Genomic DNA, 57,671 nt, shown 5'->3' with positions numbered 1-57,671 from the left:
CACATACTTATTCTAAGGATGTAGAGCATTTAGAAGAAAATATTGAAACATTAGAAGAGTTATTTGAAACAAATGATGTGTTTAGTATTAAAGAATTATTAGCTATTTTAATGAATTAATAAGGTTATTTTGCTTTTTAACTTATGACTTTTTATTGTTGTAACTTTATAGTATAATAGTCATAAAACCTTATATTTACAGGTTTGTACTTAAATTTATGTTTGTGAGGTATAAAAAAATATGTTAACTCCAATGATGAGACAATATTTTGAGATAAAAGAAAATTATAAAGACTGTATTTTATTTTTTAGATTAGGTGACTTTTATGAAATGTTCTTTGAAGATGCTAAAATAGCTTCTAGAGAACTAGAATTGGTTTTAACTGGAAGAGACTGTGGCCTTGAAGAGAGAGCACCTATGTGCGGAATACCATTTCATGCAGCTTCATCTTATATAGCAAGACTTGTTAATAAGGGATATAAAGTAGCTATTGGTGAGCAAGTTGAAGATGTTTCAGTTGCTAAAGGAATAGTTAAAAGAGATGTTATAAAGGTTATAACTCCTGGTACATATATAGAAAACACTGAAGACAGTGAGTATAAAAATACTTATTTAATGTGCATAGTTGAAGATGCTGGATATTACGGGTTAGCCTCTTCTGATATATCTACTGGAGAATTTAAGGTAACTAGTTTTACAGCAATAAAAGCAAGTTTATTAGATGAAATAACTAAAATTGCTCCAAAAGAAATAATTGTAGATATAAACATAAGTGAGGAATTATTATCAGAAATAACCTCTATATCTTCTGCATTAATTACTAAGAGAGATCTAAGTAAAAGTATTTGTTCTGAAAAAGAACTTCTAGAGCAGTTTTCAGAAGTATGTGTAGCTAACTTAAATGATTTATCTAAAACTGTTTCTAAAGCTTTATTAAAATATATTTATGATACTCAAAAGATGACATTAACTAATATAAATTTATTAGAGTATTATGACATAATTAACTATATGACTATAGATGGTAACTCAAGAAGAAATTTAGAGCTTACTGAAAACTTAAAGGAAAAATCTAAAAAAGGTAGCTTAATTTGGGTATTAGATAAAACTTCTACTTCTATGGGAGGAAGAGCCATAAGAAAGTGGATTGAAGAGCCTCTTATAATAAAATCTGAAATAGAAAAAAGATTAGAAGGTGTAGAAGAGCTTTATAATAATGCATATTTTAATGAAGATTTAAGAGCTCTACTTAAAGAGATTTATGATGTAGAAAGAATTGTAGGTAAAATTTCTAATAAAAATGCCAATGCTAAAGATTTAGTTTCTCTTAGATGTTCTCTTGAAAAACTACCAGGAATAAAGAAACATTTATCTTCAGCTAATTCATGTATTTTAAAGGAATGGTATAAAGAATTAGATGAGTTAACTGATATTAAGGAACTTTTATCTAAATCTATTTTAGATGATCCATCTATTGCCTTAAAAGAAGGTAACATAATTAGAGATGGATATAATGAAGAAGTAGATAGTTTAAGAACGGCTAAGCTTCATGGTAAGGAATGGATAGCTGCATTAGAAAATAGGGAAAGAGACTTTACAGGAATAAGATCACTAAAGGTAGGTTATAATAAAGTATTTGGTTATTATATAGAAATATCAAGAGCAAATTATAGCTCAATTCCTGAAGGTAGATATATAAGAAAGCAAACTTTAGCTAACGCTGAAAGATTTATAACTCAAGAATTAAAAGAAATGGAAGATAAAATCTTAGGAGCTGAAGAAAAATTAGTATCTTTAGAATATGATTTATTTATATCTGTAAGAGAATCTATAGAAAAGGAAATTGCAAGACTTAAAAAAAGTGCTAGAATTATTGGAAATTTAGATGCCTTATCTACTTTATCTATAATAGCCGTAGAAAATGATTATATTAAGCCTAATGTAAATGAAGATGGTATTATAGAAATAACTGAAGGTAGACACCCAGTAGTAGAAAAAGTTATTGGGAAAGGTGAATTTGTTTCTAATGACACAACCTTAAATTCAGATGATAATAGATTACTACTTATTACTGGTCCTAATATGGCAGGTAAGTCTACATATATGAGGCAAGTTGCATTAATAACTCTTATGGCTCAAATAGGTTCCTTTGTTCCAGCTAAGGCTGCTAACATTTCTATATGTGATAAGATATTTACAAGGATAGGTGCTTCAGATGACTTAGCAGGGGGAAAATCTACCTTCATGGTTGAAATGTGGGAAGTATCTAACATACTAAAAAATGCTACATCTAAAAGCTTAGTATTACTAGATGAAGTTGGAAGAGGAACTTCAACTTATGATGGGCTAAGTATAGCTTGGTCAGTAATAGAATATATATCTAAAAATAATGATCTTAAATGCAAGACTCTTTTTGCAACTCATTATCACGAATTAACAAAGCTAGAAGGCGTTATTGAAGGTGTTAAAAATTATTCTGTTGCTGTTAGTGAAATTGATGATACTATAATATTCTTAAGAAAGATAGTAGAAGGTGGCGCAGACCAATCCTATGGAATAGAAGTTGCAAAGCTTGCTGGATTACCAAATGAAGTTATCAATAGAGCTAAAGAAATATTATCTTCACTAGAAAGCTCTTCAGAAAATAATTCATTAGATATTACTTCAATTAAAGAAGTTGCAACTGATAAGGATGAAGATAATAAGTCTATTAATAATACAAAGGCAGTAGAAATTTCAGAAGTTAATTCTTCTAATAATATTAAAGAAAATTCTATAGAAAAAGAATTAGAGCCTATAAATAATAATGTATTGGAAGATACTAATATAAAGAAAGAATCTAAAAATAAAAAGAATTTTAATGATGAAATAAATGATTATCAAATAGATTTTACTATGATAGAAAAAGATAATTTAATTAATTCAATTGCTGATATAGATGTTATGGCTTTAACTCCTATGGATGCAATGAATACATTATACAAGTTAACACTTGAAGCTAAGAGGGTAAAGTAATTGAGGTGAATATATGAAAAGAATAAATCTATTAGATGAACATACCTCTAATAAAATAGCAGCTGGAGAAGTGGTTGAACGCCCTTCTTCAGTTGTTAAAGAATTAGTAGAAAACTCAATAGATGCAGATGCTAAAAATATCACCGTCGAAATAGAAGAAGGTGGTATTTCTTTAATAAGAATTATAGATGATGGTAATGGAATACATAAGGATGATATTAAAAAGGCTTTTATGCCTCATGCAACCTCTAAGATTCAAAATGTAGAGGATATATATTCTATTATGACATTAGGCTTTAGAGGGGAAGCATTGGCCTCTGTAGCATCTATATCAAAAGTACTTTTAAGGAGTAAAATGGATGGAGATGATTTCGGTTCTGAAATTTCAATAGAAGGTGGTGAAATACTTTCTGTAAATGAAACAGGAACTAATAAGGGAACAATAATAGAAGTTAGAGATTTATTTTATAATGTACCCGCTAGAAGAAAGTTTTTAAAATCTACTTCAAGGGAAGGTGCATTAATAAGTGATATAATTTCAAGGATTGCATTATCAAATCCTAATATATCAATAAAATTTTATAATAACGGTAAAAAAGTACTACATACCTATGGAACAGGTAACCTTAAGGATGTTATTAGAACTGTATATGGAAAGTCTATAAGTGAGAATTTAATATACTTTGAAAGTGCAGAAGATGCAATTCATTTATATGGATATATAGGTAAAGAAGAAATAGCTAGAGGTTCTAGAAATAATCAAAGCATATTTGTAAATGGTAGATATATAAAGAATAAAACTATAGTTGCTGCTATGGAAAATGCATTTAAATCTTTTGCTACTGTAAATAAATTTCCTTTCTTTGTGTTATTCCTTGAAGTATATCCTGAGTTTGTAGATGTTAATATACATCCAACTAAGGCTGAAATTAAATTTAAAGAGGATAGAGGAATATTTAAAAAGGTATTTGATGCAGTTCATAAAGCTTTTAGAAGTGAAGTCTTTAATGATTTTTATATTCCTGAAGAAGAAAAAGAGCAAAAGGATGAGGTACCTACTGAAGTAGTAGAAGAAATTTCATTCAATATAAATTTAAATGATACTTATTCAGGCAACTTACCTTTATCGCAATATGATGATATTAATAATAAGAGTAAGGAAAATGAATTAAGCAGTAATATACAAGGAATTTCTTATGATGATTTAAGAAGAGAAGAAGAGCTTTATAATAATCTTAAAAATCTAAAAGAGCTTGGTAAATTAGATATTAAGATGCCTAATAATTTAAATAATGAAGATAATAGTAATAGCAATAAATATAATCCTATAGACTATGATTCAAATAATGTAGTACGTGAAGATAAAAGAGAATTTGCAAATAATGAAATAAATGAAGAAGTATCAATTATTAAGGAAAACATAAATAATTCAGAAATTAGAAATGCAAAATTCCCTAATTTAAAGATAATAGGACAGTTTAATAAAACATATATATTAGCAGAATATGATGAAGTTTTATATATGATAGATCAGCATGCTGCTCATGAAAAGATTCTTTTTGAAAAGTACTTAAAGAGCATAGAAGAGGGTGATATAGTAGTACAACAACTTCTAGTACCAACCTTAATAGATCTAACTAATGATGACTTTTGTTATTATGAAGAAAACTCTAATATATTTACTATGGCAGGATTTAATGTAGAAAGCTTTGGTGGAAATACAATAGCAATTAAAGAAGTACCATACTTCTTAGGTAAACTAGATCCAAGAAATTTATTTATAAATATCTTAGATAATATAAAATCATTAGGTAGTGGAAAGACAACAGAAGTAAAATACAATAGAATTGCAACACTTGCATGTAAAGCTGCTGTTAAAGCTAATGATTACTTAAATCACGTAGAGATGGAAAAACTTATAAATGATTTAAGATATATAGATGACCCATTCCATTGTCCTCATGGTAGACCTGTAATAATAAAGTTTACAAACTACGAATTGGATAAAAAATTTAGGAGAATTGTATAAAAGGAGTAACAATGAAAGACAGAGTTTTAGTTATAGCAGGTCCAACAGCAGTTGGAAAAACAGATCTATCTATAAAGTTAGCAAAAGAATTAAATGGGGAAATAGTTTCTACTGATTCAATGCAAATATATAAGTATATGGATATTGGCTCTGCTAAAATTACTAAAGAAGAAATGTGTGATGTTAAGCATCATATGATAGATGTAGTAGATCCTAGTATACCATTTTCCGTTGCTGATTATAAAGAAATGGCACAAAAGTGTATAGATGATATTTTATCTAGAGGAAAGCTTCCAATATTAGCTGGTGGTACAGGGTTATATATAAATGCTTTAACTTGTAATATGAATTTTACAGAAGCAGAAAATGATTTAGAGTACAGAAATGAATTAGAAAAGCTTGCAGAAAGCTATGGAAATGAATATATCCATAATATGCTTAAAGAAATAGATCCTATAAGTTACAAAGAAATTCATTATAATAACAAAAAAAGAGTAATTAGAGCTTTAGAAGTATATAAATTAACTAAGAAACCTTTTAGTTCCTTTAATGCAGGCGAAGAGTTTTATAACGGACCTTATGATGTAAATTATTATGTACTTAATATGGATAGAGAAAAACTTTATAATAGAATAAACCTAAGAGTAGACATAATGATGGAAAGAGGTCTACTTGATGAGTGTATAAAATTAAAGGAAATGGGGTATAATTCATCTGTACAGTCAATGCAAGGAATAGGATATAAAGAGATATTTTATTATTTAGAACATAAAATATCATTAAATGAGGCTGTTGAAATGATTAAACAAGGATCAAGAAATTATGCTAAGAGACAATTAACTTGGTTTAGAAGAGATCCTAGGTCAATATTCTTAGATAAGGATATTATTACTGAAGATGATATATTTAAAAAAATAGTTAATGATTTATTACTATAAAATATATAATTTTATTATATAAAAATCATATGGAGGTGATTTAATTGACTAAGCAACCTAACAACTTACAAGATATATTTTTAAATGGAGCAAGAAAAAATAAAATTTCCGTTATTATATATTTAACTAATGGATTTCAATTGAAAGGGTATGTAAAAGGCTTTGATAGTTTCACGGTTGTACTAGATTCAGATGGAAAACAAATGTTAGTATATAAACATGCTATAACAACTATTACCCCTCTAAAACCAATATTATTTAATAATGAAGAAGAGTAGGCAAATAATGCCTACTTTTTATTATTCTGCTTTGAAAATATATTAAAATATGATAATATTTAATTTATCTGATATATATAGTTTATACATAATTACTTAGAAGGGAGAGTTTACATATTATTAATAAATATGTAATGATACATTATGTTAAGAGAAACAGAAGAATTAATGATGAAAAATTATAATTTTAAACAAAAGACTTTTGAATTGTATAAAGAGGCTTTAAAAGACGTTGAAGAGGTTTTTGGATCTTATGATGAAATAAGAGAATACAATCAATTAAAGGTGTTAAAGGCTTTCCAAGATGAAAGGATTAGTGATTCACACTTTACAAATTCATCTGGTTATGGCTATGACGATATAGGAAGAGATTCCTTAGATAAAGTTTATGCAAGAGTATTTAATACTGAAAGTGCATTAGTTAGACCTCACTTTGTTAATGGTACACATGCCATAGGCTGTGCTTTAATGGGAAACCTAAGAACTGGAGATACAATGGTATGTATTTCAGGAGCACCTTATGATACATTACATAACATAATAGGAATAAGTGGTAAAGAAAATATAGGTTCTCTTAGAGAATATGGAGTTAACTACAAACAAGTTGATTTAAAAGATGGTAAATTTGATTTTGATAAAATAAAAGAAGTGCTATCTACTGATTCTTCAATAAAGCTTGTACATATTCAAAGAAGTACTGGTTATGGATGGAGAAATTCATTTCTAGTAAGTGAGCTTGGTGAAGTTATTAACTTTGTAAAAAGCATAAGAGAAGATATAGTAGTTTTTGTTGACAACTGTTATGGAGAGTTTATAGATACTATAGAACCTACAGATGTTGGAGCTGATTTAATTTCAGGCTCTCTTATAAAGAATATAGGTGGGGGAATAGCACCAACCGGAGGATATATAGCTGGTAAAAAGCCTTATGTTGAACAAGCTAGCTTTAGATTAACTACACCAGGAATAGGAGGAGAGTGTGGCTCAACATTTGGAGTTATGAGACAATTCTATCAAGGCTTATTCTTAGCTCCTCATATAGCCATGGAAGCTGTTAAAGGCGCTGTATTTTGTTCAAGAATAATGGAGCTTGCAGGTTTTGATGTTCTTCCTAAATATAATGAAAAAAGAAGTGATATTATTCAAGCTATTAAGTTTGGAAATAAAGAAAATCTAATCAAATTCTGTAAGGGAATACAAAAAGGTTCTCCAATAGATTCATTTGTTGAATGTGAACCTTGGGCTATGCCTGGTTATAATGATGAGGTTATAATGGCAGCAGGAGCCTTTATACAAGGATCTTCTATTGAATTATCTGCTGATGCTCCAATAAGAGAGCCTTATATTGCATACCTTCAAGGTGGACTTACTTTTGATCATGCTAAGATAGGTATTTTAATCTCTTTAAATAATATAGTATAATAGTAAGAAAGTAATATATAACTAAAAAACACCATTAGCTTTTGTATAAAATAGCTAGTGGTGTTTTTTATTATTCATCTATATGAAAAATCATTTCTTTAATATATTCTATATCTATATTTTTATCTTTATCTTTTAAAGTTTTTTTAGCTTCACTATCGTTTATATTTTCTAGTATCTGATAACAGTATTCATCTTCATACTCTGAATCATTTTCTTTATCTAAATCAACACATATTTCTGTTACACTAATATTTGAATCAATATATTCAAATGGAGTTACAATTAACTCTTCACCAATAGAGTCATCTATACTAATTAATATTGAAAATATTAAATCTGGAACAGATATAATTGCACAGGAAGAAGCAATGGCATATATATAAATATTAAACTCTAGTATATAGCTAACTATAGTTGGTATAAAACCTAATAGTATAAAAGGAAGTATTAATGATAATATTAGTCTAACTTTTTTTATAGGTTTATTAGAAAAAACATAAATATTCATATTTAAAGGATTAAATTCTAATTTAACAACATTCTTTTTAAATGCATTTGGAAATAATATTGCTTTTAAGAAAGCATAAGGAATTTCTAATATAAAGTATAACACAACTAATAGTACTAAGAATTTAATACCTACTTTTATAAAATCATCACCAAGGTAAAATAAACTATAGCCTAATCCAAAAGCGTATATAGAAGCCACGATAACTTTCATAAGTAATACTATAGAAAAAAAGTCTTTTTTAATAATATACCCTTTGCTATCTTCATTTATAAAATAATCATTTGTCTTACTATCTTTTTTTAAAAGAGAAAACTTCAAAATTACACCTCCTAAAATAGTAATAAAAAAATAAGAGTCATACAATATTGTATGACTCTTATTTTTTAATATGCTCTAAATAAACCAACTAATTTACCTAAAATAGAACAGTCTTCAACAATAATTGGGGATAAGCTATCATTTTCAGGTTGAAGTCTTATATGATCTTTTTCTTTATAAAAGGTTTTTATAGTCGCATCATTTTCAATTAATGCTACAACTACATCTCCGTTTTTAGCAGTTTGAGATTTTTCTATAATTGCATAATCTCCATCATGAATACCTATATTAATCATGCTGTTTCCTGTTACTCTTAACATAAATAATTCTTCATTATGCTTTATATAATCCATTGGAATAGGAAAAGTATCCTCTATATTTTCAGTTGCTAGAATAGGAGTTCCTGCAGTAACTCTCCCTACTAAAGGAATGTTTAGCATTTCTTTTTTTACATTAGAAGTTTCCAAAATTTCTAATGCTCTAGGTTTGGTTGGATCTCTTCTTATTAATCCCTTTTTTTCTAATCTTTTTAAATGGCCGTGAACAGTTGATGTAGATCTTAAATTAACAGCGTCACAAATTTCTCTAACTGAAGGTGGGTAACCTTTATTCTCAGTATATATTTTTAAGAACTCATAAATTTCTAATTGTTTATCTTTTATTTCGTTCATTTTAACACCTCACTCTATTATTAACATTATAGCATAAAGTTTAGTTTATATCAAACTTATGTTCTGGAAACTAGAGTTCTTTCCATTGATGTTTGATTATGTAATATATATTTGATATAATATAATTTGTTTTAATTTTATAAACATAGGTGGTGTAGTGATGGATATTAAGAAATATAAAGAAGATGATTATTGTGATATATATCCTAATAGAATCTGTGATAATTGCGGTGATTGCTTAGAAGAAGAAGGTATAGATGTAAGAGCTATAAAAATAGAGGATATAGCAAAAACTGTTGAAGAAAATGAATATCTAGAAAATGAATATAAAAAAATGCTAGAAGCATTAAAAGAAGAAGAATTATTATCTAAGGAAAATGAATTAAAAGAAGAGTATTCACTAGAAAATGAATCTTCAGAATATGTAGATGCATTTGATCATATTGAATATATTGATGATTTAGAATTATTTGAAGAAGATTCATTAGAAGAGCTTACAGAAGAAGTTTTTCCGGGAGTTAGAAAGTTAAAAGGGAAGTTTTAATAACTTTAATATAAATGGTTAAGATATAAAGATATCTTAACCATTTATATTTTAGATAAAGGATTTGATTTTACTGCATCTCTTAGGATTTCTTCATCTACATGAGTATAGATTTGAGTGGTAGATATATTTTCATGTCCTAATATACTTTGTAAGCTTCTTATATCTACATTTCCATGCTTGTACATTAATGTAGCAGCTGTATGCCTTAATTTATGAGGAGTATATTTATTATCAACTAATCCTAAATTAGTTATATGTTTCTTAACTAACAATTCAACAGTTCTTTTATTTATAGGTTTAAAGCGGGAGGAGAGTAGTAGATACTCTTTATCTTCATTTGTGCATTTAGAACTATCTCTTACAGATAAATAATTATTAATAACTTTTAAGCAAGCTTCATTTAAATAAACAGTTCGTTCTTTATTACCTTTGCCTATTATAGTTAAAGTATCACCTTTAATTTTATCTATTTTAATGCTACAAAGCTCTGATAAACGCATACCACAATTTAAGAACAATGTTAAAATACAATAATCCCTATAATAATTTTTATTTTCCTTATCCAATGAATTTAGTAAATTTAAGCTTTCATCTAAAGTCAAATAAATAGGATGCCTTTTACTTATTTTAGGAGACTCTAATTCTAAAGTGGGATTATCATCTATTATTTTTGCTTTACCATGAAGAAATTTAAAATAAGATTTTAAAGTAGCGACCTTTCTAGCTCTTGCATAATTTCCGTTTTCTCTTTGTTTTTCAGCAAAAGATAAAAAAGCATATATATCTGTTAATTTTATATTTTTAATAAAGAAATTATCTATATCTCTAATATCTATTTCTGAGAATTCTAAAGAGTCATCTTTAATAAGTCCTTTATATATCTTTAAAAACCTAAAGAACATTGTTAAATCTATCTCATATCCTTTTATAGTATTAGGGGATTTCCCTTTAATAGTTTCTAGATAATTCAAAAAATCTATAACTGATTCTGGTAAGTTTCTAATTTCAACTTGTTGAATTCCATACTTATTTATAATAGAATTATTGTTCAAATTCAATTTATCGACAGAATTCAACTCCATACTCATCTTGGAATTTTTCTTATATATCTTTTGAGCTTTTTTTATACTTCGATTTATACCAAGCTCTTTAAGCCAAATTTGAACATTTCTAACTCCAGTATCATAAATTTCTGCTAGCTGTGAAGTTGATAATTTGTGTATTTCAGCAAGTTTAAATAGATCTTCAATTATATATTCATATCCACGTTCGACACCTAAATCGTAGTAATTGGAATAAACTGAATGAAGTTTTTTCTTATCTTTACTTGATAGTTCTACAACTAAAAGATTTTTTACGTCGTTAGTATATAAAAAATCTTTATACTTATATGTTTTCGTTCGTCCTGTAGACATTTTTTCACCTCCAAAATCGTTGTAAAGCCTTGATTTTATTATATCATAGCGTTTTTAAAGTTACAATAGTACGAAATATAATAAATGTATATTTAGCGAAATAAAATTAGCTGTTTTTTAAGGTGTTTTTATAATATTTTTATTAATTAAGCTATCTTAATGTTTAAATTTATATATACCCTCTGTATCTCTTTATATAAATTTAAAATAACGACATGATTTTACCTAGTATAAACTTAATAAATTTATTTGTCTTTATTTATAGCAAAAATGAATTTATTAAATATTTTTAGCTTATTTTGCTATACATAATTATTGAATAATTATATTCACATTTTTATCCACTTGGTGTTATCAATTATTAATTTATTAATTTCAATAATAAAATAAACATATTAAACATTATGTAAACTAATTTAATAAACAATGCTTTTATTTAGCATTGTTTAAATTATTACATCTTTATAATTATTATCATTAAAATTATCTATATTAATATTATATTCTGTAGTTTCCTTTGATTTTAATATATACTTCCACATTCTTTTATCATAACCATTTATAACTACATTATTATTACCAATATCTCTTATAGAAAATTTTTGGGATACGCTTTTCAGATTCCAAAGTTTTATTTTTGGAGTATTTAATCCTAGACTTAACCATTTTTCATTAAACCTTCCATAACTATTTAAATCTAAATCTTCGCTACTACTATATATATAAATTATAGACTTAGGAATTTCTTCATTTTTAAAATTCTTTTTAACTATAGTAAATAACAACAAGTCTAATGCTGAAGATAGATCAATATTATAATTAATGCAGGAATCTAAAATTATTTTTATATCTTCAACAATATTCAATCCTGTTACTTTATTGAATTTAGGATTGTTTTTAAAGGACATATAGTAATTTTTAAAGCTGTTTAAATTCATTTTATTATATAGGAGTATTGTTGTAATTAAAATTTCAAAATATCTACTATCTCTTTTCAACACTTCTGTTTCTATGGCGTTTATTACTAATGTATCTTCAATATTATCTTCACAGCTTTTATATGCTTGTATAATATATTGCCAATTTTTTATATACATATCTTCTGTACTGTTCATCTCCAAGTTGTTAAAGTTTTTTATAATATCAGAGACTATATTTTCTGGATTCTTAAATGGAAAATTACTATTAATATTTCTTTTTATATATTTCTCGAAGTTTTCTTTATCTCTTTTAATAAAAGCTTTTCTGTATTTAATAATATTTAACCTTGTTAAGTTTTTATAATTTATATTTAAGTAATCTTTTCTACTTAGATCTCTTTCTACTATACCAATTTTTCCTCTTAGACTAGATAAGAGTTTTCTATATTCCTTTTGAGAGTATCCCAATAATTTTCTAGTCTTCTTGCCTAAAATTATAGACTCTTTAGATGATGTGTTTTCAGATTTTAACCATTTACCTAAGGTTGACGGTATTTTTGAATTTATATCTATTTCTATTTGGTCTTTAAATAATTTAACAACGTCTTCTTCTAGATTAGTGTCAAATAAATAATATAAATCATCCCAACGTCCATACTTAGGGATTAAAGTTAGATTATCTCTTATATATTTAGTATGTTCATTTGCTAGGTATTTAATTAAAATTCTAAAAATTCTCTTTTCTCCTAATCCATTTATTTTATCCCTAATAAAAAATAAAAGTCTTAAGCTATATGCGGAGTCATAATAAAATACTTTTAGATAGTTCTCTATAATATCTTCTTCTTTCGCAAATCTAAACAAGGAGATATTTTCTAGAAACTCTTCTATAACGCTTTTATTATTTTCATATTCATCTATCCCAATTTCTGAGACTTTATATAATTCTTCTCTTATTTTATTTAGTATGCTAGACATAACTACCTCCTTAAATCAATACAAGACACGCTATAAAAATAAATATTACATATAAATATGGCTGCAAGTGTCTTTTCAAGATACATTTTTAATTGGGCTGTTAGTATCTTTTCATTATTATTTTATTGTAAACATTTAACTTTTAGAACAAAAAAAGTAATTATTACACTTTTTATAATTCTATAATTTTTATAATTAACTCCTTAAGAATTAATTCTGATTTTGAAGTACCATTTTTAAAATATCTAACTTGTTTATAATTTATACCATTTAAATTTAAATCTATTACATCTATTTTATCTCCCATATATGTAATTGGCTCTTTTCTACCTTTTAAAAATATTGATACTTTCATATTCTTTTCATACTCCCTCTATTAATAATATTTAAAATAAAAAATATAGTATTAGTTACATTTTAATATAACAATACTATATTTATAATACCATATTTTATTTGAAAATATTAAATGGTTTACCTACTGGTAAAAATACTTTCCCAAAATGTTTATTTAACACTGCTGCTCCACTTCCATAGAATGAAAAAATTGAAATCCCAAGTTCTGAAATGGCAGCTAAATTATGAGAAAAGTGTGGCATAATACCAAAAGAATTTAGCATTAAACCTATAAAAAGTAAATCTATTAGAACGAAAATAAAGAACAATACCTTGGTAGTCTCCATAGCCCCTATAGTCATAAATAATGTAAATATTAAATAAGCTAAAAATGCAAAACCTAATTGTTTTGTATCAGCAGCTGTTGAAAGTTTTTCTCCGAAAACACCATTTTGTATAAGCCAAGTCATTCCCATGGCATACCAAAAGAATGCATAAGCTCCAAAGGCAGTAGCTCCAAAAGTATTGTTATGTTTAAAATCGTTTATACAGGCAAATAATTGAGCGGTAGCTCCTAAAAATATAGCCCATGGTAATACAAGAGATACCCCTTGTGTAATTCCTAATTTTTGAGATGAAGCAACTAGTGTTATAACAGCTAGTCCAAATAATCCTAATGCTGAAGGATCTGCAACTAAAATTTTTACTTCTTTTGTTTCTTCCATGATTTCCTCCTATGTAATGTTATTGACAACCTTTAAAAGATTATCAAATATTTTAAAGGTTGTCAATAAGGCATCTGAAAATAAATAATAAGTCAAAGATGGGAAGTATATTTTGAGTTAGACAAGGAAAAAGGTTCCGCAGATAGTAGCACTATCTAAGGGTTCTGTTGACGCAGTATAACACAAAATAGACGAGCATTCTGACTTACTTATTTTTTGAAGATGCCTAAAGCAATTCACTAATTTATCTATTCTTATACTCTTCTATTTTATTAGCGATATCCTCCAGATATTCTAACCTCTCATATTTAAATAAAAGTTCTTCTTCTACATTCTCTTTTTCTTTCATAAGCTCATTTAAAGCTCCATAATCAGATGAATTTTTGCTCATTTTCACTTCGATTTTTGATATAGAATTTTCTAAGTTTTCTATAACAGAATATATTTCTTCAAATTCCTTTTGTTCTTTAAATGTGAATTTAGGTTTATTAGATGTATTCTTATACTCCTTTTGATCGGATTTTTTTACTTTTTCTTGCAATAGTGGTTTTTCTACTGATTTTTCATATTCCTTATGTATTAAATAATCACTATAGTTACCTACATACTGCTTTATATAACCATTACCTTCATAAGAAAAAATTTTATTACATAATCTATCTAAGAAATACCTATCATGTGATACTATTATAACAACTCCAAGGAATTCATCTAAGAAATCTTCTAAAAGTTTTAAAGTTTCTATATCTAAGTCATTTGTTGGCTCATCTAATATAAGTACATTAGGAGATTCCATTAGAATTCTCAATAAATGTAATCTTCTTCTCTCTCCTCCAGACAACTTTTCTATAGGAGTATATTGCGTAGTTCCATCAAAAAGAAATCTTTCGGCTAATTGAGATGCTGTAATATTATAACCATCATCTGTAGGAATATTTTCTCCGCCCTCTTTTATATAATCTATAGCCCTTTGATTTAAATCCATATGACTATTATCCTGTGAAAAAGTTCCTATACTTACCGTATCTCCTACTTCTATATTCCCCTTATCTGGTGTTAATGAGCCCATAATCATATTTATTAAAGTAGTCTTTCCAGCTCCATTTTTTCCTATTATCCCTATTCTATCATTTTTAGAAAATATATAATTAAAATCTTCAATTAGTACTTTATCATCAAATGATTTAGATAGATTGTTTATTTCTATAATCTTTTTACCTAATCTTCTTCCTATAAAAGGCATCTCAATATCAGTATTAACTGTTACATATTCAGTATTTACTAACTCATCAAATCTTTGAAGACGGGCTTTTTGTTTTGTAGTTCTAGCTTTAGCTCCTCTTTTTACCCATTTTAATTCTTTTATTATAAGTTTTTGTCTTTTTTCTTCCATTGAAGCTTCAATTTGTAATCTTTCAACTTTTTTTTCTAGAAAATCACTATAGTTACCTTCATATAAATAAAGATTTCCTCTATCTAACTCTACTATTTTATTCGTTACTCTATCTAAGAAGTATCTATCATGAGTAATCATGATTAAGGCACCTTTTCTAGAGTTTAAGTATTCTTCTAGCCATTCTATTGATTCTGAATCTAAATGGTTAGTTGGCTCATCAAGAACTAATAATTCACAAGGAGTTATTAATGATGAAGCAAGAAAAACTCTTTTCCTTTGCCCACCTGATAGTTCTGACATCTTCTTATTAAAGTCATTTATTCCTAGCTTTGTTAATATTGTTTTAGCATCACTTTCTAGATCCCATAAGTTCATGGTATCTATTTTACTTTGAAGATCTATCAATTTATCATTTAATGATATATCATTTTTCACCTTTTCTAACAATTCTTCATACTCCATTAAAAGCTTCATTTCAGGAGTATCTCCTTTAAATATCTGTTCTAAAATAGTAGCTTTATCATCAAACTTTGTATCTTGAGCTAAATACTCTATTCTTATATTTTTTCCTTTTACTATCTTTCCATCAAAAAATTCATCTCTTCCAGTTAATATCTTTAATAAAGTAGACTTCCCTGCTCCATTTAAACCTATTAAACCAATTTTATCACCATCATTTATATTTAATGTAATATTATTTAATAATATTTTTTCACTGTAAGTCTTACTTACATTTTCTAATGTAATTAAATTCATATAATTCTCCTTAAACTATTTATCTATTAGTATATATATCTATTTTAAATAAAAAAGTAAGCTTAGACAACTATAAAGTATCTAAGCTTATCTTTTTATTGTAGAGCTATTCTGCTCTTATATTTATTTTCTATTAATTTATACACTGGTACACCTACAATTGTAACTACTACAAATTCACCAATTCCTACTTGAAGCATTGTTAAAACTATAGGTAAATTAGCAACAACACTAAGCATCCATCCTATTATAATCCCATTAAATATAGTTGGCCATAATGATGCTATTATTAAGCTATATCTTTTAGATTTTATGTATTTAGCTGTAAGAGATATTGCAGATACACTAAAAAAAGTAGCTGCTGTTCCAAAGATCATATCTGCGATTCCATATCCTCCAAATACATTAGATAATAAACATCCTACTGTTAATCCAACTATGTAAAAAGGATCTATAAAAGCTAATAAAACTAGAACTTCTGATAATCTAAATTGTATAGGTCCATAGCTTATAGGAGCAAGTACTACAGTTAGAACTGTATAAATGGCTGCTACTAAAGCTGTTTTAACTAATTTTTTTGTAATGTTTTCTTTCAAAGTAATCTCCTCCAAATGATATTATTTATAATAAAAAGGCGCCTAAAAATTAGACACCTCAAAAAATACGAATTAAATAATACTACAAATTTACTATTTATAAAATTAAAATAGAGGACTCAAAAAATGAACCCTCTACGAATAAAATCACATTTAATATAAATTGCAATTAATTACCGTAGTTTTATTTATAGACAGGAGGTTTACGAACTGTCTTATTTAATTTTCCTACAACATTATAATTTATAATCTTAATAATGTCAATGTATAGCTACAATTTTATCTAAATAACTAACTAAATTAGTTAACTCCTTAGATTTATCTAGCCACCAATCTCTACTCCATATACGATAGAGTTTTATATTTTTACTTCTTAAATAACCATTTAAATAAATATCCTTTAATGAGCAACTTGAACTTCCTCCTATAATTTCTCCATCAATTTCAATTAATACAAGTATATTTAATTTTCTATTTTTAACTGCAAGAGGAATTCTAAATATATCTATGGATACATTGTATTCAACTAGATATCCTAAGCGCTCTAAATATTTGTATATATAATTTACTATAGGATTATTTCTATAGTCCCTATTAACTAATGACTGCTTAATTTCAACTATATCAAAACTATTAAAACCTAATGAATTTAAGCCTATGATCTTATTCCTAGATAATATTATTATATTGTTATCAAATTTATGAATATCAATTAAATTATTAATATAAGAGTTAGTTAAGTCATCTACTAGTATTATCTTATCAAAACCTAAAGTATTTATATCTTTTTTAAAAAGATTTAAATTATCTAAATTAGTGATTACACAAGGAAATAAATTTTTATATAGTTCTTTGTTTGTAAAATCAATTTTTTCTATTGTATTTATTGAAACATGCAATTTTTCCCGTAATATATTATTCCATACGCAATTAATAGAATTTAATATTAAATTATTTTTTGTGATTAAATCATCTTCTATATCATGAATTAATTTATCAAAATCTTTATATTTATCTAAAATATCAAGGTTTGTAGTTTCCTCATCTTCTATTTCTAAATAAAGCTTTAATTTAGGAATACTTAAAATAATATCATTTAATTCTTTTTTATCTTCTATATTTGCATAGCAGTAATCTAATATATCTCTATCTATTTTTCTTATAGTATTAATATAGCTAATAGTATCCTTTATATTGTATGATATATTGATTATTTTCCTATATAAAATTAACTGACTCTCTATATTATCTCCTTGGACTAATTTAGATAATAGCTCCTCATAAGTTTCATTATTTAGTATATCTTTTAAAAAATTAATATTTTCAATATATAGTTTTAAAATTTTAAAATTATCACTGTATTCTTTTGTTATTTCTTCTTTGATATTTAAAAATTCATTTAAATTTTTTTCATATATAGTATTGTTCCTTTTTTTATTAAATATACTTAAAACTCCTCTTTGTTTTTTGTGACTTAATAAATTACAATTATATTTAAAATTTACTATATTAACTAGATTACTTATATCCATATCATTCATAGAAGGATTGCCTAAAAATGTTTCTATAAAATCCTCAGTGTATTGAGAATAAATAAAAGGCACTTTAAAAACATTATCTTTGATCAATTCATCAATTTTATATATTGCTAAACTCAATTTATTATAATCTGTTGAATTATTTAAAGTTTTAAATATATTATTATCTATAAATCGCCTATATTTTATGTATTTTCTAACTACATCTGAGTTTAAAATTCTATTTGCAGAATCAGTTATTTCATTATAGCTATAATTTTCTAAAGGTTTCTTTATTCTATATATTTTGTAGTATTTAAAAATAGGATCATACTTATCTAATTTTTTATTAGTAATTGAGTATTTTTCTACCATTGATAAAGAATTTTCTTTTTCTATAGAAAAAAATCTTATTATACTTAGCAAATCATTTATTTTTCTATCTATGCTTCTAGATAATAGTTCTACCTTATTTATAGCTGTCTTACCAGTTGATTCTGGTAAATTTAATATTTCTTCTTTTAAACTATGTTTAATATTTTCTTCTACTAAATCAATTACTTCTGTTCCTAGGTTATTTATAAGATCAATTTTCTTTATTTTATCAATATAATTATTAGATATAATTAATACTTGTTTTTTATTAAACATTAAATTAGATAATATATTTTCAAGTATAGACATTAAATAATCTTCATCACAATTGTTAACTAATAAATTATTTTCTGTATATGAACAATTTAAAATTAACTCTCCTATATAATCCAAATTAGATACTTTAAAAATATCTTGTTCTTCAGCAAAATTACCTACCATTTATTAAATCACGCTGCTATTTAAAGCAACTCCCTCCTGTTTATTTTAAGTTAATAGTTTTAATACAATATATTCATAAAAATTACAAATTATAATCATATTTTAAATTATAATTTTCATTTATTGTCTATAATACTAATAGCTTAAAAATAAGGAGTTGATCTTTTGAAGAAAATTTTAAAATTTATAGCATTACCCATAGTAACACTTATAATAACATGCATACTAATTGCTTTTTACTTCAAAGGGGCACTTATACTGACAGTAGATATACTTCATGAATTAAAAACTTCTAATAAAAGTATAGAAACATTAAGTGAGCTAACTGATTATTATTGCTCTACTTCAATGGATATTGAGGGTTTAAGATATAAGGATAGTTTATCGAACGATGTGTTTCTAGATATATATAAATCAAATAAAAATGATAAACCTTCACCAGTTATTATTTATGTTCACGGTGGAAGCTGGCTATATGGTGATAATGGAATACCAATAGGATTAGATCCTGTTGTAGAAGGATTTAATAAAAGAGGATTTAACATAATAAGCCTATCTTATGAACTACTTAAAGAGGATACCCCTATTTCTAATCCTATAAGTGATGTAAAAGATGCTATAAGATGGGTTTATAAAAATGCTGATAAATATAATTTTGATACTGATGAAATTGGCTTAATTGGAATATCTTCTGGAGCACATTTATCTTTGTTAGCAGCTTATTCAAACGAGGATGACTTTATTGGTGATAAAGAGCTATCATCTTATCCAGCTAAAGTTAAATATGTTATTGATGTGTTTGGTCCAACTGAATTATCTACACTAGATTTCTCATTAGTAGAAGATGAATTTAAAGATGAAATTTCAAAAATAAAAAATACTTCTCTCTTTAAAGAATTATATAGCCCTATTAATTATGCTACTAAAGACTCTCCAAACACCTTAATAATACATAGCAAAAATGATGAACTAGTTCCATATAAAAATTCGCTAGATTTATATAACAAACTTCAAGAATTAGATGTTAAATCTAAGTTTTTAAGTTTAGATTCTGGAGGACATGATTTTGATGGGTTTAGTAAAAAAGAAATAACCGCTTTAACTTTTGAAATTTTAAAATTTCTTACTATAAATACTTCATTATAAAAAAGTTGCCAAGGCAAGCTTACTGAACCGTCAACTTTTTTTCGCGCATTTTAAAAATATAATTTCCTATAGACTAATTAAAAAGGCTAGCTTTTTATAGCTAGCCTTTTATTAGTTATTATAATTAACTCCATATTTCTTGTAATAATCTTCTATTGCATTTTTCATATTGTCATCTATGTATATTTTACCATTAACTTCTCTATTATATAAGTAATTTACTACTTCTTTCATTGTAACTATAGGGTATGTAACTATTCCGAAAACTTCTTTTATTTCTTCTTGTGCTGATTTATCAGATTTTCCTCTTTCCATTCTATCTACAGAAATAATAAGACCTTTTATATCTAAATTACCTTGAGACTTTAATATTGGCACGGTTTCATAGATAGATGTTCCAGCAGTCATAACATCTTCCACTATTACTACTCTTTTATCCTCCTTAAGAGATCCACCTAAAAGTATGCCTCCTTCACCATGATCTTTAACTTCTTTTCTATTTGAACAATATTCAACATTTAAGTTATATAAGTCATTAAGAGATATTGCAGTAGTTACTGTTAATGGAATACCTTTATAAGCTGGTCCAAATAACACATCTAAATCGCTTCCGAAGTTATTATATATAGCTTTTGCATAAAATTCTCCTAATTTTTTCAATTGCTCTCCAGTTGTATAGTTACCAGTATTAATAAAGAAAGGTGTATTTCTTCCGCTTTTAGTAATAAAGCTGCCAAATTTTAATACATTACTTTCTACCATAAATTCTATAAAATCTTCCTTATATCTTTCCATATTAAACATCCCTTCCAACGCAAATATTAAACTATAAATTATAGGTCTTTATAATTCTACCATTATTTACTTGACTTTTCTAATATTTTTTTAAAGAAAAAGCATTAAAATAAGATTTAATGCTTTTCCATCCTTGTGAATATTAAATTATCATTTCTTACCTGTAGCTTCTTTATCTAACTCATATAATCTAGCTCTTTCTTCTTTAGTAAGCTCTAAAGAGCCTTCTCTTTTCTTTATTAGTTTTTCTAATTCCTGAAACTTAGCATCACCTAGTTTAATTTTTATTACATCTACTTTCATATTTTTAAGTTCTGTTTTTTCTAATCCAGATAGTAAATCACCTTTAGCAGCTTTTTCTTTTAATTCATTCAATCTTTCTTTTTGTGATGCATTAAGGTAACCTTCATTTTCGGGAGTCCAAAAGTCATCAAACTTTTCCTTACCTAAATCGGCAATATAATCATTAGATACTCTTAAAGCATTTGCCTTATTTTTCACCTCATCAGCTTGCACGTAATTAAAATTTGAAAAACTTATAATTGTTGCTGATAAAATAAATAGTGTAGCTAATTTCTTAATCATCTTTTGTACCTCCTTTTTACTTATATATTCACATTATTATTATATGAAGAATATAAAATTTTAAATGAAGAAAATTTTTCTATTAAACTTTTTAACTTAATTTATTATATATTTTTAGCTTGTTTTAATATCTTTATCTTTTGTATCTAAATTTACTAATAATATGCTAATAAATGTTGTAAGTAAACATAGAGGAATAATAAATATTCCTAGAGATATTCCAATAACATCTGATAAGATTCCTGTTGTTAAATTTATTAAAGTATTTACTATTCCTGCAAAACTTATTATAGAGCCAACTATATATGATGAATTAACTTTAAATATTTTTCCTATAATAATAACTGTGGTTGGAAAAATTATAGAAAAAAAGAATCCTGAAATCGGTATTAAATATAATCCATTTTCTTTTAAAATTAATCCTATAAAAAATAAGAGTCCACCTATAAAGGAAAAAATAATAACACCTTTAATTATTCCTATTTTTTCTATAATAAATCCGCCTATTAACCTTCCAATTGTAAGTAAAAGGAAAAATAAAGATATTATAGAGGATATATGGTTATCATTTAAGCTTAAGTTTGAGTTCTTAAAATAAATAGGTAACCATCTTCCAGTAGCTTGTTCTGCAAATATATAAGAACCTATGCCTATTATAAATAGCCAACAAATTTTATTTGATAATACTTGCTTTAATGATATTTTCTCTTCTATATCACTTTCCTTATTAATAGGAAACTTTGTAATAATAACTATAAGGGCAATTAATAAAGTAATCATTGCTGATATTACATATATTTTTCTCCATGTTATATTATTAGATAATAGTATCCCTGAAATCTTTTGTGTAACTGATAACCCAGCACCATAAGCAAAGTGTGTTAAATTCATTATAATAGCCTGACCAGTTATCCATATTAAAGGAATTATCGTGTTAATACTTATTGCCATCATTCCTAAGAAGAATTGAATAAGTACAAATCCTAAAATAAACATATTAAAATTTACAGATGTTGCCAAAATTATATTTCCTAATATTGCACCAAATAATCCTGCAATTAATAATATTTTTTGACCAATTTTATTGCATAGAATTCCACCAATATAGTTTGATATTAGATAAGCTATTGAGCCTAATGTAAACATTAAAGAATATCTTGTATCGTTTAATAGAAATTCTGACTTTATAGTATTTCCAAATATATTTATAAAACCTTCTGCAGTAGCCATTATCACCATCACTATTAAAACTATAATAGTTGGTATATATTTATTTTTAAAATTCAAGTTTCTCTCTCCTTTTTCCTTTGTTAAGGCATCTTCAAAAAATAAATAAGTCAGAATGTTCGTCTATTTTGTGTTATACTGCGTCAACAGAACCCTTAGATAGTGCTACTATCTGCGGAACCTGTTTCCTTGTCTAACCCAAAATATACTTCCTATCTTTGACTTATTATTTATTTTCAGATGCCTAAAAGGAATTAATACTATATTAAGAATTTTTGCTATTTCTAATTACAAACCTTCTTATTCTCTTAACTGCTTCTACTAAATCCTCCATAGAAGATGCATAACAAGCTCTTATAAAGCCCTCTCCACATTCTCCAAAAGCATTTCCTGGTACTGCTAAAACTTTTTCTTCCATTAAAAGTTTTTCACAAAATTCATCAGAACTCATTCCAGTTGATTTTATACAAGGAAAGACATATAAAGCTCCCATTGGCTCAAAACATTCTAATCCCATTTCTCTAAAGCCCTCAACAAGAACACGGCGTCTTCTATTATATTCTCTTGCCATTTCTCTCACACTATCATCACTATTTTTTAACGCTTCAATAGCAGCATACTGGGCTGTTGTAGGTGAACACATTATTGCATACTGGTGTATCTTTTTTAACGCATCAATTAATATTGGATGTCCACATACATAACCTAGTCTCCATCCAGTCATAGCATATGCCTTTGAGAAACCATTTATAACTAAAGTCTTATCTTTTACCTCACTAAAGCTAGCTATGGAATAATGATCTTTATCATAAGATAGTTCTGCATATATCTCATCAGAAAGTATTATTATATCTTTATCCTTTAATACATCAACAATTTCCTTTAATTCATCCTTTGTCATTATAGCTCCAGTTGGATTATTAGGAAATGGAATTATTACGACTTTCGTTTTAGGAGTTATAGCTTCTTCTAAAAGCTTAGCTGTAAGTTTAAAATCATCTTCTGCTCGTAAATTTATTATTTTAGGTGTAGCTCCACAAAATGTAGCACATCCTTTATAAGCTACAAAGCTAGGCTCTGGTATTATAACTTCATCTCCTGGACCTGCTAGAGCTCTTAAGGCCAAATCTATCCCTTCACTACCACCAACAGTTACTAATATTTCAGTATTAGGATTATAGCTTAAATTAAATCTTCTATTTAAATATTTGGATATCTCTTCTCTAAGTTCTATAAACCCTGCATTGGAAGAGTAATGAGTTTGACCTTTTTCTAGAGAATAAATTCCAGCCTCTATAACATTCCATGGAGTTATAAAATCTGGTTCACCTACACCCAAAGAAATAACATCTTCCATTTCATTAATTAAATCAAAATATTTTCTTATGCCTGACGGGGGCATATTTCTTACATTATCTAATATCATATTTTCTAAAATCATATAAATATAGCCTCCCTATCTTCTGTTTTTCTTTCTTTAAATATAGTTCCATGATCTTTGTATTTTTTTAATACAAAATGAGTTGCAGTACCTGTTACATACTCTTGTACGGCTAACTTTTCTGACACAAATAAAGCTACTTCTTTCATTGTTTTGCCTTCAACTATTACTGTTAAATCAAAGCCTCCTGAAGACATTAAGTAGCAAGCTTTAACTTGGTTAAATCTATATATCCTCTCTGCAACTTTATCAAATCCAACTCCTCTTTGAGGTGTAATTTTAACTTCTATTAATGCAGTTACTGTTTCTTTACCTGTATTCTCCCAATTTATAAGTGTTGTATATCCAGCAATTATATTCTTTTCTTCATAATCTCTTATTGCATCTCTAACCTCTTCAACAGTTTTTCCAGTCATTAAAGCAATATCTTCATCCTTATACCTGCTATTTTTCTCTAAAACTTCTAAAATTTCTTCCATGTTAAAAACCTCCATATAAAAAAATAAATCCTCCATCCCAAAAAAGGGACGAAGGATATTGTTTCGCGGTACCACCCTAATAAGTAAATAAAATTTACTCACTCAGCTTGAATATTATTTTAATATTCAATTCTCTATAACGGGAGAAAATACGTCAATATCTAATTAAGAATTTAAGTTCTTATTTTTCAATACGAGATTCAAAGGCTGCTTCATTTAACATACCATACTAAACTCTCACCTAACTTTAGTTCTCTTTAATGTTTAGTTAAATTACTCTTCCTTATCATTATCTTTCTAAATATTCTATTTTTTTATTATTATAATAATAAACCAGAAAAATTTCAATAGATTTTAACTAAAAAGATAAACTATTATTACTAATCATCTAATTCTTAAATTATTATTTTCTTTGCTTTCTGAAAATATTAGTGAAAACAATATGCTACATAATAGAATTACTAATATTATTAATATTGATAGTGACACTGATATCTGTATATTGAAAAATAGTAATAATAATTTTAATCCAGTAAACATTAATATTGAAGCTACTCCATATTTCATAAATTTAAACATGCTATTTAATCTATTAAGCACATAATACATGCTTCTTAAGCAGATTATAGCAAAAATATTAGATGTGTATACTATAAATGGGTTTTGAGTTATAGAAAAAATTGCAGGTATTGAATCTAAAGCAAAAATAACATCTGAACTCTCTATTATTATCAAAATAATAAAGAGTGGTGTAGCATAAAGTTTTCTATTTTTTCTTATAAAAAAATTATTACCTTCTAATTTATCATGAATAGGCATTACTTTTTTTAATATCTTTATTAATGGATTTTTATTAAAGTCTATATTATTATCATTGCTAAATATCATTTTAAGACCGCTAAGCATTAAAAGGACACCAAATATATATACAATAAAATGAACTTTATTTATTATACGTATACCTAATAGTATAAAAACAAGTCTTAATATCATGGCTCCTATTATTCCATATTTTAAAACCCTTTCCTGGTACTCTAATGGTATTGCAAAGGTTGAAAATACCATTAAAAATAAAAATAAGTTATCTAAGCTAAGAGACATCTCTATTATGTACCCACCTAAAAATTCTACTGCTGGCTCTACTCCCATTGAAAAATATATAAATATATTAAATAATATAGCTAAACCTATCCAAAATATTAAACTAAAAAAAGACTTCTTTACCCTCATATAACTTCTACCTTCTAAATCATTATTCTTGGTATTATATGAAAACTTTTTTGATTTTATATCATAGTATAAAAAAAGAACCTATATAAATAGACTTTTTATACAAGTCTACTATATAGGTTCTTTTTTCATAAATAAACTTTAAAAGTTTTATTGAACTTCTCCTATAAGTGAAAATGGTTGTGCTCTAGTAATTTTAACATTTACTATATCTCCAGCTTTTATATTTTCGCCAGCGAAATTAACTAATTTACCATTTCTTGTTCTTCCAGTAAATTTAGTTTCATCATTTTTACTTAAACCTTCAACTAATACTTCTACTACTTTTCCTTCATATGCTTTGTTGCTTTGTATAACACCATTATTTACAGCTTTTATAAGTCTGTCAAATCTATGATGCTTATCTGCATCTGGAACTTGATTTAACATCATATCAGCAGGAGTATTATTTCTTCTTGAATAAATAAATGTAAATGCAGAGTCATATCCTACTCTTTCGACTAAATCTAAAGTTTCTAGGAAATCTTCTTCAGTTTCTCCAGGGAATCCAACTATTATATCTGTTGTTAATGATACACCTGGGATTTCTTTCTTTATCATATCAACTAATTCTAAATAATATTCTTTAGTATAGTGTCTATTCATTTTCTTTAGGATTTTATCAGATCCACTTTGTACTGGTAGGTGAATTTGCTCACATAACTTATCACATTCTTTTATAGCTAAAATAACATCTTTATTTAAATCCTTTGGATGAGATGTCATAAATCTTGCTCTTTCTAATCCTTCTATTTCATTTATCTTTCTTAGAAGTTTTGCAAAGTCAATATCTTCTTCTAAGCCTTTTCCATAAGAGTTAACATTTTGACCTAAAAGTGTTATTTCTTTATAACCCTTTGAAACTAAATCTTCAATTTCTTTTACTATGTCTTCTGATTTTCTACTTCTTTCTCTTCCTCTTACATATGGCACTATACAATAAGTACAGAAATTATTACAGCCATACATTATAGTAACAAATGCTTTTACATCACTTTGTCTATCTATTGGAACTCCCTCTATTATATCTGTTTCTTTATTAAATATTTCTTTAACCTGAACACCTTCTGTTCTAACTCTATTTAAATATTCAGGAAATTTATAGGCATTATGTGTTCCAAATATAATATTAACATGTCTGAATTTTTTTAGTATTTTATCTGCCATTCCCTCTTGTTGCATCATACATCCACATACTGCAATTATTAAATCAGGATTTTTTTTCTTTAGATGTGTTAGTTCACCTAAATTTCCAAAAACCTTATTTTCAGCATTTTCTCTTACACAACAAGTGTTATATATTATTATACCAGCTTCTTCTAATACATCAGTTCTAGTATAACCAACACTTTTAAGCATACCAGATAATTTTTCCGAATCCTCTTCATTCATTTGACATCCCCATGTCTCTATGTAATATTTTAAACCTTTAATTTCTTCATTATAATTAATTGCCATGCTAATCCTCCATCTCATCTTTTCTTATGAATCCTAATGTATTATAACAAAATTATGGGAGAAAATAAATAGTTCTTGTTTTTTAGTTCAGGGGTTTGTAAGTTTATCTAATTTTTTTGGAGTTAATATTGGTTTTTATATGAAAATACTGATGTAATAGAATAGATAACATTTATGAGGATAAAAACTGTGTAAATATATAAATAAATGTATAGATATATATAGTAAATTTTTTGATAAAAATAGAGCAAAGACTTCTCTTTACTCTGAAAAAAATAAAATTACGTTCGTATATTATTATTATAATCTTCTTGCTGTTGAATAATGATCTCTCCAATATCCAGATGATATGTTTTTATATTCAACACCATTATCTCCACAATGAATCATTGTCCCATTTCCAACATAAATTCCTACATGAGTTGGATTAGATCCATCATAAGTATTATCAAAAAATACTAAATCTCCTTCTTGAAGGTTTGCATATGATATTTCAGTTCCATAACCTACTTGAGCTGTAGTTACTCTAGGTAAATAAACTCCTACCTGATTAAATACATATTGTGTAAATCCAGAACAATCAAATGCATCAGGGCCTGTCCCTCCCCACTGATAAGACTTTCCAATATGTTTAGATGCTTCATTTACTACACCATTCCCCGTAGCTGCTTGTACATTAATTGTTAGTATAGTACTAATCATTAAAATTGTGCTTAACATTACAATTATAGCTCTATTGATTTTTTTTAGCCCTATTTTCATCATAGATACATCCCCTCTTAATGTATTCATTTACATAATATCACAATATAAATATTATGTCTATTAATGTAAAAATGTAATGTTTTCCAATGCATCTATAAAATCCTATCAGAATCATGACCACTCGTAAAACGGGTTATCATGATTCTTGATTTATATATTCTAATTATGATTGATTTTTCTAGGCAATAAGATTGGAATATACTCATCTACAAACTACCCAATTAACCCATACCCACCTCACAGTTACCAAGGTGAAATGTGGACAAGACAAAACTTCTGGTGGATTGCTGAGCTGTAAAATGTAGTTACAAATAATTATGCCTTTTTTCACATAAAGAATATTTTTTGTAGTACAATTATAAATAGGAAAAATTTTACAAAATAAAGAGGTGTTTTGATGGAATTTCTATGGGGTGAAAATGGGCAACTAATATATCACACATGCTTGTCTATCTATGTGTTAGTATATTATTCACTATATGTATATGTGGCAATAATTGAAAGTAATCATGCTTCCAAGAGTGATGATACTCATAAAAGTTTGTCAAAAAGCATTGGTTATTTTTATTTGATTGTAGAATCAGTATTTTTAGTAGATTACATTAAGACATTTAGTATAAATTACTTAATGACATTACTTCATTTATGTTCAGTACTAGTAATATTGACTGCATTTGTTATTAATAGAAAAAAAAGAAATAGAAATTTGCTGAAATAAAAAAAGAGCAATAATTACTCTTTTTTTATTTCAACAAATTTTTTTCATATGTTTAAATCTTTATGATTCAAATATAGACTTGTCTGATCCGCTGCTTGTTGAATAGTGTATCCATCTTCAGCATGGTACCCTACTGTTTTTTAATTTTTAGGAAGGTATAAAAGTTTAGAACTTTGAAAATGTGATTACATAAAGCTTTTAGTAATTATTAAATGTGGACATATGTAAGTTTGCGTTGACTTGGAGCAGAGCGACGGAATAAGTAAACTTACATATGTTCACTTTTTTATTTATCTAACTATTTTATTCTCTTTCCCAAACTACTACTTTGTATTTTTCTTTAAAACCAATCCATTTATATAAGTTTATAGCGTTTATATTATTGCAATCTACTCTTATTGATAAATTCTTTATTCCTGCTTTTTTTGCATAAAGTATAATATCATGTAATAATAGCTTACCTAACCCTATACCCCTAAATTCATTTATTATTCCAAAGTTAACTATAGTAAACATTTCTCTATTAAATATTATTTGTCCGTATCCTATATATGAATTGTTAATCATACCTAATATACATAAATCCTTCAAAAAGTAATCTTGTGTCATATCTGTATATATATCCTCAACAGTTAATGGCCTTCTATTCCACTCACCAAATATTTCATTTTGAATATTACATCGTAATTGTTCATCTTTACCTATTGCTAACTTTCTTGTTGAAAAAGATATATTATTATCAAAGGTTTTCTTTGAATTTAAAATATTTATCATATTATTATAGACGTCATATATTTTTTCATTATTACTATAGTCTTCAATATTCATTTCCATAAGGATAGTATATTTTATTTTCCTAAAACCAAGTTTATCTAATATTAATGAATTTTCTATATTATCTATTGCTTCGTAAGATAAAATATTATTATCAAAATATGATAAAATTCTTTTATTAATTAATTTTGTATAATCTGCATCGATGTATAATGCCCATACTCTAGTAAATCTATCTAATGGAGCTTCATACCATATATAGCCAATAGGTCTATCATTTAATTTAATTATTCTCATAAATTTTCTAAACAAAAATTTCATTAAAAAATTTTGATTATCATAACATTTAAAAAAATCTTTATCATAACTAATTTGTTGCAAGTTTTTATTATACAACAATTTAAAAGATTCCATATTATTTAATGTCAATTTCTCTAGCATTATTGCAAACCCCTTCTATTCTCTATATAACTAGTATACTTCTTACATAATATTATGGTCAAGATAATAAATATTAAAAAAGGTAAAAAAGCCGCTAAGGCGAGCTTGTCGAGCCGTCGACTTTTTTTAGCGCATGTGCATTTCTGAAGCTTGCCTGAGGAAAATCTTGCACGCGCACTATATTCATATTTTTACTCTTTAGAAGATAACTTTAATGACTAAATATCTTACAATAGTTATCTACAATAAATATAGAAATATAATTTTCTAAAGAGTAAAAAAGACACACATATAAATTATATGTGTGCCTTAAAATATATATTACTTTATTCAGCATCCTTTATGCTAAGAGCAATCTTTTTATTTTCTGTGTCTACTGAAAGTATTATTGCCTTAACTTCATCACCTATTTTTAAAACATCTCCAGGATTATTTATTCTATCGTGAGTTATTTTTGAAATATGAACTAACCCATCTACTCCTGGTTCTAACTCTACAAAAGCTCCAAAATTACTAATTCTTACTACTCTTCCTAAAACTGCAGATCCTTCTGGATATTTTTCCTCTATATTGCTCCATGGCTCTGGAGTTAAAGCTTTTATGCTAAGAGAAAGTCTATTATTTTCTCTATTAGCTTCTATTATTTTAACATCAACGATTTGTCCCTTTTTAAGAACACTTTCTGCAGATTTTACATGACTCCATGATATTTGTGATAAGTGAATTAATCCATCTACACCATTTATATCAGCAAAAGCTCCAAAGTTTGTAAATCTTTTAATTTCAGCTTTAACAATATCTCCAACACTTATATTTTCCCATGCAGCATCTTCTTTGATCTTATTTGCTTCTTCTAATATGATTCTTCTTGATGCAACTATTTTTGAAGGGTTTTCTAGTGAAAAATCAATTAATCTTACTTCTAAATCTTCACCTATTAAGTTGCTTCTATCATTTGAAAATCTTATATCTACTTGAGATGCAGGTATAAAGATTCTTACTCCCTTATAATATCCAATTACTCCTTTTTCTTTTGCATCTTTAATTTTAACTGAGAAAGTTTCTTTGTCATTAAATAGTTTTTCAAGCTCAATGAATGTTTCTTTCTTTTCATATTCTAATCTTGAAAGAACTACGTTTCCATCTTCATTTTTAAGCTTTATAACTTTTGCTGCTATTTCATCTCCTACTTTTATTGAATCAAGAGATGAAGTTAAATTTTCTTCTGAAGTTAATTCTTTAAATGGAATAACCCCATCTGATTTATATCCGACTAGAGAAATAGTTAATTCTTCTCTTCCTATGGATAATACTTCTCCCTTTATTTCATCCCCAATTCTAAATCTTCTGTCCATTTCTTCCATTAGCTTTAATTGATCTTCCATATTAATTTTTCCCTCCATAATATCAATTACTTCTCTTATTATCCAGTCAGGTGTAGATGCTCCAGCAGTTACACCAACAACTTTACCCTTATTTTCCTCTATGAACTCTTTTGTAAGTTCTTTAGCATTTTCAACATGGATTGTATTTGGGCAATTAGCTTTTGATATTTGATAAAGTTTAGTTGTATTAGAACTATTTCTTCCTCCAATTACAATCATAACCTCTACAGTTCTAGATAATTCGTTAGCACTTTTTTGTCTTACTTCAGTCGCTGAACAAATAGTGTTAAATGCTAATAATTCTTTTGAGTTTGAAGATAAATTACTTAAAGTTTTCTTCCAAGTTTCTTCTTTTTCTGTAGTTTGAGATACAACACATATCTTTTTAGGCAGATTTTCTTCAAAAGTACCATCTTTAGTTATTATAGCACTATCCTTACACCATCCATTTATACCAACTACTTCAGGATGCTTGTCATCACCTAATATAACAATATTATATCCTAAATCTGAATATTTATTAACCTTCTTATGAATGTTAGTAACATAAGGACAAGTAGCATTTACTACTATAAAACCTTTTTCTTCAAGAATACTAATAACTTCCTTTGATACTCCGTGAGATCTAATTACAATTACATCTCCTTTTTCTAATGTATCAATTTCATTATAATCAATAGCATATATATCATTTTTTTCTAAATATTTAACCACATCATTATTATGTATTAATGGTCCTAATGTATAAATTTTTTTATCATATTGTTTCTTTACTTTTAGTGCTTCTTCTACAGCTCTTTGAACACCAAAGCAGAAGCCTGCACTTTCAGCTAATAACACTTTACTCATATCAATTCTCCTAAGTATAAAATTACATATTATATTTTAAGTATATTATATTTTTAATTCTTTAGACTATATTATCTAAATTAAATATTTTTTTTAATATTTGAACATATTTTTTCTGTTACCTCAGAAATTGATAAACCTGTTGTATCAATTTCTGTAGCATCTTCTGCTTTTTTTAGAGGATCTATTTCTCTATTACTATCTATATAATCTCTTTTTATTATATCTTCTAATATAGTAGAGAAATTAACACTTACTCCTCTTTCACTTAACTCTTTATATCTTCTTTCAGCTCTAGCTTCTGGAGTTGCAGTTAAGAAAAATTTAAATTTAGAATCTTTTAGTACTACCGTACCAATATCTCTTCCATCCATTATAACATCAAATTTATTTGACATATCTCTTTGTAATTTAACTAGTTTGCTTCTTACTTCTTGAATTGATGCATATTTAGATACTATAGCACTTATTTCTGGCATTGTTATTTGTTCTTGAACATTAACTCCATTAAGTATTAAGTCATCATTTTCAAACTTCATTTCAAGAGTATCTATTAAATTACATAACTCTTCAATATTTGTATCCTCTATATTATTTTCTCTTGCAACTAAGGCTACAGCTCTATACATTGCTCCTGTATTTATATACATTAAGTTAAATTCTTTGGCAACTAACTTAGCAATTGTACTTTTCCCAGCCCCTGCTGGTCCATCTATAGCGACTGATATTCTCAAAATAATATTCCACCTTTCCTATTTGAAAAACATTTTCATATACTCATATAAATTATATTATTATTATTTATATTTAACAAGTATACTTATATATTACTTCCAGCTAAAAAACCTGTAGATAATGCAATTTGAACATTATATCCACCAGTAAAAGCATCAACATCTATAACTTCTCCAGCGAATGATAAGTTGCTTATTATCTTAGATTTCATCGTTGAAGGGTCAATTTCCAAAGTATCCACTCCACCTGATGTCACTATTGCTTCTTCTATAGGTCTTAACCCCTTTATTTTCATTTTTATTCCTTTAATTAAGTTCACTAGATTTTTTCTTTCTTCTTTTGTAATCTCATTTACCTTTTTATTCTCTGATATATTTGATAGACCTATTATAATTGGTATAATCTTTTTAGGAAGTAGTTCATCTAATGAATTTTTAAAATCTTTATTAATATATTTTTTAAAATCTTTTTGAATTCTTTTATCAAGCTCTTCATTGGATAAAGCAGGTTTTAAATCTAACATAATATGATAATTATTAGACTCAATAACATATCTTGATCCCTTAAGTATAAGAGGTCCAGATACACCATAGCTTGTAAATAGCATTTCTCCTTGATCCTTATATAATGATTTTTTTGAACTTTCCTTAAATAAAGAAATTCCTATATTTTTTAGTGTCAATCCTGCTAAGTCTTTAATCCAATTCTCTTGTAGCTCTATAGGAACTAGCGATGGTTTTAGATCTACTATATTGTGTCCTAGCTTTTTAGAAAACTTTAATCCATCCCCAGTAGAACCAGTTAAAGGATAAGAAACCCCACCTGTTGCAATAATAAAATAGTCACCTTTTATATTATGAATATTATTTATTTCTATAGATTCTATTTTATTATCTTTAAATTTTATATCTGTAACTTTACTATTAAATTTTACTTCTACATTATTCTTGATTAATTCATTTGATAAACCTTTTATGATATCAGAAGATTTATCAGATAAGGGAAATACACGCCCCCCACGTTCTGCTTTTAGCTTTATTCCCTGAGATTCAAAAAAATTCATTGTATCTTCATTAGTATATGTATATAATGCACTATATAAAAAATGAGGATTTCCTGGTATATATTCAAAAAACTCTGATATATCCTTTATATTTGTAACATTACATCTTCCTTTACCTGTAATGAATAATTTTTTTCCTATCTTTTCATTTCCTTCTAACAGTACAACATTATTATTACTTTTAGATGCTGTTATAGCTGCCATCATTCCTGCTGGTCCTGCTCCTATAACTATTACTTTTTTCATTGTAATCCTCCTAATGCATTGTTTTATCTTAATAAATATATCATCTTAACTTCTTTAATTCAACATACTAGATAATTAAAAAGTGCTAAGAAATGTTTAATAAACATAACTTAACACTTTTAATATTAATCTTCCCCTACATTTCTATTATTATAAGAATATACTTTATAATCCTTCCATATTTGTTCTAGCTTACTAAATACATCTGTTATATTTTGTTTTTCTCTCATACCAACAGCAATTATTAATGCATTAATAACAGATAATGGTGCTACAAGTGAGTCAACAAAAGATGCCATATTACTTTGAGCTATCAATGAATAGTCTGCTCTTGCAGCTAAAGGCGATAAAAGACTATCTGTAATTGCAACTACATCTGCACCTCTATCTTGTGCAAATTCAAGTGCATCTATTGTTCTAGATGCATATCTTGGGAATCCTATTCCTACTACTAAATCTCCTTCACCTACATTTATCATTTGCTCAAATATATCAGAAATTCCATATCCTACAGTTTTAACATTTTGTAAAATAATATTTAGATAAAATCCTAAAAATTCAGCTAATGCAGTTGAACTTCTAAGACCTATTATATATATTCTTTTAGCTTCAAATATTTTATTTACAACATCTTCAAATGTATTATAGTTTATTTTTTCAAGAGTTGCTCTTATATTTTCCATATCAGCTTTTAATACACCCTTAAGAGCATATCCTTCACTTATATAATCATTTGACAATTCTAACCTTTGAACTGTTGTAAGCTTATTTTTTATCAACTCTTGCAATGCTTTTTGAAGTTTAGGATAGCCAGAAAAACCTAATTCGTTAGCAAATCTAACTACTGTTGACTCTGAAACACCTACAGAGACTCCTAATTTAGCTGCAGTCATAAAGGCAGCTTTATCATAATTTTTTAAAATGTATTCTGCAATTAACTTTTGTCCTTTACTTAATCTTGGGAACCTTGATTGTATTAATCGCATTAAATCCTTTGAGTTATCATTAAGATTATTATCCATCCGTATCCCTTCTTTTCATTAAACTTAACAACCTAATAATTATATATTATCACTTTTTGAATAATTCATCAATATTCATTTCATTTTAGTATATTTTCATTATAAAAACTTGTAATAAAATATAAAGTTGTCAATTCTACTTTTTTTCTATAACTACTAGCATAGGCGAGATTTCATCTCTATTTAGATAGGATTGAGTCATAACACCAAATTGATTTTTAGGTAAATTTTTTAGATACTCTAAAATGCAAGATTCCTCAACTTTACCTTCATAATGACCTCTGTAAATACATATTGTCATTATTCCACCACTATTTAAAATATCAAGTCCCTTTTGTATGCTTTGTAGTGAAGTATTATGTAATGTAGTTATATTCTTATCTCCTCCTGGTAAAAAGCCTAAATTATACATTATACAATCTACATTTTCATTAATATAGTTATTAAATAAATGATGTGAATCATTTATAACTTTTACATTATTAACTTTTTTTAGTATATAATTTTCGCAGGCCTCTTTTTGTATGTCAAAGCTATAAACAAATTTAAATTTACTAGCTAGAAAGTCTGTGTCATGACCATTTCCTAAGGTAGCATCTACAGCTATTGTTTTGTTTGTAATAAAATTTTTTATTATATAATGTGATAAATCACTTATATTTCCTACGTACTTATACATAAAATGCACCTCTTATAATAAATTTATATAATTTAACTCTTCTTTAGTTAAATTTCTCCATTCACCTCTTTTTAAATAACCTAGTTTTATATCACCTATAGATACTCTTTTTAAAGATATTACCTCGTGGCCTAAGGCTGAACACATTTTTCTTATTTGTCTATTTTTACCTTCATGAATTATTATTTCAACTAACGAGTTAAGTTCATTAGTTCTTTTGCCTTTTTCTTTATCTATAACCTTTAATTTTGCATCAGCTGTAATATATCCCCCAATATCTACTCCATTTTCAAACCTTTTAATTTCTTCATTAGAGAATATACCTCTGCATAAGGCTATATACTTTTTTTGAACTTCAACTCTTGGATGTATAATTTTATTATAAATATCTCCATCATTAGTTAAAAGAATTAATCCTGAACTATCATAATCAAGCCTTCCAATAGGATATATTCTTTCATCTACTTTAACTATATCTAGTATAGTTTTTCTTCCCTTTTCATCTTTAACTGATGTTATATATCCTTCAGGTTTATTTAACATTATATATACTTTATTTTCTTCAGGTGTTATTATTTTTCCATTATAAAATACTTTATCTATCTCATAATTTATTTTAACTCCAAGCTCTGTAACAATTTTATCATTTACTTTAACTTTACCTTCTAATATGATTTCTTCACATTTTCTTCTTGAAGCTACTCCGCATCTTGCCATGTATTTTTGTAATCTTTCTTCCATATAAATCACTCCGTACTTTTAATAAATACTTTCTATAGTATAAATTTTAATAGAACCTATATATTCTTTTTAACATTTTACAATACAAATGTCTATAAAAATAGATAACTAACTTTTATAAAGTATTGTTTATTTATTATCCAAATTTTAAGGAAACTTCTATTTGTTCCATATTTAAATCATTACCAAATAAAATTATCTAATAATTCTATTAAAAAATATAAAGGTTCTCACTTTTTATAATAAAGAGAGAACCTTTACATTTATGATATTTTTAAAGCTAGCTTATTTTCAGTTAGTGTAAGTACTATTACAAAATACCCAATAAGTCCACCAGCAAATCCAGTTGCGAGAGTTTTTAAAATAAGTGCCTGAATAAAGTTTAACTTTTCCATGCCAAAGGCCGCAGGAATACCTATGAAAAATGGTATAATTAAAATAATAGTTATGATTGTTAATATTACTGCCTTCAAAAAATTATTTTTTGGAAAAAACTTAGCAATAATATGATCTTCTTTATTATAATCAATTTCTGGTGCAACACCCTTCACAATATCTTTTTTTATCATCGGGAATCCTGTAAGAGAACAAGCCATACCTAAGATTAAAATAGACATTATGTAATCCAATGCAATTTCTGAAGTTGTAAACATCTTTGCTTTATCAGAACTTTGAAAAATAAAGATTACTCCATTAATTACTGCATTTACAAGCCAAAAGTTAATAATATTTTTTTTAATCATATAGTTGTGTAGACATGATTTCTTCTCCATTTTTTACCCCCATGTTTTTTACATATTTATTTTTTAATAATGTAAATATTGTGAACGTTATCGTAACTCCCATTGTAACATCTGATGCAAAATGAGCTCCTACTATAACTCTGCTAATTGGAACTACTATTGTCCATAAAGCTGCAAAACCCACAAACCATTTTTTCTTATCCTTTAACCTAGCAACGAAAGTAGGTATTAATGTAATCCAAATCATAATTGCTGCATTTGCACTATGTCCAGATGGGAATGACATAAATTCATTACTTGCTGCTTTTCCTTGAGGAATAAACCATCTAGAAAAACCTGCAAATGACCCTTCAGAAACCATATGTCTATAACGCTCTCTTCCCCATCCCAATTTAATTAAGTTGAAAGAAATTATAACAAATACAAATGTTAATACACCAACAATAGCTGCATTTCGTAATTCATCTCTATTAGTAATAGAATATTTCTTAGAAATAAAGTAAGAAGCTGCAATATATAAAATAGCAAGTATAGGAATCAATAATTTAGGTCCATTAAAATATTTTATTGGTAAGGCTGCTGCCATAAATGAGAATAAACACAAAATAATAATATAGCCAATTGTCCCTAAAATATATTTTACTGATTTATCTTTATTTCTAGTTAGCATTAAACCTACTGTACAAAAAGTTGCAATAACTGCTGCAGGAAACTCACCAATTGCTTCAAATAGTAACCCAAACTTACTTGTTGGATTATACACTGCATTAGAGATCTGCAAATCTATAAATGCAAATATTATTAATAGAACTCCAATAATTGATAAACCAATTACATAATTCTTTTTCATACCCTTTTCACCCTTTATTTACTATATTTTAAAATAAAATTGCCCATTTCAATTGCACAATCCTCACTTTGTGGATAAACTCCTATGTTATCACCATAAGCATGTCCTAACCCTTTATATAATATAGTTGTAGTATCTACTCCTGCTTTAGTAAGCTTTGCTGCATATGCTAAGCATTCTACTTTCAAATAGTCATGTTCTCCAACTGTAACAAGTGTAGGAGGTAAGCCTTTTAAATCTCTAATATATGGAGTTAAGTAACCATTTTTAACATCGTCAGTACCTAAAACATCCTTTAATCCTCCTGATAAACCATCAAACATACCTAACATCATTTCAAGCCCAGATTTATATTTAGGAGCCATTTCATATTCATCCTTACTCCATTTAAAGTATTCATCCTCAATACCTGCCATATTAACAGTAGGATAAAGCAATAATTGTCCCTTTACCATACCTAAATTATCTTCTAAATCTCTTGTTGTACAATATTGAGTTAAGTTTCCACCTGCACTATCACCTGCGACAAAGATGTTCTTCTTATTTCCTCCTAAAGTTTCAGCTTTATCATATATCCATTTTAGTACAGAATAACAATCCTCATGACCAGCTGGATATGGATTTTCTGGTGCCAAACGATAATCAACTGATACAGCTAAAATATCTGTTTTTTCAACTATTAACTTTACTAATTCTTCTACAACATCAGGAGACCCTCCAAAGAATCCACCACCATGAATGAAATAAAGAATTGGTGCATTTTCATTCATAGTTTCAGATTTATAAATACGAATTGGTACGTTATATCCATCATTAGCTTTAACAGTTTCATTTATAATATCAATCTTCTTTTCAACTATAGGAGTACTTTTAATTTCTCCAAACATAGCTCTTAATTTACCGATTGATTTAGGTGATGTATCCATTTTCATCATGCCTTTTGGCATAAATCTCATTATTGTAAATTGCTTTTTCATATCCTTATAAAGACGAGGATCCATTGCCCCCTTTTCATTGCTATCAGGAATATTCTTTACTAAAACTTTTGTGCCTTTATAATTTATTACTTCTTGTTTTTCTTTAATTTTCTCTAATAATTCTTGTGAATATTTTCTACCCATTTTTTACTTCTCTCCTCTTTACCTCTTATATTTTTGATACTTTTTCTCTTTTATTCTTCTGGAAATTGTAGGTAGTAATTATATAAAGCGCCAATCAAATTAGAATCATTAAAATATTTACATGTATCTACTATGGCCTGTGGAATATCAAGTGGAATTGCTGCATATATTTTTTCTAAATTTTCTCTAATTTTTTTCACTAAAATTGGTTGTTTAGAAATACCTCCACCAATTAAAATTTTCTCTGGATCTAAGATGCATTGTAAATTATATATTTGAATAGCTAAATTCATTGTAAATTTTTCAAAAACTTCTAATACATCAGGATCATTATCATTAATCCATTTGAATACATCATGTCCATTTATAGATTGAGGTTCAACATTCTTTACAGCTGCTGCTTCCATTATTAGTGCAGATGTACTCCCTTTAAGAGCAAATACATTATTAAAATCTAAATTATTAGCATCTTGCATAATAAATGAGAATTCACCAGCAAAAAAGTGATTTCCTTTGTGAATTCTGCGATTCTTAATTATTCCACCCCCAATACCAGTTCCTAAAATCATAACAACTCCATCTGAACAAGTAGTTAGATTTCCTTTCCAAACTTCAGCTAATGCAGCACTTTTTCCATCATTTTCAACAGAAATTGGTAAGTTAATATGCTCATGAATTTTATCAATAATGTTAACATTCGCATTGTATGTTAATGCACCTGGCGAATAAACATGACCAATTGTTGAATCAATATTACCTGGCATACTAATAGCAATACCATTTACTTCATCCTTAACATCCTCATAAATTAATTTTATTGTCTCCATTAAATTTTCTATAGCATCTAATGGAGTAGGAACATCCCCTTTTTGAAAGATTTCAGCTCTATGATTCATAACAGCATATTTTATTGCACTACCTCCAATGTCTAAAACTAATTTTTTCATTCTTCCACCTCTTTTTTAAACACATAAATTTAAAATATTAAACTTTAAGTTTATATATTTTATAATTAATTAAAGCGTTTTCATAAAATTGTAAAAATAAACGCATACTTCATTTATATTGAACTATGCGCATTTATCTTTCTATTTAAATGTTATCATTTTTTATTGAATTATTGTTGTTGTTTTTTGTCCATTTTATTGTCACTTTTTGATTCCTTAAAATACTGACGATATTTAAATGGAGTCATGTTATACTTTTGTTTAAATAAACTTATAAAAGACTTAACATTTGAAAATCCATGAGAAATTGCAATATCCTGAATATTATTATCAGTATTTATTATATCTTCATATGCTTTATAAATTCTAAAATTACTTAAATACAATTTATAAGTAATACCAAACCAATCGTGAAATTTTCTTGAAAAATATTCACTACTCATATAAAAATGTTTAGATATATTATCCAAAGTTAAATCTTCTCTATAATTATCATTAATATATGTTAAAATTTCTTTCTGTCTTTCTCTATATTTAAGATACTCTTTCTTATAATTCTCAACTTTCGGAATCATATAATGAGATAATAAAATATATAGAATCTCATGAATATAGGCATTTATCTTAATATAGTCTAGTTCAGTTGGATTCAAATAAAAATCTTTCATTTCTAAGAATATCTCTAGTAATCTATCTTTTTTATAATTTGAACTATTAATATCTAATTGAACATTATCAATATTAGGATATATTTTTTTTATAAAATCATACGATAAAATTAAAATAACTGCTCCACCTGTTTCATTTGGATATTTTTCAAGTTCATGAACATCTCCGCTATTTACAAAAATAAAATTTCCACCTTTAACAGTTATACTTTTATCATTAATACGTACCCTTATTTCACCTTTTGTAACTAATGTCATTTCAATGCTTCTATGCCAATGAGGGGCTATATAGTAATGTTTTTTTATATCAATATTCTCTTCTCCTACATATGCTATCATTGCAGGTAAATTGTTATTTAAATTTACTTTCTCATATATAAAAGTATCCATAAAAACCTCCATTTTGCATTAGAATTTATTTTATTATATAAAATAATCTTAAGTTTAGAATATATATTAATTATATAATATCTTAAAATTTTAATATATAAATCCACTTATATTTAGTAATGTGAAAATTTTTCTCAGAAATAAATATAGCAAGTAAGAATTTAAACTTACTTGCTAACTCTTAGTAGAATTTGTATATTTATTAATACTTATTTAACTCTATTCATTAAATCCATCATTACCTAAATCAATATATTCAGTACTACTTTAATATAAATTCTCTCCATTAGTTTCTATAACCTTTTTATACCAATAGAAGCTTTTCTTTTTACTTCTATTTAATGTTCCATTTCCATCATTATCTTTATCTACATAAATAAATCCGTATCTCTTTTTCATTTCCCCTGTTCCAGCACTAATTAAATCAATACATCCCCAAGGAGTGTATCCCATTAAATCAACACCATCTATTTCAACAGCTTTTTTCATTTCTTCTATATGTTTTCTTAAATACTCTATTCTATAATCGTCATTAATTGATCCATCTTCCTCTACTTCATCTACAGCACCTAATCCATTTTCTACGCAGAATAGTGGAATTTGATAACGATCATATAAATTATTTAAAGCAATTCTAAATCCTTTAGGGTCAATTTGCCATCCCCAATCTGATGCTTCTAAATAAGGATTTTTAACTCCACCTAGCATATTTCCTTTTATATCTTCTTCATTTTTATCAGAAGATTGAACTAATGTCATATAGTAACTAAATCCTATATAGTCAACCTTTCCTTCTCTTAAGATTTCCTCGTCTCCTTCTTCCATCTTAAGCTTTACCTTATTTCTTTCTAAGAATTTCTTAGCTTTATTTGAATAATATCCTCTTGCATGTACATCAGCAAAATAATAAGTTCCATACATAAAGTCATTTGTAAGTTGTACATCATCTGGATTACATGTTTTTGCATAAGCTTGTGGGAAAAGTATCATACACCCTATTTTGAAGTCAGGATTAATTTCATGACCTGATTTAACAGCTTTAGCACTTGCTACTAATTGGTGATGAGCTGCTTGATAGCAAACTTCCATTTTATTTTCGCCTTCTTTAAATTTAATTCCAGCTGGTATAAAAGGATGTAATGCTATAACATTAATTTCATTAAATGTCATCCAATACTTTACTTTATTTTTATATCTATTAAATATAGTATTACAGTAGTTTACATAAAAATCTACTAGTTTTCTATCTCTCCATGCTCCATATTTTTCGACTAAAGCATATGGCATTTCATAGTGTGAAATAGTAACTACAGGCTCAATTCCATATTTTAAACATTCGTCAAAAAGGTTATCATAGAATTTTAACCCTTCTTCATTTGGCTCTGTTTCATCTCCATTTGGGAATATTCTAGTCCAGTTTATTGATGTTCTAAAACATTTAAAACCCATTTCTCCAAATAAATCTATATCATCTTTATATCTGTGATAAAAATCTATGGCTTCATGAGATGGATAATGCTCTCCATCTACTATACCATCTGTATATTGTCTTTGCTTAGTTAAAGAACCTGCTGTAGCAACATCAGCTGTGCTAAGCCCTTTCTCATTTACGTTATATGCACCTTCACATTGGTTTGCAGCAACTGCTCCCCCCCATAAAAATCCTTCTTTAAAGCTCATATCTATTACTCACTTTCCTTTAATGTTATTATCCTTCCTTTATTTTAATTAAAGGAAGGATAATAGTATATATATTCTACTTTGCTTAAACTAAATTACTACATTTAATAAATCTTCTTCAAAAGCAATGTCTTTTTCTTTTGTTTCTATTACATCTAAATAGTCATTTGAATTTGTTATAATTATTGGAGTTACAATTTCAAAACCAGCTTTCTTTATAGCTTCTATATCAAATTCTAATAATACTTGCCCTTTTTTGATTATATCACCTTGTTTAGCTTTTGCTGTGAAATATTTTCCTTCTAACTTTACTGTGTCCATACCAACATGTATTAATATTTCAGCACCTGAATTTGATTTTATTCCCATTGCATGATATGTTGGGAATAAAGTTGTTAACTCACCATCTACTGGAGAAACTATTTTACCTTTAGTTGGTAATATTGCTATTCCCTTCCCTAATGCTCCTTGTGCAAAAGCTTCGTCATTAACATCAGATAATGGTACTATTTTACCTGTTAATGGACTAGCAATAACCTCTTTATTTATTAGTTCTTCACTCTTGCTTTCTTTAACTGTTTCCTTAACTTCTTCATCTTTATATACAATTATAGTTAAAACAAAACTTACTAGCATAGCTATTGCTACTGCAATTAATGCACTAATTACTCCACTAGTATCTCCATTTGCTGGGTTTATATAGTTAAAGAATCCGAAAGATCCAAGTCCACCCATTGTATATTGTTTAGCTCCTGTAAATCCAATAATTCCTCCACCAACTGCTCCTCCAATACAGCTTATTACAAATGTCTTGACTCTTGGCAGTGTAATACCATAAATAGCTGGTTCTGTTACTCCAAAGAACCCTGATATAATTGCTGGTATTGATAATGATTTTATCTTCTTATCTTTTGTCTTAAAGAATATAGCCATTACAACAGCTGTTTGTGCAAATGATGCTGCAAACATTGGTGCTAATACTGAATCATATCCCATAGTTGACATATTTAATAACATTATTGGAATTAGGCCCCAATGTAATCCAAAGATTACAAACACTTGCCAGAATGCACCTAATAATAAGCCTGCTATTATTGGTGAGAAGTTATAAAGAGAAAGTGATCCTGTTCCTACCATTTTACTTAACCATGTTGTTATTGGTCCAATTACAATAAATGTTAATGGTACTATTACTAATAAAGTGAATAATGGTACTAAGAATGTTTTTACAACATCTGGAATTATTTTTTTAAATCCCTTTTCAATCTTTCCACCAAAGTATGTTGCAACTATTATTGGAATTACGCTTGATGTATAATTCATTAATATTACTGGAATACCTAAAAAAGTAATATGAACTGGTGATTCAAACATAGTTCCTTGGAATAAAGTATATAAAGGTTCCCCATTCATTAAGCCTAATATACTTGGATATACTAATGCGGCTCCAATTAACATTCCTAAATAAGTACTTGTTTTAAATTTCTTAGAAGCATTATATCCTAAGAATATTGGGAAGAAATAAAATAATGAGTCCCCTATAGCTTGTATAATTTGATAAGTTCCTGATTCTGGTGTTAACCATCCTAATGCTAAAAATAATGCATTAAATCCTTTTAGCATACCAGTTGCTGCTAAAACACCAAGTGTTGGTGCAAAAATACCTGAAATAATATCAATAAATTTATTAAATGGATTCATTTTTTCCTCTGATTCCTCTGATCCAGAGCCAGCTAAATTTTGTAATCCTCCAACTTCAAGTACAGCATTAAATACATCAGGTACATGGTTACCAATAACAACTTGATATTGACCACCACTTTGAATTACAGTTACTACACCGTCCATATTCTTTAAAATATCTGTATTTGCTTTTTTCTCATCCCTTAACTTAAAGCGTAAACGTGTAATACAATGAGTTAAGCTATTAACGTTTTCTTTTCCGCCAACATTTTTCAGTATATCTTTTGCTAAATTTTCATATTTCATTCTAAGTCTCTCCTCTATCTTATTCTATATATAAAAAAGCAAGTCCAAACTAAAAGAATATAAATTTATTCTATCTAATTCGGTCTCGCCTGCATTACCAGTAACAATCCATATTAAGTTATTTATGTGTAAGACGCTGTACATGCAAAGTTAAATATAACTGTTCTTCACTAGATAAATCCTTGTTAAGATATTTTTCTATTTTTAACATACAATTATACGCATCTTTATACTTCCCTTTAACTTGTTCTAATAAAAAGTCATCATTTTCAGCTTCAATTTTTTCATTTTTATTTAACCTTTGAAAGAAAAATCGTAAATGAGTTACAAATCTTTCATAACTTAAAGACCCTTCATCAAGGTTAACATTATTTGAATATTTAACAATGTTTAGTATATCTTTCACCATCTTAGTTTGTTTAGCCACATTTTCAACATTGTTATATGACTTATTTATTTGAGCATTTATTAAATGGAGTGCAATATTTCCAGCTTCATCTTCGGGTAATCTAACACCAAGTTCAATTTCTATAAATTCAATAGCCTTTATACCTACAGCAAACTCTTTAGGATAAAACTTTTTTATTTCCCAAATTAATGCATTTGAACGGTTTAATCCTTCTTTTTCTAATTTTAAAGCATTACTTATATGATCTGTAAGGGTAACATATATGTAGTCATTTAAATTAGTACCTAATATGTTTCTAGCATATTCAATAATGTCATAGCAAAGAGAAACTTGCTCGCTTGGAATATCTTCTAATAATAATTTAAATTTTTCTGAAGCTTGCTTTTCTTTTAAAATAAAAGTTTTTTCTATTTTATTATCATCTAAATATTCACCTACACTCTTTTTGAATGCAATTCCACAGCCCATAACAACTATTTCACGGTTAGATGAATCTTTTGCTACTACCGCATTATTATTAAATATTTTTTTTATTATCATGCTTGCCCTCTCATTCTTTTATTTTATACTCTAATAAGTGCATTACATTTTTTATTAGTTTATATTATAAATAATAAAAACCTCAACTAATAAAAAGGGATCTATATAATCTCTTTTTAATTATTTAAGGTCTCGCCTGATCGAATCAGTAACAATCAATATTCACTTAAATCGATTACTTATATTTAAATACTAATACTTTTAGTTTATGCTGTCAATATATTTTTATACAGCCTTTTATTATTTTATAAAATATAATTTTATTAGTATATAGGTTCTATTAAAGTCTCTACATTTAATATAGCATTTCAATTTTTGTAAGTTATATAGTTATAAGATGATTTTAAAGAACCTATATATTAATATATAAAAAGTATCAGTATTGAAATAATTTGTAAATCACTCCACAACTGATACTTTTTATAATTATTTTAAATTTTTTAGAACTTCATCTAAGCTTCTTTTTAATTCTATAGCTTTTTCTTCTGTTATTTTAATATTACAAAATACTCTACTTGGAACATCTTTAACTTTTTCATTAAGTTCTTTTCCCTTTTCAGTTAATTCAGCTATAACTACTCTATCATCTTTTTTATCTCTATATCTTTTTATAAGATCCATTCCTTCCAATTTCTTAAGAAGTGGAGTTAATGTTCCAGAATCTAAATGTAATCTATTACCAAGATGCTTTACTGTAGCTTTTTCCTCTTCCCATAATACAAGCATTGTTATGTATTGAGTATAAGTAAGATTAAATTCATCTAATATTGGCTTATATAATTTTATTATTTCTCTTGATGCTGCATACAAAGAAAAGCATATTTGATTATCTAATTTTAGATAATTATAATTATTCATAAACTTCACCTACATAAAATAAATTTATCAAATTTAATTTTATTAAATTTAAAATGATTTTACATTTTAAAAGCTCTTATGTCAATATTAAAAGCTATTAATAAACTTATTTATTTAGCTATTAATTTTTCAATATCAGTTCTTATCTTAGAAGGTGCTGTTGTTGGAGAATACCTTTTTACCACATTTCCTTCTTTATCAATTAAAAACTTAGTAAAGTTCCATTTTATTTCACTAGTTAAAATACCTTTTTCCTTACTTTTTAAATATTTAAATATAGGATGAGCATTATTTCCATTAACATCTATCTTTTCAAACATATTAAATGTAACACCATAATTAATTTCACAGAAATTTTTAACTTCACTATTGTTTCCTGGCTCTTGATTTAAAAATTGATTACATGGAAAACCTAATATTTCTAATCCTATACTCTTATACTCTTTATAAAGTTCTTCTAAATCTTTTAATTGAGGTGTAAATCCACATTTACTTGCAGTATTAACTACTAATAATACTTTCCCCTTATATTCATTCATATTTATTTCATGTCCATTAATATCTTTTGCGCTAAAATCGTAAAAATCCATAATTATTCCTCCATTAATTTTAAATTTATATTTTATCAAATTTAATTTTATACAATTTATTTGTTTATATAATATCTCTTTTTATTTTCTATGTCAACTTTTATATAATAATATAATATCTTTCATAAAAAACTCCTCCATTACTTACATTTTTATAAGCAACTAAAGAAAATTTTCCCACTTGTTTAAATGTATGTTTTTTACTATACTAGTAAAAAACATACATTATAATTCTACTTGTAAATCGTAGAAAAATGAATTATAAAGGAGCTATTAATATGAAAAATAATGAAATTTTAAATGCATTAAATTTTAGATATGCTTGTAAAGAATTTGATAAAAATAAAAAGATTAAGGATGAGGATTTAAGGTTAATTTTAGAAAGTGGCAGATTATCTCCTAGTTCAATAGGAATAGAACCATGGAAGTTCTTAGTTATTACCAATGAAGCTTTGAAAGATGAATTAGCTAGCCTTACATTTGGTGGAAAGAAACAATTACCAACTTGCAGTCATTTAATTTTAATTCTAAATAGAACTGCTGATGATTTAAATTTCGATTCTAGATATTTAAAAAAATTATTTAGTGAAGATAAGGGATTCCCAAAAGAAGCTGTGGATACAAAGCTAAATATGATAAAGAACGTAAATGAAACTAGATTTAAAAATAATAAGAACGAAATAAATCATTATTCAAGAGAACAAACGTATATTGCTCTTGGAACAATGTTAACTACATCTTCTTTACTTGGAATTGACTCTTGTGCTATAGGCAGTTTTGATTCTGAAGCTGTAACTAAAATACTATCTGAAAAGAATATTTTAGATACTGATCATTTTAATTTATCCTGTATGTTAGCACTTGGATATAGAAATGAAAATCCTACCCCTAAAACAAGAAGATCCTTTGAAGAAGTTATAGAATTTATTAAATAACATTGTTTTAATGAATTCTATATAAATTTAAGAATAAATGCTAGTAGATTTTTATATACTACTAGCATTTTTGTTTTAAATATTAACTTCTATGCTGTTATTAGATAAAACTGCTTTTTCTCCATTTAAAATAATATTTTTATTATTTAAGTTGTTTATTATAAACTTTACCTTTGAATATTTCTTACTGTAATTATTTCTTTTGGTAGTAAAAGTAATATTAACTTCTTCTCTATTTGATACAACTATTTCATACTCATTGTATATTCCTTCTTTATAATTAAAACTTTCGCCATCATCAAGGTGATGAGTGTATTTAAACTCTTCAATATTATTGTCTAAATAAATATTTAAAGTTAATTCATTATTTTCTTTTTCACCAATGTAATTTTGCTCCATAAACATAGGAATTATTGAAGCTTCTTTTATGAATATAGGGCAAGTATCTAAAGGTGCATCCTTTATTATATACTGTCCACCATTATGTTCTTTACCAGTCCAAAAGTCTATCCACTTGTTTCCCTTAGGTAAGTATACAAGTTTTTGCCTCATACCTTGTTCAACAATAGGCGCAACTAAGATGCTATCGCCACAAAGGAATTCATCATTTATTTCATAAGTATTTTTATCATTCTGGTAATTAAATAATAAGGGTCTTATAATTGGTGCTCCAGTATTTTCACACTCCCACATTAAATCATATAAATATGGAAGTAACTTATAACGAAGTTTTATATATTTCCTATTTATATCCTCAGTTTCTTTATTAAATGCCCATGGTTCTTGGTCCCTAGTTCCCATTGCAGCATGATTTCTAAATAGTGGTGTAAATGCTCCAACTTGTACCCATCTACTTAAAAGCTCACCTGTACAATCATGACCAAATCCTCCAACATCAGTTCCACAAAAGCTAAGTCCACTTAATCCTAAGTTCATAAGCATTGGAATTGACATTCTTAAATGTTCCCATGTACTTTGGTTATCTCCAGTCCAAATAGTTGAGTATTTTTGTGTTCCTGCATAACATGCTCTTGTTACTACAAATGGTCTTTTATTAGTAGTATTCTTTATTCCTTCATAAGTAGCTCTACTCATCATATGACCATATATATTATGAACTTCCTTATGTGGAACTTCTAGACCATCTTCATCAAACATAACGTCATCAGGTAAAGGTCCATTAAAACTTGCAGGTTCATTCATATCATTCCATATTCCAGATACTCCTGAATCCATCATAATTTTTTGATTTTCTGCCCACCAGCTTCTAACTTTAGAACTCATAAAGTTAGGGTAAACTGAATCGCCAGGCCAAACTCTATTTTTATATACTATTCCATCTTTGTCCTTAGCAAAATACTCATTCTTTATTCCTTCATCATATATATTATATCCCTTATCTATCTTTACTCCTGGATCAATTATTGTTACAACTTTAAAGCCCATTTCTTTTAGTTCATCAGTAAATGCTTTCGGATCTTTAAATTTCTTCTTATCCCAAGTAAATACTCTAAAATCATCCATATAATCTATATCTAGATATAATGTATCACATGGGATATCCTTTTCTCTAAAAGCTTTTGCTATTTCCATAACCCTTTCTTGAGGTGCATATGACCATCTACATTGTTGATAACCTAATGTCCAAAGTTGAGGAAGAGGTGTCTTTCCAGTAAGATTTGTATATTCATTTACAACATTCTTTACTGATGGTCCATAAATAAAGTAATAATCTAAATTGCCATCAACTGCTCCAAAGTAATAATAATCAGAATTTTCCTTTCCCATATCAAAATGAGTTTCAAAGTGATTATCAAAAAATACTCCAAAAGCTTCCTCATCTTTTATTGATATTAAAAATGGAATTGATTTATATAATTGTTGGAACGTTTCTCCATGAGGACTAGGATCATCTGTATTCCAATTTCTATAATGGTATCCCTTTTTATTTAAAGAGCCTGTTCTTTCGCCTAATCCATAGAAATACATATCTTCTTCCATAACTTTTGAAACATAAACTTTAAAGTCCTGGTGTCCATCTAAAACATGCCCTTCTTCTGCTGCAAGTTCAAGACCATTTCCTCTTCTTTTAAAAGGTGATCTCTTACCTCTATAATCTCTGCATAAAACCTTTTCATTCTTATCAAAAATATCCACTTTAAATTCATCACCAATATTAATTTTAAGTTTTGCTGTTTCTATATTTAAACTATTTTCAGTTTTTTCTATTGAAAAACTAGAACTTCCTAATGTTAATTTTTCAACTGCTTTTGAATTTCTTTCTTTTCTATGTAGTGGTACAAAGAAATTAATAACTTCATCATTAATAATTGTTATTATTGCTTCACTATTTTCATATTTTATTGTGATTTCTTTGTTATTTACTTCGTAATTTAATAATTTACCAAACATATATCCACCCTCTATTCTTATATAATTAAATTTTTTAAGTCATTTTAAAATTTATTAATTACTTTATCATAATGTAATTATAAGATAAAAGTATTACCATTTCTTGTACTATAACATCAAAAAGTATAACAAAATTGCTATTTTAATATAATTTTTAATTTGCACATTATATATTAGTTTATTTTGTACAATTTATCACTTTTAGCTTTTACTATAAATTTCTTTAATTTAATTGTTATATATTCTAAACATAAAAAAGACCTTAGTGCTGAATTAACACTTTAAGGTCTTTTTTTAGATTATTTAAATAAATCTTTAAATACTTCTTTTATATTTTTATTTACTTTACAAACTTTATCATTATTATTTATGTTATATATTTGTTTATCTACTCTTTTTCTATATCTAATAATTAAATATTCAATATAGTTTAAATTATCATTTATTGCTGAACAAATTATAAATATTACTAAAGGCGTTAATTTAGGGACTTTCCATAATAAAACTCCTACTTTCTTACTGATAATATATTATATTTAACTTTCACTATTAGTGTTATATTTAAAAAATTTAAATTTGGGTAATAAATTGACTTCCATACCATATTTACTTTTAAAAGATAAAATAAACATTTATCTTAAATAAAAAATTCCTGTTTTTTTAATATAATAATTATTAATATAGATATAATTTAATATTTGATATAAAATAAATTAGACAAGAAATAAACATACATGTTTTGGAGGATACTATATGAGAGAAAAATTAAAGAAAATAGTATTAAATAATTGGCTTTTTATATTTATGCTATTAGTTATACAAGGAAAATCAATGCTTTTATTATCAATGCTTAGAACTCCTAACTCATCAAGCATAAACTTTGCTACTATGTATTTTGGAGTCCCTGCTATTGGAGCACATCTTTTTATAATAGCATTAATATTAAGTGTTATGTATTTATTTAAATACAAGGGGAAGGTTAGAGCAGCACTAATAATTGATATAATTATCACAGCTTTATTTATAGCTGATATATGGTATTACAGAAATAACGGTACATTTTTATCAATTAGACATATTTTACATCCAGAGATATTTAATCCTACAGGAAAAAGTTTACTTAATTTTAAAGCTGTAGATTTATTATTCTTTATAGACTTTATAGTTATCTTTATTTTATTTAGATTGAATAAAGTAAGAAATTATAAGGATAATTCAAAATTAAGTTTAAGAATTTTAAAAGCATCTACAGTATTTTTATTAAGTGGTTTTATGATTTTTATTTCTCACTATACTATAGATATAAAAGGAAAAATTCCGGGACAATCCTTATTTAGATTATCTTGGGCTCCTTTCCAAACCTTTAGTGATATGAGTCCACTTGGATATCATGGTTTTGATTTAACTTACTTTACAGGAAGAAATAAAGAGTTAACTAATTCAGATATTAACGAAGTAAACACATGGCTTAATAATAATAAAGAAAATATTCCTGACAATGAATACAAAGGAATGTTAAAAGGCAAGAATTTAATTGCTATTCAAGTTGAATCATTAGAAAACTTTGTTATAAACAAAAAAGTTTATGGTCAAGAAATAACTCCTACTTTAAACAAGCTATTATCACAAAGTTTATATTTTGATAATATATATGAGCAAAATAATTCAGGGACGAGTTCTGATGCAGATTTAATGGTTAATACATCTATTTTCCCAGTAAGAGAAGGTAGTACTTTTCCAACATATCCTTGGACATCATATAATAGCTTACAAAACATATTAAAGAGTGAAGGTTATACTACAATTTCAACTCATGCTGAATTACCTGGAAGTTGGAATTGGGCAGAGCCTCATAAATCTTTTGGTACTGATAAACTATGGGATATAAATGAATTTAATGTAGATGAAATCATTGGACTAGGACTTTCTGATGAGTCTTACTTAAAGCAAATATCATCTAAGCTAAAATCTGAAAATGATCCTTTTTATACATTTTTGGCAACACTTACAAGTCATGGACCTTTTGAAATACCAGAGGATAAGAAATTATTAGACTTACCTAAGGATTTAGATGAAAATATGTTAGGAAAATATTTTCAAAGTGTTAGATATACAGATGAAGCAATAAAAATGTTTATAGAAGAACTAGAAAAAAATGGTCAATTAGATAATACTGTCCTAATGATTTATGGAGATCATTGCGGTGTCCATAAATTCTATCAAGATGAAATAAAAAATGCTCCTTTAAATGAAAATTGGTGGCAAGAAAATAATAAGAAAATACCTTTTATAATTTATAATAAAGATATAAAAGGAACGACTATTTCTAAATCAGGTGGACAAGTAGACTTCCTGCCAACTATATCTTATCTTTTAGGTATAGATAGATCTGAATTTGATAACACTTCTATGGGAAGGGTTCTTGTAAACACTAATAGAGATGCAACTATTTTAAATAATGGAGATATAATTGGTACTCCAAAGGATTCAAATGAAGAAAATCATTTAAAGGATTCATTTAAAATTGCAGATTTTATTATCGAAGGTAATTATTTTAAAACAGTAAAAAGTAATTAAAATTATATGGACTAGTAAAAATATAAAAAAATTCTATATTGATAAGTCAATAAATTTAAAAGGGTAGCCTAGCTACCCTTTATTTTATTTTCTATTTTTAAAATGCTTTTTAAGTTCATCATGCATCATTTGTGATATTTCCTCGCTTTTAGTTACCTTTCCCTCATATTGATTTATTGCTACTCTCTTCATAACTTCTATATAAGAAAAAGCTAAAGCTGTAGTTAATACGCTAGCAGTTGTACCACTAATAGCTCCTCCAATTGCTGTGCCTGCAACTGGGATAAACTTTAATAAGTTTCCAACTATTGTTTTTCCTGCTATAGTTGCACCTGCTATGCCCCCAACTCCTGAGGCTATAGCTACCAATAAATCTTTATCAACTTTAACACCAAAAATCGTAGTTATATGTGCAAGCATTCCAACTTGTGCAGGAATAAGTATTGCTGAATCAGAAAAAGGTATTGGTGAGAACCCTACTCCAAAGGAAGTACCTACATAACCTAATGCCCATTTAGTAGCTGCATCTACTTTTCTTTTTATATCTACCTTCTGGGCATTGTTAAAAGCCCGTCTTATTCCTTGAGGCAAAACTTCATATGTCTTTTCTACAAGCTCTTCTAATCCAAAGCTAGGGATTTCAACACTTCCGAACTTTATTGGATCAGCAAGTACTCTTTGAATTCCTCTTATATTTAAATTTAAATTATCTATATATTTTTCAAGCTCAATAGAGTTATCACTAAAGCTTTGTGTTAAAACTATAATAACTGGAACTTTTTCAGATAAATCCTTTATCCATTCTATTTCAAAATTTTCTATTCTATTTGATAAAGAATTTACACAATACCAAACGATATGTATTAAATCATCAGAATTTATGTCTTTACTTTTATGTATTCTATCTATTTCAGTATCAATATCATTTCTAACTTTTTCTTGAATAGTTTTATCTAACTCTAGGCCTCTACTATCATATAAATTTATAGGAACACCTTCTTTAGTTATTTTCTTCAAATGTTCAGTAACCGGTCTTCCTATTCCTGTTTTAGCTAAGTTTTCTCTAAAAATACTATTTATTAAAGTGCTTTTTCCAACTCCAGTTTTTCCAATTAACATAATATTAGCTGGTGTTATTTTATTATTTTCTTCATTTATTTTATTAAATAAATCATTTATAAAATTATAGTTGTCCATCTAAACACCCCTATTTTATTATAGCATTTAATACAGAAAGCTGTAACTGTAAATTAACTTCTTATAACTATATTTATTATATATATTTTCTAAATTTAATATAGGAGATTAATATAGTAAAAAACATTCCCATTACAATAAAAATAGAAAACATTATTCCCTTTTTATTTTTATTGCTTTCTAAAGTTTCGCTGCCATTTACTATCTTTTTATTCTCTTCATCTATATTTAATTTATAATTGGAGTTTTCTAAGTTTATATTATCTTTTTTATATTCTTGATTTACTTTAGAATCCTTACTTAAGGTTTCTTTTGTTTCTCCAAACTCTTCTTCTACGGCCTCTTCTATGTTTTCAATAATTTCTTTATTGTTAATATTCCCTAAAACTTCTTTTGTAATTCCTTGCATATTATCTTTACACAATTCATAATATTTGTTTATTTCATTAACATTACCTTCAAATATTATGTCATTGGTATTTTTATCTTTAATAGAGAAATTACCATCTTTAAAACTAAAGTCTATATTTAAATTTAACTTATTTGCAATTGAAGTAACATCTTTATATATATTCAATATCTCACTTAACTTAAAATCCCTTATATTAGTTTTATCTTTAATATCTTCTGCTAAATCTTTTCCTTTATCTAATATATCTTCAATATCATTTTTATTTATGTCTAAATCATTTATATATTCAATAAGATTTTCACTATTTACACCTATAGATTCTAGGTCTTTATATGTATTTGCAGAAACTCTTATTCTTTCAGCTATTAAAAATATACTTATAGCGAAAATCACTATTAAAATTTTTTTACTAGTTTTCATATAAATATACCCCACATCTTCTTTTATTAAGAGTATTGACGTATGCCCCATATTTTTAATCATTTCACAAGACTTTTTTTGATTTTTATATTTATAAACTAAAAAATATCATTAATATTTTCTTTATCTAAATAATGCTACTATATAGTATTAGCTTTAGTAATATTAGAAAAATAAAAAATAATAGAGCCTTCTAAAAATGAAATATCTTTTTAGAAGGCTCTAATATTATATTAAGTTAAATACCAATAATCTTTATTTTTATCCATTAAATCATCTAATACAGCTTTTGCCTTTTCAGGATTTACAATAGTTCTATTTAAAGTTAATGCTTGTAAGGCTTTAGTATAATTTTTTTCTAAGAAAGCTTCAACTGTAAGAAGTTCATATGCATGTTGTGCTTCCATTAAACCTTTATAAAATGGCTTTATTTCTCCATATTTATAAGGATGAGCTCCATCTTTTCCTACTGTTCCTGAAACTTCAACTATTGCATCCTTACTAAAGTTAGTTATTATATCATTATTTCTGCTCATAAGAATAAATTCGTTATGAAGATCGTATGCTATTGATTCAGCAAGTTCAATCATTAAATCTCCAAATACACTATTTGTTATTAATTCTATATCTTCAACTGAATCAGTATTAGTAGCTTTAGCACATATATCCCAAACTTCTTTTTCTCTTGAATCCTTTGCTTCATCTGCTCTAGTATAATTAGGATCACTTTCAGCTACTATTTCTTCAGGGAAGAAATAATATTGAAGATATGTTGTTGGAATATATTCATCAAAGAAGTTCATATATTTATTTACTCTTAAGTAAGTATCTAACCAAGACTTAGAACGTTGTTCTGCATTATAAGGCTTAAAGTCGTAATCTCTTAAATATGTTCTTAATTGATCAAAATAATCATTTCCATTAATGTCTTTAAGCTCTGTAAACCATCCAAAGTGATTTAATCCAAAATAAGTAGCTCTTAAATTCTTTTGCTCAACTCCTAAAATTTTTGCATAAGATCTCATAAGTGAGTATGGTTGATCACACAAATTTAATATTCTCTTATCATCTGGGAAAACTTTATCTAATCCTAAAGCTACTATTGCAGCTGGATTTGTATAATTTAATATCCATGTATCCTTTGAATGCTTACGTACTTGATTAACCATTTCCACCATTGCTCCAAGGGATCTCATTCCATAAGCGAATCCTCCTGGTCCACAAGTTTCTTGTCCTACTAATCCGTGTTTTAAAGGAATTTTTTCGTCAAAGCTTCTCATTTCGTTTTTCCCTACACGCATTTGACAAAATACAAAATCAGTTCTTTCATATGCTACATCTGGATCAGTAGTAAAAATAACTTCTGTTTCCTTGCAATAAGTTTTTAAAACTAATCTAATATAGTCCTCCATTTTTGATGTTCTTTCATTATCTATATCATAGAATATTACTTTTTTTAGTGGAAATCTATCCTTTAATTTAACTAAGCTTCCTACTAAGGCCGGAGTTCTTGCACTTCCTGCTCCAGTTATTGTAATTATGTTACTACTTCTCATTTCTATCCCTCCACTGTATTTTTTTAATTTTACATATTTTCTAATTCTTCATCTACTGCATTTCTAACAAATTCAACTAAAGGTCCATAAACTATATGAATATGCTTAGCTGCTGGGAAGAATATCCCTGTACAACCAGACCCCTCTAAAATTTTACGATCTACTTCTTTAACATCTCCTAAGTCTATTCTTAAACGAGTTATACAGTTATCTACATTTTTAATATTTGATTTTCCACCTAAGCCTTGTATAACAATTTTTGCTATTTCATCATATCTCTTTTCTTTTATAAGTGTGTTGTCTGCTGATGGAGAATCTTCTCTTCCTGGAGTTTTTAAATCAAACTTTATTATTGCCCATTTGAATACAAAA

Annotated in this window: 50 protein-coding genes and 1 other annotated feature (2 of these 51 cut by a window edge); of the genes, 11 read left to right on the top strand and 39 right to left on the bottom strand. The window is 26.7% G+C overall.

Features of this window, described 5'->3' with window-relative positions:
* The 6 genes from fliB to ACZJV1_RS09050 form a co-directional block, all read left to right on the top strand.
* Nucleotides 1-119, top strand: partial view of a flagellin lysine-N-methylase gene (gene fliB / locus ACZJV1_RS09075; protein WP_460288643.1) — the final stretch only. Its footprint begins 1,039 nt before the window's first position; the window shows 119 of its 1,158 coding nt (coding positions 1,040-1,158); the start codon falls outside the window, past its left edge; it ends in the stop codon at nucleotides 117-119.
* 121 nt (nucleotides 120-240) lie between these two features.
* On the top strand, nucleotides 241-3,015 hold the full coding sequence (gene mutS / locus ACZJV1_RS09070; protein ID WP_463652119.1) for a DNA mismatch repair protein MutS: 2,775 nt from the start codon (nucleotides 241-243) through the stop codon (nucleotides 3,013-3,015).
* A 13-nt stretch (nucleotides 3,016-3,028) separates the two neighbouring features.
* Nucleotides 3,029-5,044, top strand: coding sequence for a DNA mismatch repair endonuclease MutL (gene mutL / locus ACZJV1_RS09065; protein WP_463652118.1), 2,016 nt, complete (start codon nucleotides 3,029-3,031; stop codon nucleotides 5,042-5,044).
* 11 nt (nucleotides 5,045-5,055) lie between these two features.
* The gene (gene miaA, locus ACZJV1_RS09060) at nucleotides 5,056-5,982 is read left to right on the top strand and encodes a tRNA (adenosine(37)-N6)-dimethylallyltransferase MiaA (RefSeq protein ID WP_460288646.1); all 927 of its coding nucleotides are present in this window, start codon (nucleotides 5,056-5,058) and stop codon (nucleotides 5,980-5,982) included.
* 44 nt (nucleotides 5,983-6,026) lie between these two features.
* Nucleotides 6,027-6,260: an RNA chaperone Hfq gene (gene hfq / locus ACZJV1_RS09055; protein WP_411167654.1), complete on the top strand. Its 234-nt coding sequence runs from the start codon at nucleotides 6,027-6,029 to the stop codon at nucleotides 6,258-6,260.
* A 144-nt stretch (nucleotides 6,261-6,404) separates the two neighbouring features.
* A complete protein-coding gene (locus ACZJV1_RS09050) occupies nucleotides 6,405-7,682 on the top strand; it encodes a methionine gamma-lyase family protein (RefSeq protein WP_460288647.1) in 1,278 nt (425 codons plus the stop codon).
* Nucleotides 7,683-7,752: 70 nt separating this feature from the next.
* Here ACZJV1_RS09050 and ACZJV1_RS09045 read toward each other — a convergent pair whose 3' ends face one another.
* Nucleotides 7,753-8,514 (bottom strand): DUF3267 domain-containing protein, encoded by a 762-nt coding sequence (locus ACZJV1_RS09045; protein ID WP_463652117.1) that lies wholly within the window; start codon nucleotides 8,512-8,514, stop codon nucleotides 7,753-7,755.
* 65 nt (nucleotides 8,515-8,579) lie between these two features.
* Complete coding sequence (lexA, locus tag ACZJV1_RS09040) at nucleotides 8,580-9,185, bottom strand: transcriptional repressor LexA (protein ID WP_460288649.1); 606 nt, start codon at nucleotides 9,183-9,185, stop codon at nucleotides 8,580-8,582.
* Nucleotides 9,186-9,345: 160 nt separating this feature from the next.
* Here lexA and ACZJV1_RS09035 point away from each other — a divergent pair, with 160 nt between their 5' ends.
* Nucleotides 9,346-9,729, top strand: coding sequence for a hypothetical protein (locus ACZJV1_RS09035; RefSeq protein WP_411167650.1), 384 nt, complete (start codon nucleotides 9,346-9,348; stop codon nucleotides 9,727-9,729).
* A gap of 44 nt (nucleotides 9,730-9,773) precedes the next feature.
* Here ACZJV1_RS09035 and ACZJV1_RS09030 read toward each other — a convergent pair whose 3' ends face one another.
* The 7 genes from ACZJV1_RS09030 to ACZJV1_RS09000 all read right to left on the bottom strand — a co-directional run bounded on the left by ACZJV1_RS09030 (nucleotide 9,774) and on the right by ACZJV1_RS09000 (nucleotide 19,187).
* Entirely contained in the window at nucleotides 9,774-10,814 is a 1,041-nt protein-coding gene (locus tag ACZJV1_RS09030) for a tyrosine recombinase XerC (protein WP_463652154.1), read from the bottom strand.
* Between the two features lie 779 nt (nucleotides 10,815-11,593).
* Complete coding sequence (locus ACZJV1_RS09025; RefSeq protein WP_463652116.1) at nucleotides 11,594-13,045, bottom strand: DUF2828 family protein; 1,452 nt, start codon at nucleotides 13,043-13,045, stop codon at nucleotides 11,594-11,596.
* A gap of 172 nt (nucleotides 13,046-13,217) precedes the next feature.
* Nucleotides 13,218-13,400: a hypothetical protein gene (locus tag ACZJV1_RS09020; RefSeq protein WP_411167648.1), complete on the bottom strand. Its 183-nt coding sequence runs from the start codon at nucleotides 13,398-13,400 to the stop codon at nucleotides 13,218-13,220.
* Nucleotides 13,401-13,497: 97 nt separating this feature from the next.
* A complete protein-coding gene (locus ACZJV1_RS09015; RefSeq protein WP_411167647.1) occupies nucleotides 13,498-14,106 on the bottom strand; it encodes an acetate uptake transporter in 609 nt (202 codons plus the stop codon).
* A gap of 244 nt (nucleotides 14,107-14,350) precedes the next feature.
* Entirely contained in the window at nucleotides 14,351-16,258 is a 1,908-nt protein-coding gene (locus ACZJV1_RS09010) for an ABC-F family ATP-binding cassette domain-containing protein (RefSeq protein ID WP_463652115.1), read from the bottom strand.
* Nucleotides 16,259-16,353: 95 nt separating this feature from the next.
* A complete protein-coding gene (locus tag ACZJV1_RS09005; protein ID WP_463652114.1) occupies nucleotides 16,354-16,854 on the bottom strand; it encodes a QueT transporter family protein in 501 nt (166 codons plus the stop codon).
* 260 nt (nucleotides 16,855-17,114) lie between these two features.
* Complete coding sequence (locus ACZJV1_RS09000) at nucleotides 17,115-19,187, bottom strand: hypothetical protein (RefSeq protein ID WP_463652113.1); 2,073 nt, start codon at nucleotides 19,185-19,187, stop codon at nucleotides 17,115-17,117.
* 165 nt (nucleotides 19,188-19,352) lie between these two features.
* On the opposite strand from ACZJV1_RS09000, the gene ACZJV1_RS08995 reads away from it, so the two are divergent.
* Nucleotides 19,353-20,333 (top strand): alpha/beta hydrolase fold domain-containing protein, encoded by a 981-nt coding sequence (locus ACZJV1_RS08995; RefSeq protein WP_460288656.1) that lies wholly within the window; start codon nucleotides 19,353-19,355, stop codon nucleotides 20,331-20,333.
* Between the two features lie 111 nt (nucleotides 20,334-20,444).
* Here ACZJV1_RS08995 and pyrE read toward each other — a convergent pair whose 3' ends face one another.
* From pyrE to ACZJV1_RS08955, 8 genes are all read right to left on the bottom strand, one after another.
* On the bottom strand, nucleotides 20,445-21,128 hold the full coding sequence (gene pyrE, locus ACZJV1_RS08990) for an orotate phosphoribosyltransferase (RefSeq protein WP_463652112.1): 684 nt from the start codon (nucleotides 21,126-21,128) through the stop codon (nucleotides 20,445-20,447).
* A gap of 150 nt (nucleotides 21,129-21,278) precedes the next feature.
* A complete protein-coding gene (locus ACZJV1_RS08985) occupies nucleotides 21,279-21,713 on the bottom strand; it encodes a hypothetical protein (protein WP_463652111.1) in 435 nt (144 codons plus the stop codon).
* A gap of 114 nt (nucleotides 21,714-21,827) precedes the next feature.
* Nucleotides 21,828-23,000 (bottom strand): MFS transporter, encoded by a 1,173-nt coding sequence (locus ACZJV1_RS08980; protein WP_463652110.1) that lies wholly within the window; start codon nucleotides 22,998-23,000, stop codon nucleotides 21,828-21,830.
* A gap of 205 nt (nucleotides 23,001-23,205) precedes the next feature.
* Entirely contained in the window at nucleotides 23,206-24,381 is a 1,176-nt protein-coding gene (locus tag ACZJV1_RS08975) for an aminotransferase class I/II-fold pyridoxal phosphate-dependent enzyme (protein ID WP_463652109.1), read from the bottom strand.
* Nucleotides 24,378-24,860, bottom strand: coding sequence for an Lrp/AsnC family transcriptional regulator (locus ACZJV1_RS08970; protein ID WP_411167638.1), 483 nt, complete (start codon nucleotides 24,858-24,860; stop codon nucleotides 24,378-24,380). Before ACZJV1_RS08970 ends, ACZJV1_RS08975 begins: the two co-directional genes overlap by 4 nt.
* Nucleotides 24,861-24,901: 41 nt before the next feature.
* Nucleotides 24,902-25,159 (bottom strand) — a binding site (T-box leader).
* A gap of 85 nt (nucleotides 25,160-25,244) precedes the next feature.
* Nucleotides 25,245-26,090, bottom strand: coding sequence for a TerC/Alx family metal homeostasis membrane protein (locus ACZJV1_RS08965; protein ID WP_463652108.1), 846 nt, complete (start codon nucleotides 26,088-26,090; stop codon nucleotides 25,245-25,247).
* A 150-nt stretch (nucleotides 26,091-26,240) separates the two neighbouring features.
* A complete protein-coding gene (gene miaB / locus ACZJV1_RS08960; RefSeq protein WP_463652107.1) occupies nucleotides 26,241-27,587 on the bottom strand; it encodes a tRNA (N6-isopentenyl adenosine(37)-C2)-methylthiotransferase MiaB in 1,347 nt (448 codons plus the stop codon).
* 300 nt (nucleotides 27,588-27,887) lie between these two features.
* The gene (locus ACZJV1_RS08955) at nucleotides 27,888-28,352 is read right to left on the bottom strand and encodes a C40 family peptidase (RefSeq protein ID WP_463652106.1); all 465 of its coding nucleotides are present in this window, start codon (nucleotides 28,350-28,352) and stop codon (nucleotides 27,888-27,890) included.
* Between the two features lie 397 nt (nucleotides 28,353-28,749).
* Here ACZJV1_RS08955 and ACZJV1_RS08950 point away from each other — a divergent pair, with 397 nt between their 5' ends.
* Nucleotides 28,750-29,070 carry a hypothetical protein gene (locus ACZJV1_RS08950; protein ID WP_463652105.1) on the top strand — a complete coding sequence of 107 codons (321 nt, stop codon included), beginning with the start codon at nucleotides 28,750-28,752 and terminating at the stop codon, nucleotides 29,068-29,070.
* A gap of 303 nt (nucleotides 29,071-29,373) precedes the next feature.
* Here the strand turns inward: ACZJV1_RS08950 and ACZJV1_RS08945 are convergent, their stop codons facing one another.
* The 17 genes from ACZJV1_RS08945 to ACZJV1_RS08865 all read right to left on the bottom strand — a co-directional run bounded on the left by ACZJV1_RS08945 (nucleotide 29,374) and on the right by ACZJV1_RS08865 (nucleotide 47,790).
* Nucleotides 29,374-30,285, bottom strand: coding sequence for a GNAT family N-acetyltransferase (locus ACZJV1_RS08945; protein WP_463652104.1), 912 nt, complete (start codon nucleotides 30,283-30,285; stop codon nucleotides 29,374-29,376).
* A 326-nt stretch (nucleotides 30,286-30,611) separates the two neighbouring features.
* The gene (locus ACZJV1_RS08940; protein ID WP_463652103.1) at nucleotides 30,612-32,519 is read right to left on the bottom strand and encodes a bifunctional 4-hydroxy-3-methylbut-2-enyl diphosphate reductase/30S ribosomal protein S1; all 1,908 of its coding nucleotides are present in this window, start codon (nucleotides 32,517-32,519) and stop codon (nucleotides 30,612-30,614) included.
* An 80-nt stretch (nucleotides 32,520-32,599) separates the two neighbouring features.
* On the bottom strand, nucleotides 32,600-33,253 hold the full coding sequence (cmk, locus tag ACZJV1_RS08935; RefSeq protein WP_463652102.1) for a (d)CMP kinase: 654 nt from the start codon (nucleotides 33,251-33,253) through the stop codon (nucleotides 32,600-32,602).
* A gap of 86 nt (nucleotides 33,254-33,339) precedes the next feature.
* Nucleotides 33,340-34,563, bottom strand: a complete 1,224-nt coding sequence (locus tag ACZJV1_RS08930) for a BaiN/RdsA family NAD(P)/FAD-dependent oxidoreductase (protein WP_463652101.1) — start codon at nucleotides 34,561-34,563, stop codon at nucleotides 33,340-33,342.
* Between the two features lie 125 nt (nucleotides 34,564-34,688).
* The gene (locus tag ACZJV1_RS08925; protein WP_411167626.1) at nucleotides 34,689-35,585 is read right to left on the bottom strand and encodes a MurR/RpiR family transcriptional regulator; all 897 of its coding nucleotides are present in this window, start codon (nucleotides 35,583-35,585) and stop codon (nucleotides 34,689-34,691) included.
* Between the two features lie 136 nt (nucleotides 35,586-35,721).
* A complete protein-coding gene (gene mnmM / locus ACZJV1_RS08920) occupies nucleotides 35,722-36,264 on the bottom strand; it encodes a tRNA 5-(aminomethyl)-2-thiouridylate-methyltransferase MnmM (protein ID WP_463652100.1) in 543 nt (180 codons plus the stop codon).
* A gap of 12 nt (nucleotides 36,265-36,276) precedes the next feature.
* Nucleotides 36,277-37,005, bottom strand: coding sequence for a pseudouridine synthase (locus tag ACZJV1_RS08915; RefSeq protein WP_463652099.1), 729 nt, complete (start codon nucleotides 37,003-37,005; stop codon nucleotides 36,277-36,279).
* Between the two features lie 263 nt (nucleotides 37,006-37,268).
* Nucleotides 37,269-37,778 carry a hypothetical protein gene (locus ACZJV1_RS08910; protein WP_463652098.1) on the bottom strand — a complete coding sequence of 170 codons (510 nt, stop codon included), beginning with the start codon at nucleotides 37,776-37,778 and terminating at the stop codon, nucleotides 37,269-37,271.
* Nucleotides 37,741-38,598, bottom strand: coding sequence for a phosphatase PAP2 family protein (locus ACZJV1_RS08905; RefSeq protein ID WP_463652097.1), 858 nt, complete (start codon nucleotides 38,596-38,598; stop codon nucleotides 37,741-37,743). Before ACZJV1_RS08905 ends, ACZJV1_RS08910 begins: the two co-directional genes overlap by 38 nt.
* Nucleotides 38,599-38,612: 14 nt before the next feature.
* A complete protein-coding gene (locus ACZJV1_RS08900; RefSeq protein WP_463652096.1) occupies nucleotides 38,613-39,719 on the bottom strand; it encodes an alpha/beta hydrolase in 1,107 nt (368 codons plus the stop codon).
* A 50-nt stretch (nucleotides 39,720-39,769) separates the two neighbouring features.
* A complete protein-coding gene (locus ACZJV1_RS08895) occupies nucleotides 39,770-40,666 on the bottom strand; it encodes an ROK family protein (protein ID WP_463652095.1) in 897 nt (298 codons plus the stop codon).
* A gap of 170 nt (nucleotides 40,667-40,836) precedes the next feature.
* Complete coding sequence (locus ACZJV1_RS08890) at nucleotides 40,837-41,724, bottom strand: AraC family transcriptional regulator (protein ID WP_463652094.1); 888 nt, start codon at nucleotides 41,722-41,724, stop codon at nucleotides 40,837-40,839.
* A 267-nt stretch (nucleotides 41,725-41,991) separates the two neighbouring features.
* A complete protein-coding gene (locus ACZJV1_RS08885) occupies nucleotides 41,992-43,404 on the bottom strand; it encodes a 6-phospho-beta-glucosidase (RefSeq protein ID WP_463652093.1) in 1,413 nt (470 codons plus the stop codon).
* 90 nt (nucleotides 43,405-43,494) lie between these two features.
* Nucleotides 43,495-45,393, bottom strand: coding sequence for a beta-glucoside-specific PTS transporter subunit IIABC (locus tag ACZJV1_RS08880; RefSeq protein WP_463652092.1), 1,899 nt, complete (start codon nucleotides 45,391-45,393; stop codon nucleotides 43,495-43,497).
* Nucleotides 45,394-45,511: 118 nt separating this feature from the next.
* Nucleotides 45,512-46,342: a BglG family transcription antiterminator LicT gene (licT, locus tag ACZJV1_RS08875; RefSeq protein WP_463652091.1), complete on the bottom strand. Its 831-nt coding sequence runs from the start codon at nucleotides 46,340-46,342 to the stop codon at nucleotides 45,512-45,514.
* Nucleotides 46,343-46,768: 426 nt separating this feature from the next.
* Nucleotides 46,769-47,200 carry a MarR family winged helix-turn-helix transcriptional regulator gene (locus ACZJV1_RS08870; protein ID WP_411167616.1) on the bottom strand — a complete coding sequence of 144 codons (432 nt, stop codon included), beginning with the start codon at nucleotides 47,198-47,200 and terminating at the stop codon, nucleotides 46,769-46,771.
* Nucleotides 47,201-47,310: 110 nt separating this feature from the next.
* Nucleotides 47,311-47,790 carry a glutathione peroxidase gene (locus ACZJV1_RS08865; protein WP_411167615.1) on the bottom strand — a complete coding sequence of 160 codons (480 nt, stop codon included), beginning with the start codon at nucleotides 47,788-47,790 and terminating at the stop codon, nucleotides 47,311-47,313.
* Nucleotides 47,791-48,068: 278 nt separating this feature from the next.
* On the opposite strand from ACZJV1_RS08865, the gene ACZJV1_RS08860 reads away from it, so the two are divergent.
* Nucleotides 48,069-48,725 carry an NAD(P)H-dependent oxidoreductase gene (locus tag ACZJV1_RS08860; RefSeq protein ID WP_463652090.1) on the top strand — a complete coding sequence of 219 codons (657 nt, stop codon included), beginning with the start codon at nucleotides 48,069-48,071 and terminating at the stop codon, nucleotides 48,723-48,725.
* A gap of 75 nt (nucleotides 48,726-48,800) precedes the next feature.
* On the opposite strand, the gene ACZJV1_RS08855 is transcribed toward ACZJV1_RS08860, so the two are convergent.
* Nucleotides 48,801-51,137, bottom strand: coding sequence for a glycoside hydrolase family 31 protein (locus ACZJV1_RS08855; protein WP_463652089.1), 2,337 nt, complete (start codon nucleotides 51,135-51,137; stop codon nucleotides 48,801-48,803).
* Nucleotides 51,138-51,890: 753 nt separating this feature from the next.
* Between ACZJV1_RS08855 and ACZJV1_RS08850 the strand changes: the two genes are divergently transcribed.
* Complete coding sequence (locus ACZJV1_RS08850) at nucleotides 51,891-53,714, top strand: LTA synthase family protein (protein WP_463652088.1); 1,824 nt, start codon at nucleotides 51,891-51,893, stop codon at nucleotides 53,712-53,714.
* Nucleotides 53,715-53,798: 84 nt separating this feature from the next.
* Here ACZJV1_RS08850 and ACZJV1_RS08845 read toward each other — a convergent pair whose 3' ends face one another.
* The 4 genes from ACZJV1_RS08845 to ACZJV1_RS08830 all read right to left on the bottom strand — a co-directional run.
* A complete protein-coding gene (locus tag ACZJV1_RS08845; RefSeq protein ID WP_463652087.1) occupies nucleotides 53,799-54,911 on the bottom strand; it encodes a YcjF family protein in 1,113 nt (370 codons plus the stop codon).
* Nucleotides 54,912-54,987: 76 nt separating this feature from the next.
* The gene (locus tag ACZJV1_RS08840; protein ID WP_463652086.1) at nucleotides 54,988-55,743 is read right to left on the bottom strand and encodes a hypothetical protein; all 756 of its coding nucleotides are present in this window, start codon (nucleotides 55,741-55,743) and stop codon (nucleotides 54,988-54,990) included.
* Between the two features lie 233 nt (nucleotides 55,744-55,976).
* Nucleotides 55,977-57,299 (bottom strand): family 4 glycosyl hydrolase, encoded by a 1,323-nt coding sequence (locus ACZJV1_RS08835; RefSeq protein ID WP_463652085.1) that lies wholly within the window; start codon nucleotides 57,297-57,299, stop codon nucleotides 55,977-55,979.
* 29 nt (nucleotides 57,300-57,328) lie between these two features.
* Nucleotides 57,329-57,671 carry the end of a PTS transporter subunit EIIC gene (locus ACZJV1_RS08830; RefSeq protein ID WP_463652084.1) on the bottom strand. The gene runs 1,214 nt beyond the window's last position, so the window shows 343 of its 1,557 coding nt (coding positions 1,215-1,557); the start codon falls outside the window, past its right edge; the stop codon is at nucleotides 57,329-57,331.

Source organism: Clostridium sp. LS3, assembly GCF_055330225.1.
The sequence above is the reverse complement of the archived record's forward strand: the minus strand, read 5'-3'. Positions and strand labels throughout refer to the sequence as shown.

Bases quoted from the DNA above. Each gene is read 5' to 3' on its own strand.
- ACZJV1_RS08900 (WP_463652096.1), bottom strand. From the start codon at position 39,719: ATGGGTAGAAAATATTCACAAGAATTATTAGAGAAAATTAAAGAAAAA.
- ACZJV1_RS08945 (WP_463652104.1), bottom strand. From the start codon at position 30,285: ATGCTAGAGAAATTGACATTAAATAATATGGAATCTTTTAAATTGTTG.
- ACZJV1_RS09010 (WP_463652115.1), bottom strand. From the start codon at position 16,258: ATGAATTTAATTACATTAGAAAATGTAAGTAAGACTTACAGTGAAAAA.
- ACZJV1_RS08970 (WP_411167638.1), bottom strand. From the start codon at position 24,860: ATGGAAGAAATTTTAGAAGTTTTAGAGAAAAATAGCAGGTATAAGGAT.
- ACZJV1_RS08855 (WP_463652089.1), bottom strand. From the start codon at position 51,137: ATGTTTGGTAAATTATTAAATTACGAAGTAAATAACAAAGAAATCACA.
- ACZJV1_RS08950 (WP_463652105.1), top strand. From the start codon at position 28,750: ATGGAATTTCTATGGGGTGAAAATGGGCAACTAATATATCACACATGC.
- ACZJV1_RS09030 (WP_463652154.1), bottom strand. From the start codon at position 10,814: ATGGAGTTGAATTCTGTCGATAAATTGAATTTGAACAATAATTCTATT.
- ACZJV1_RS08925 (WP_411167626.1), bottom strand. From the start codon at position 35,585: ATGGATAATAATCTTAATGATAACTCAAAGGATTTAATGCGATTAATA.
- mutS (WP_463652119.1), top strand. From the start codon at position 241: ATGTTAACTCCAATGATGAGACAATATTTTGAGATAAAAGAAAATTAT.
- ACZJV1_RS08845 (WP_463652087.1), bottom strand. From the start codon at position 54,911: ATGGACAACTATAATTTTATAAATGATTTATTTAATAAAATAAATGAA.
- ACZJV1_RS08860 (WP_463652090.1), top strand. From the start codon at position 48,069: ATGAAAAATAATGAAATTTTAAATGCATTAAATTTTAGATATGCTTGT.
- miaB (WP_463652107.1), bottom strand. From the start codon at position 27,587: ATGGCAATTAATTATAATGAAGAAATTAAAGGTTTAAAATATTACATA.
- ACZJV1_RS08850 (WP_463652088.1), top strand. From the start codon at position 51,891: ATGAGAGAAAAATTAAAGAAAATAGTATTAAATAATTGGCTTTTTATA.
- ACZJV1_RS09050 (WP_460288647.1), top strand. From the start codon at position 6,405: ATGTTAAGAGAAACAGAAGAATTAATGATGAAAAATTATAATTTTAAA.
- ACZJV1_RS09000 (WP_463652113.1), bottom strand. From the start codon at position 19,187: ATGGTAGGTAATTTTGCTGAAGAACAAGATATTTTTAAAGTATCTAAT.
- pyrE (WP_463652112.1), bottom strand. From the start codon at position 21,128: ATGGAAAGATATAAGGAAGATTTTATAGAATTTATGGTAGAAAGTAAT.
- ACZJV1_RS08975 (WP_463652109.1), bottom strand. From the start codon at position 24,381: ATGATTTTAGAAAATATGATATTAGATAATGTAAGAAATATGCCCCCG.
- ACZJV1_RS08930 (WP_463652101.1), bottom strand. From the start codon at position 34,563: ATGAAAAAAGTAATAGTTATAGGAGCAGGACCAGCAGGAATGATGGCA.
- ACZJV1_RS09015 (WP_411167647.1), bottom strand. From the start codon at position 14,106: ATGGAAGAAACAAAAGAAGTAAAAATTTTAGTTGCAGATCCTTCAGCA.
- licT (WP_463652091.1), bottom strand. From the start codon at position 46,342: ATGATAATAAAAAAAATATTTAATAATAATGCGGTAGTAGCAAAAGAT.
- ACZJV1_RS08835 (WP_463652085.1), bottom strand. From the start codon at position 57,299: ATGAGAAGTAGTAACATAATTACAATAACTGGAGCAGGAAGTGCAAGA.
- ACZJV1_RS08955 (WP_463652106.1), bottom strand. From the start codon at position 28,352: ATGATGAAAATAGGGCTAAAAAAAATCAATAGAGCTATAATTGTAATG.
- ACZJV1_RS08985 (WP_463652111.1), bottom strand. From the start codon at position 21,713: ATGATTAAGAAATTAGCTACACTATTTATTTTATCAGCAACAATTATA.
- ACZJV1_RS08910 (WP_463652098.1), bottom strand. From the start codon at position 37,778: ATGGAGAAGAAATCATGTCTACACAACTATATGATTAAAAAAAATATT.
- miaA (WP_460288646.1), top strand. From the start codon at position 5,056: ATGAAAGACAGAGTTTTAGTTATAGCAGGTCCAACAGCAGTTGGAAAA.
- ACZJV1_RS08870 (WP_411167616.1), bottom strand. From the start codon at position 47,200: ATGAATAATTATAATTATCTAAAATTAGATAATCAAATATGCTTTTCT.
- ACZJV1_RS09025 (WP_463652116.1), bottom strand. From the start codon at position 13,045: ATGTCTAGCATACTAAATAAAATAAGAGAAGAATTATATAAAGTCTCA.
- ACZJV1_RS08905 (WP_463652097.1), bottom strand. From the start codon at position 38,598: ATGAAAAAGAATTATGTAATTGGTTTATCAATTATTGGAGTTCTATTA.
- mutL (WP_463652118.1), top strand. From the start codon at position 3,029: ATGAAAAGAATAAATCTATTAGATGAACATACCTCTAATAAAATAGCA.
- ACZJV1_RS08880 (WP_463652092.1), bottom strand. From the start codon at position 45,393: ATGAAATATGAAAATTTAGCAAAAGATATACTGAAAAATGTTGGCGGA.
- mnmM (WP_463652100.1), bottom strand. From the start codon at position 36,264: ATGTATAAGTACGTAGGAAATATAAGTGATTTATCACATTATATAATA.
- ACZJV1_RS08940 (WP_463652103.1), bottom strand. From the start codon at position 32,519: ATGAGTAAAGTGTTATTAGCTGAAAGTGCAGGCTTCTGCTTTGGTGTT.
- ACZJV1_RS08915 (WP_463652099.1), bottom strand. From the start codon at position 37,005: ATGGAAGAAAGATTACAAAAATACATGGCAAGATGCGGAGTAGCTTCA.
- ACZJV1_RS08965 (WP_463652108.1), bottom strand. From the start codon at position 26,090: ATGAGGGTAAAGAAGTCTTTTTTTAGTTTAATATTTTGGATAGGTTTA.
- ACZJV1_RS09035 (WP_411167650.1), top strand. From the start codon at position 9,346: ATGGATATTAAGAAATATAAAGAAGATGATTATTGTGATATATATCCT.
- ACZJV1_RS08885 (WP_463652093.1), bottom strand. From the start codon at position 43,404: ATGAGCTTTAAAGAAGGATTTTTATGGGGGGGAGCAGTTGCTGCAAAC.
- lexA (WP_460288649.1), bottom strand. From the start codon at position 9,185: ATGAACGAAATAAAAGATAAACAATTAGAAATTTATGAGTTCTTAAAA.
- ACZJV1_RS08840 (WP_463652086.1), bottom strand. From the start codon at position 55,743: ATGAAAACTAGTAAAAAAATTTTAATAGTGATTTTCGCTATAAGTATA.
- ACZJV1_RS08895 (WP_463652095.1), bottom strand. From the start codon at position 40,666: ATGAAAAAATTAGTTTTAGACATTGGAGGTAGTGCAATAAAATATGCT.
- ACZJV1_RS08890 (WP_463652094.1), bottom strand. From the start codon at position 41,724: ATGGATACTTTTATATATGAGAAAGTAAATTTAAATAACAATTTACCT.
- ACZJV1_RS09020 (WP_411167648.1), bottom strand. From the start codon at position 13,400: ATGAAAGTATCAATATTTTTAAAAGGTAGAAAAGAGCCAATTACATAT.
- ACZJV1_RS08865 (WP_411167615.1), bottom strand. From the start codon at position 47,790: ATGGATTTTTACGATTTTAGCGCAAAAGATATTAATGGACATGAAATA.